54 protein-coding genes, 2 tRNA genes and 2 riboswitches (2 of these 58 only partly in view) are annotated in these 55,636 nt (G+C 64.3%); of the genes, 34 read left to right on the top strand and 22 right to left on the bottom strand.

The window, feature by feature from the left end; all coding sequences use genetic code 11:
* Together AC0L2D_RS01765 and AC0L2D_RS01760 are read left to right on the top strand one after the other, a co-directional pair.
* Positions 1–248 carry the end of an endonuclease/exonuclease/phosphatase family protein gene (locus tag AC0L2D_RS01765; RefSeq protein WP_473540210.1) on the top strand. Its footprint begins 865 nt before the window's first position, so 248 of the gene's 1,113 nt are visible here — the last part of the coding sequence; the start codon falls outside the window, past its left edge; it ends in the stop codon at positions 246–248.
* 3 nt (positions 249–251) lie between these two features.
* Entirely contained in the window at positions 252–968 is a 717-nt protein-coding gene (locus AC0L2D_RS01760; RefSeq protein ID WP_013531068.1) for a hypothetical protein, read from the top strand.
* Here AC0L2D_RS01760 and AC0L2D_RS01755 read toward each other — a convergent pair.
* The 4 genes from AC0L2D_RS01755 to AC0L2D_RS01740 all read right to left on the bottom strand — a co-directional run bounded on the left by AC0L2D_RS01755 (position 965) and on the right by AC0L2D_RS01740 (position 4,564).
* Positions 965–1,207, bottom strand: coding sequence for a hypothetical protein (locus AC0L2D_RS01755; protein WP_473540209.1), 243 nt, complete (start codon positions 1,205–1,207; stop codon positions 965–967). The two genes, AC0L2D_RS01760 and AC0L2D_RS01755, sit on opposite strands and share 4 nt — an antisense overlap.
* Positions 1,208–1,339: 132 nt before the next feature.
* Positions 1,340–2,557, bottom strand: coding sequence for an ABC transporter permease (locus AC0L2D_RS01750; RefSeq protein WP_063168255.1), 1,218 nt, complete (start codon positions 2,555–2,557; stop codon positions 1,340–1,342).
* Entirely contained in the window at positions 2,554–3,267 is a 714-nt protein-coding gene (locus AC0L2D_RS01745; RefSeq protein ID WP_063168254.1) for an ABC transporter ATP-binding protein, read from the bottom strand. The genes AC0L2D_RS01750 and AC0L2D_RS01745 overlap by 4 nt, the downstream gene beginning before the upstream one ends.
* 4 nt (positions 3,268–3,271) lie before the next feature.
* Entirely contained in the window at positions 3,272–4,564 is a 1,293-nt protein-coding gene (locus tag AC0L2D_RS01740; protein WP_063172431.1) for an efflux RND transporter periplasmic adaptor subunit, read from the bottom strand.
* A 101-nt stretch (positions 4,565–4,665) separates the two neighbouring features.
* Here AC0L2D_RS01740 and AC0L2D_RS01735 point away from each other — a divergent pair, with 101 nt between their 5' ends.
* The gene (locus AC0L2D_RS01735; protein WP_027160563.1) at positions 4,666–5,574 is read left to right on the top strand and encodes a PhzF family phenazine biosynthesis protein; all 909 of its coding nucleotides are present in this window, start codon (positions 4,666–4,668) and stop codon (positions 5,572–5,574) included.
* A 106-nt stretch (positions 5,575–5,680) separates the two neighbouring features.
* Positions 5,681–5,756, top strand: a tRNA-Lys gene (locus AC0L2D_RS01730).
* A gap of 458 nt (positions 5,757–6,214) precedes the next feature.
* Here AC0L2D_RS01730 and cobT read toward each other — a convergent pair.
* The 7 genes from cobT to cbiE are packed head-to-tail and all read right to left on the bottom strand — an operon-like array spanning position 6,215 to position 12,544.
* A complete protein-coding gene (gene cobT, locus AC0L2D_RS01725) occupies positions 6,215–7,225 on the bottom strand; it encodes a nicotinate-nucleotide--dimethylbenzimidazole phosphoribosyltransferase (protein ID WP_473540208.1) in 1,011 nt (336 codons plus the stop codon).
* A gap of 52 nt (positions 7,226–7,277) precedes the next feature.
* Positions 7,278–8,054 carry an adenosylcobinamide-GDP ribazoletransferase gene (locus AC0L2D_RS01720; protein WP_473540207.1) on the bottom strand — a complete coding sequence of 259 codons (777 nt, stop codon included), beginning with the start codon at positions 8,052–8,054 and terminating at the stop codon, positions 7,278–7,280.
* 3 nt (positions 8,055–8,057) lie between these two features.
* Positions 8,058–9,371, bottom strand: a complete 1,314-nt coding sequence (locus AC0L2D_RS01715) for a cobyrinate a,c-diamide synthase (protein WP_024501376.1) — start codon at positions 9,369–9,371, stop codon at positions 8,058–8,060.
* Positions 9,368–10,174 (bottom strand): uroporphyrinogen-III C-methyltransferase, encoded by an 807-nt coding sequence (gene cobA, locus AC0L2D_RS01710; RefSeq protein WP_473540206.1) that lies wholly within the window; start codon positions 10,172–10,174, stop codon positions 9,368–9,370. Before cobA ends, AC0L2D_RS01715 begins: the two co-directional genes overlap by 4 nt.
* The gene (cobM, locus tag AC0L2D_RS01705) at positions 10,171–10,935 is read right to left on the bottom strand and encodes a precorrin-4 C(11)-methyltransferase (RefSeq protein WP_127366834.1); all 765 of its coding nucleotides are present in this window, start codon (positions 10,933–10,935) and stop codon (positions 10,171–10,173) included. The genes cobA and cobM overlap by 4 nt, the downstream gene beginning before the upstream one ends.
* Positions 10,932–11,318: a cobalamin biosynthesis protein gene (locus AC0L2D_RS01700; protein ID WP_473540205.1), complete on the bottom strand. Its 387-nt coding sequence runs from the start codon at positions 11,316–11,318 to the stop codon at positions 10,932–10,934. The genes cobM and AC0L2D_RS01700 overlap by 4 nt, the downstream gene beginning before the upstream one ends.
* On the bottom strand, positions 11,315–12,544 hold the full coding sequence (gene cbiE / locus AC0L2D_RS01695) for a precorrin-6y C5,15-methyltransferase (decarboxylating) subunit CbiE (RefSeq protein WP_473540204.1): 1,230 nt from the start codon (positions 12,542–12,544) through the stop codon (positions 11,315–11,317). The genes AC0L2D_RS01700 and cbiE overlap by 4 nt, the downstream gene beginning before the upstream one ends.
* 1 nt (position 12,545) lies before the next feature.
* Between cbiE and AC0L2D_RS01690 the strand changes: the two genes are divergently transcribed.
* Positions 12,546–13,322 carry a cobalt-precorrin-6A reductase gene (locus AC0L2D_RS01690; RefSeq protein WP_473540203.1) on the top strand — a complete coding sequence of 259 codons (777 nt, stop codon included), beginning with the start codon at positions 12,546–12,548 and terminating at the stop codon, positions 13,320–13,322.
* Here the strand turns inward: AC0L2D_RS01690 and AC0L2D_RS01685 are convergent.
* From AC0L2D_RS01685 to AC0L2D_RS01650, 8 genes are all read right to left on the bottom strand, one after another.
* A complete protein-coding gene (locus AC0L2D_RS01685; protein ID WP_024501370.1) occupies positions 13,286–14,050 on the bottom strand; it encodes a precorrin-3B C(17)-methyltransferase in 765 nt (254 codons plus the stop codon). The two genes, AC0L2D_RS01690 and AC0L2D_RS01685, sit on opposite strands and share 37 nt — an antisense overlap.
* Positions 14,047–14,805, bottom strand: coding sequence for a precorrin-2 C(20)-methyltransferase (locus AC0L2D_RS01680; protein WP_024501369.1), 759 nt, complete (start codon positions 14,803–14,805; stop codon positions 14,047–14,049). The genes AC0L2D_RS01685 and AC0L2D_RS01680 overlap by 4 nt, the downstream gene beginning before the upstream one ends.
* Positions 14,802–15,434 (bottom strand): precorrin-8X methylmutase, encoded by a 633-nt coding sequence (locus AC0L2D_RS01675; RefSeq protein WP_473540202.1) that lies wholly within the window; start codon positions 15,432–15,434, stop codon positions 14,802–14,804. The genes AC0L2D_RS01680 and AC0L2D_RS01675 overlap by 4 nt, the downstream gene beginning before the upstream one ends.
* Positions 15,435–15,436: 2 nt before the next feature.
* Positions 15,437–16,930, bottom strand: a complete 1,494-nt coding sequence (gene cobG, locus AC0L2D_RS01670; protein ID WP_473540201.1) for a precorrin-3B synthase — start codon at positions 16,928–16,930, stop codon at positions 15,437–15,439.
* Positions 16,927–20,289, bottom strand: a complete 3,363-nt coding sequence (gene cobN, locus AC0L2D_RS01665; protein ID WP_473540200.1) for a cobaltochelatase subunit CobN — start codon at positions 20,287–20,289, stop codon at positions 16,927–16,929. The genes cobG and cobN overlap by 4 nt, the downstream gene beginning before the upstream one ends.
* 18 nt (positions 20,290–20,307) lie before the next feature.
* On the bottom strand, positions 20,308–21,345 hold the full coding sequence (gene cobW, locus AC0L2D_RS01660) for a cobalamin biosynthesis protein CobW (protein ID WP_473540199.1): 1,038 nt from the start codon (positions 21,343–21,345) through the stop codon (positions 20,308–20,310).
* A gap of 2 nt (positions 21,346–21,347) precedes the next feature.
* Positions 21,348–21,776 (bottom strand): DUF1636 family protein, encoded by a 429-nt coding sequence (locus tag AC0L2D_RS01655; RefSeq protein ID WP_013531088.1) that lies wholly within the window; start codon positions 21,774–21,776, stop codon positions 21,348–21,350.
* Between the two features lie 39 nt (positions 21,777–21,815).
* A riboswitch (cobalamin riboswitch) is annotated at positions 21,816–22,019 on the bottom strand.
* 30 nt (positions 22,020–22,049) lie between these two features.
* Positions 22,050–23,249, bottom strand: coding sequence for a winged helix-turn-helix domain-containing protein (locus tag AC0L2D_RS01650; protein ID WP_473540197.1), 1,200 nt, complete (start codon positions 23,247–23,249; stop codon positions 22,050–22,052).
* 331 nt (positions 23,250–23,580) lie between these two features.
* On the opposite strand from AC0L2D_RS01650, the gene AC0L2D_RS01645 reads away from it, so the two are divergent.
* The 23 genes from AC0L2D_RS01645 to AC0L2D_RS01535 all read left to right on the top strand — a co-directional run bounded on the left by AC0L2D_RS01645 (position 23,581) and on the right by AC0L2D_RS01535 (position 48,468).
* A complete protein-coding gene (locus AC0L2D_RS01645; RefSeq protein WP_010910112.1) occupies positions 23,581–23,946 on the top strand; it encodes an NADH-quinone oxidoreductase subunit A in 366 nt (121 codons plus the stop codon).
* Positions 23,937–24,518: a NuoB/complex I 20 kDa subunit family protein gene (locus AC0L2D_RS01640; protein WP_013531090.1), complete on the top strand. Its 582-nt coding sequence runs from the start codon at positions 23,937–23,939 to the stop codon at positions 24,516–24,518. The genes AC0L2D_RS01645 and AC0L2D_RS01640 overlap by 10 nt, the downstream gene beginning before the upstream one ends.
* 4 nt (positions 24,519–24,522) lie before the next feature.
* Entirely contained in the window at positions 24,523–25,125 is a 603-nt protein-coding gene (locus AC0L2D_RS01635) for an NADH-quinone oxidoreductase subunit C (RefSeq protein ID WP_024501362.1), read from the top strand.
* Positions 25,126–26,316: an NADH-quinone oxidoreductase subunit D gene (locus tag AC0L2D_RS01630; RefSeq protein ID WP_024501361.1), complete on the top strand. Its 1,191-nt coding sequence runs from the start codon at positions 25,126–25,128 to the stop codon at positions 26,314–26,316.
* A complete protein-coding gene (locus AC0L2D_RS01625) occupies positions 26,317–27,597 on the top strand; it encodes an NADH-quinone oxidoreductase subunit E (RefSeq protein ID WP_024501360.1) in 1,281 nt (426 codons plus the stop codon).
* A gap of 10 nt (positions 27,598–27,607) precedes the next feature.
* On the top strand, positions 27,608–28,912 hold the full coding sequence (gene nuoF, locus AC0L2D_RS01620) for an NADH-quinone oxidoreductase subunit NuoF (protein ID WP_013531094.1): 1,305 nt from the start codon (positions 27,608–27,610) through the stop codon (positions 28,910–28,912).
* Between the two features lie 71 nt (positions 28,913–28,983).
* Entirely contained in the window at positions 28,984–29,673 is a 690-nt protein-coding gene (locus AC0L2D_RS01615; protein ID WP_063172418.1) for an NADH-ubiquinone dehydrogenase, read from the top strand.
* 73 nt (positions 29,674–29,746) lie between these two features.
* Positions 29,747–31,828, top strand: coding sequence for an NADH-quinone oxidoreductase subunit NuoG (gene nuoG / locus AC0L2D_RS01610; protein ID WP_473540196.1), 2,082 nt, complete (start codon positions 29,747–29,749; stop codon positions 31,826–31,828).
* A 2-nt stretch (positions 31,829–31,830) separates the two neighbouring features.
* Positions 31,831–32,874, top strand: coding sequence for an NADH-quinone oxidoreductase subunit NuoH (nuoH, locus tag AC0L2D_RS01605; RefSeq protein ID WP_013531097.1), 1,044 nt, complete (start codon positions 31,831–31,833; stop codon positions 32,872–32,874).
* Entirely contained in the window at positions 32,874–33,365 is a 492-nt protein-coding gene (gene nuoI, locus AC0L2D_RS01600; RefSeq protein WP_013531098.1) for an NADH-quinone oxidoreductase subunit NuoI, read from the top strand. The genes nuoH and nuoI overlap by 1 nt, the downstream gene beginning before the upstream one ends.
* Before the next feature lie 122 nt (positions 33,366–33,487).
* Positions 33,488–34,108 (top strand): NADH-quinone oxidoreductase subunit J, encoded by a 621-nt coding sequence (locus tag AC0L2D_RS01595; RefSeq protein WP_013531099.1) that lies wholly within the window; start codon positions 33,488–33,490, stop codon positions 34,106–34,108.
* 1 nt (position 34,109) lies between these two features.
* On the top strand, positions 34,110–34,418 hold the full coding sequence (nuoK, locus tag AC0L2D_RS01590; RefSeq protein WP_010910101.1) for an NADH-quinone oxidoreductase subunit NuoK: 309 nt from the start codon (positions 34,110–34,112) through the stop codon (positions 34,416–34,418).
* A gap of 10 nt (positions 34,419–34,428) precedes the next feature.
* Positions 34,429–36,402 (top strand): NADH-quinone oxidoreductase subunit L, encoded by a 1,974-nt coding sequence (gene nuoL, locus AC0L2D_RS01585; protein WP_473540194.1) that lies wholly within the window; start codon positions 34,429–34,431, stop codon positions 36,400–36,402.
* Positions 36,402–37,907, top strand: a complete 1,506-nt coding sequence (locus tag AC0L2D_RS01580) for an NADH-quinone oxidoreductase subunit M (RefSeq protein WP_473540193.1) — start codon at positions 36,402–36,404, stop codon at positions 37,905–37,907. Before nuoL ends, AC0L2D_RS01580 begins: the two co-directional genes overlap by 1 nt.
* 18 nt (positions 37,908–37,925) lie before the next feature.
* Positions 37,926–39,362: an NADH-quinone oxidoreductase subunit NuoN gene (gene nuoN / locus AC0L2D_RS01575; protein ID WP_473540192.1), complete on the top strand. Its 1,437-nt coding sequence runs from the start codon at positions 37,926–37,928 to the stop codon at positions 39,360–39,362.
* Between the two features lie 5 nt (positions 39,363–39,367).
* Entirely contained in the window at positions 39,368–40,189 is an 822-nt protein-coding gene (locus AC0L2D_RS01570; protein ID WP_473540191.1) for a biotin--[acetyl-CoA-carboxylase] ligase, read from the top strand.
* Between the two features lie 117 nt (positions 40,190–40,306).
* Positions 40,307–41,977 carry a ribonuclease J gene (locus AC0L2D_RS01565; protein ID WP_013531104.1) on the top strand — a complete coding sequence of 557 codons (1,671 nt, stop codon included), beginning with the start codon at positions 40,307–40,309 and terminating at the stop codon, positions 41,975–41,977.
* A 110-nt stretch (positions 41,978–42,087) separates the two neighbouring features.
* Positions 42,088–42,492, top strand: a complete 405-nt coding sequence (gene mce, locus AC0L2D_RS01560) for a methylmalonyl-CoA epimerase (RefSeq protein WP_063168232.1) — start codon at positions 42,088–42,090, stop codon at positions 42,490–42,492.
* Positions 42,489–42,773, top strand: a complete 285-nt coding sequence (locus tag AC0L2D_RS01555) for a DUF1467 family protein (RefSeq protein WP_473540190.1) — start codon at positions 42,489–42,491, stop codon at positions 42,771–42,773. The genes mce and AC0L2D_RS01555 overlap by 4 nt, the downstream gene beginning before the upstream one ends.
* 633 nt (positions 42,774–43,406) lie before the next feature.
* The gene (gene proS, locus AC0L2D_RS01550; RefSeq protein WP_473540188.1) at positions 43,407–44,735 is read left to right on the top strand and encodes a proline--tRNA ligase; all 1,329 of its coding nucleotides are present in this window, start codon (positions 43,407–43,409) and stop codon (positions 44,733–44,735) included.
* Positions 44,732–46,018, top strand: a complete 1,287-nt coding sequence (locus tag AC0L2D_RS01545) for a lipoprotein-releasing ABC transporter permease subunit (RefSeq protein ID WP_013531108.1) — start codon at positions 44,732–44,734, stop codon at positions 46,016–46,018. Before proS ends, AC0L2D_RS01545 begins: the two co-directional genes overlap by 4 nt.
* Positions 46,015–46,698 (top strand): ABC transporter ATP-binding protein, encoded by a 684-nt coding sequence (locus AC0L2D_RS01540; protein WP_027160544.1) that lies wholly within the window; start codon positions 46,015–46,017, stop codon positions 46,696–46,698. Before AC0L2D_RS01545 ends, AC0L2D_RS01540 begins: the two co-directional genes overlap by 4 nt.
* 519 nt (positions 46,699–47,217) lie before the next feature.
* Positions 47,218–48,468 carry a site-2 protease family protein gene (locus AC0L2D_RS01535; RefSeq protein ID WP_473540187.1) on the top strand — a complete coding sequence of 417 codons (1,251 nt, stop codon included), beginning with the start codon at positions 47,218–47,220 and terminating at the stop codon, positions 48,466–48,468.
* A 20-nt stretch (positions 48,469–48,488) separates the two neighbouring features.
* On the opposite strand, the gene lipB is transcribed toward AC0L2D_RS01535, so the two are convergent.
* On the bottom strand, positions 48,489–49,232 hold the full coding sequence (gene lipB / locus AC0L2D_RS01530) for a lipoyl(octanoyl) transferase LipB (protein ID WP_027160542.1): 744 nt from the start codon (positions 49,230–49,232) through the stop codon (positions 48,489–48,491).
* Positions 49,233–49,466: 234 nt separating this feature from the next.
* Here lipB and AC0L2D_RS01525 point away from each other — a divergent pair.
* The 3 genes from AC0L2D_RS01525 to AC0L2D_RS01515 all read left to right on the top strand — a co-directional run bounded on the left by AC0L2D_RS01525 (position 49,467) and on the right by AC0L2D_RS01515 (position 51,704).
* A tRNA-Leu gene (locus AC0L2D_RS01525) sits at positions 49,467–49,551 on the top strand.
* A 190-nt stretch (positions 49,552–49,741) separates the two neighbouring features.
* Positions 49,742–51,160 (top strand): magnesium transporter, encoded by a 1,419-nt coding sequence (gene mgtE / locus AC0L2D_RS01520; RefSeq protein ID WP_013531112.1) that lies wholly within the window; start codon positions 49,742–49,744, stop codon positions 51,158–51,160.
* A 157-nt stretch (positions 51,161–51,317) separates the two neighbouring features.
* The gene (locus AC0L2D_RS01515) at positions 51,318–51,704 is read left to right on the top strand and encodes a MerR family transcriptional regulator (RefSeq protein ID WP_013531113.1); all 387 of its coding nucleotides are present in this window, start codon (positions 51,318–51,320) and stop codon (positions 51,702–51,704) included.
* Between the two features lie 85 nt (positions 51,705–51,789).
* Here the strand turns inward: AC0L2D_RS01515 and AC0L2D_RS01510 are convergent, their stop codons facing one another.
* Together AC0L2D_RS01510 and AC0L2D_RS01505 are read right to left on the bottom strand one after the other, a co-directional pair.
* On the bottom strand, positions 51,790–52,266 hold the full coding sequence (locus tag AC0L2D_RS01510; RefSeq protein ID WP_024501351.1) for a methyltransferase family protein: 477 nt from the start codon (positions 52,264–52,266) through the stop codon (positions 51,790–51,792).
* Positions 52,263–53,261, bottom strand: coding sequence for a heparan-alpha-glucosaminide N-acetyltransferase (locus AC0L2D_RS01505; protein WP_063168230.1), 999 nt, complete (start codon positions 53,259–53,261; stop codon positions 52,263–52,265). Before AC0L2D_RS01505 ends, AC0L2D_RS01510 begins: the two co-directional genes overlap by 4 nt.
* A 223-nt stretch (positions 53,262–53,484) precedes the next feature.
* Between AC0L2D_RS01505 and AC0L2D_RS01500 the strand changes: the two genes are divergently transcribed.
* The 3 genes from AC0L2D_RS01500 to AC0L2D_RS01490 all read left to right on the top strand — a co-directional run.
* On the top strand, positions 53,485–54,684 hold the full coding sequence (locus AC0L2D_RS01500; RefSeq protein ID WP_473540186.1) for an MFS transporter: 1,200 nt from the start codon (positions 53,485–53,487) through the stop codon (positions 54,682–54,684).
* Between the two features lie 56 nt (positions 54,685–54,740).
* A riboswitch (cobalamin riboswitch) is annotated at positions 54,741–54,945 on the top strand.
* A gap of 36 nt (positions 54,946–54,981) precedes the next feature.
* Positions 54,982–55,161 (top strand): CbtB domain-containing protein, encoded by a 180-nt coding sequence (locus AC0L2D_RS01495; protein WP_013531117.1) that lies wholly within the window; start codon positions 54,982–54,984, stop codon positions 55,159–55,161.
* A gap of 15 nt (positions 55,162–55,176) precedes the next feature.
* Positions 55,177–55,636, top strand: the 5' portion of a protein-coding gene (locus AC0L2D_RS01490) for a CbtA family protein (RefSeq protein WP_024501349.1). Its footprint extends 311 nt past the window's final position; the window shows 460 of its 771 coding nt (coding positions 1–460); it begins with the start codon at positions 55,177–55,179; the stop codon falls past the right edge of the window.

The following is a 55,636-nucleotide window of genomic DNA, read 5'->3' as shown; positions in this document are numbered from 1 at the left end:
ACCGCTGGAGTTTCTACCACACGCGCGGACCGGAAGAACGGCATCTGTGCCAGCTCGACTACATCCTGCTGTCGAAGGGGCTCGCCGCCAGCAACGCGACGGCTGTTCCCGACATCATCCGCAACGGCCAGCCCTGGCGCACCATTTTTCCGCCGGGGCAGGAGGTCGACCGCTTTCCGCGTGCCGGCTGGGACCGGCCGAAGGCGTCGGACCATTGCCCGGTGGCGATCACGCTGGACATGACCTGACGCATGAGTTTCGACCTGCCACGCAACGTCATCCTGCCGGTCGACGCCATCGACGTCCGGCTCGATCCCGGTCCGCACCCGTTCGCAAGGGACAATGCAGAGGCGATCGCCGAGAACTGGCAGCACGAAATCGCTGCCAATCCGGCGCTGTTCGACGGCATGGTGGTGCTGCTGTCGCAGCTTGCCTACCGCGACAACCGTCTCGCCGGCCGCTGCCATGCGGTCAACTATTCGACTTTCATGCTGTGGCGGAAGCGGCGCGAGAATTCGGGCGCCGAGCATGCCTATGCCCATGCCATGCTGGTGGCTGCCGACAATGCGCTGGTGGCGATCCGCATGGGTCCGCACACGGTCAACGCCGGCCGCGTCTATTTTGCCGCCGGCTCATTCGAGCCGGTCGATTTTCGCGATGGCCTGGTCGATGTCGATTTCAACATGATCCGCGAAGTGCGCGAGGAAACCGGCCTCGACCTGTCAGGGGCTCATCGCGGCAAGCGCTACCACGCCATGTCGACCAACAGCGGCACGGTGATCTTCCGCCGCTACCACGCGGCGGCGCCCGCAGACGAGATCGCCCAGCGCATCTCAGCCTTCGTCGCCACCGAAACCGAGCCGGAGATCGACGGGCCAGTGATCATCCGCCATGCCGCCGACCTGCCGGTCGGCCTGTCACCGCACATGAAGCCGCTGATCGAGTGGCATTTCGCAAACGGGAGTTAAGGGCGCGTCTTGTTCTGTGCCGCGTTGCGATCGTTGCGGGCGGCGACGAGGAACAGGATGAAGCCGATGCCCAGCAAACCGCCCATCGCCATTCCTATGGTCTGGCCGACGACTGCCTGAAAATCGGCTGTGACGCGATCGGGATTGGCCATGCCGAAGCGGGCGAGATACCACCAGATGCCTGCAAGGAAGGCCTCGATGACGACCATCGTCAGGATCAGTCGTGCCTTCTTGCTCATTGGCTATTCCTCCACCCAAGCGTGAATTGCCCTAGCATCATGAACGGCGCGGCGACAGTGGCGGGTAGGGTGGAAACGTCTAAGGCTGTGCAAAACCGGTCTGAGCGCTGGCCGCGTTCCGGCCGGGTTGCCCTATTCGTGCCTAAGCGCATCGATCGGATCGAGCCTGGCGCCGCGCAGCGCCGGGAAGAAGCCGAACACCATGCCGATGAGCGCGGAAAAGCCGACGGCGAGCAGGATCACCGCCGGGCTCGGCGCGAACGGGATGGTCAGCGTCACCGCGGCGAGGCCGGCCAGCGCCAGCCCGATCAGGATGCCGATGATGCCGCCGAGCAGCGACAGCACCGTGGCCTCGACCAGGAACTGGATCAGGATGTGCTTTTCATGCGCGCCGATGGCGAGCCTGATGCCGATCTCGCGGGTGCGTTCGGTGACCGACACCAGCATGATGTTCATGATGCCGATGCCGCCGACCAGCAGGCTGACGCCGGCGACGGCGCCCAGCATGCCGGTCATGGTGGTGGTGGCGCTGGCCATGGCGTCGGCGATCTGGGTCATGTCGCGGATGGCGAAATCGCTTTCACGATCGGGCGTGATGCGTCTGGCGTCGCGCAGAATGTCCTCGACGCGCGGCTGCAGCTCGCTGGTCGGCGTGCGGTCATCGGCGGCGATGTAGATGTTGTCGATGTCGCGGTTGCCGGCGATGCGGCGCTGGTAGGCGTGCAGCGGCATCAGCACGACATTGTCCTGATCCTGACCGAAGCCGGTATAGCCCTTGGGCTCGAGCAGGCCGATGATCTTGCAGGAGGTGCGGTTGACGCGGATGATCTCGCCCTCGGGATCGCCAGCGCCGAAGAATTGTTGGCGCACCGTCTCGCCGATCAGGCACACGCCGGTGCCCGAGCGGGTTTCGGAATCGCTGAACGGGCGGCCCGACACCAGTTTCCAGTCGCGCGCATCGAGATAGGCGCTGTCGGTGCCGGTGACGCCCGAGGTCAGGCTCTCGGTGCCGAAGATGACCCGGACCTGCTTTTGCGAAGCCGGCGAAATGGCGCGGGCGCCAGTCAGATGCGCAACCAGCGCCGCCAGCTCCTTTTCGGCCAGCGGACGCACCACCTGGTCGAGCCCGCCCGGGCCACCGGGACCGGCCGGGCGACCGGAGCGGACGACCAGCAGATTGCTGCCGAGCTTGGAGATGTCGGCCTTGACCTTCTGCGTGGTGCCCGAGCCGATGGTGAGCATGGCAATGACGGCGGCAACGCCGATGACGATGCCGAGCAAGGTCAGGAACGAGCGCAGCACGTTGCGGCGGATCGAGCGCAGCGACAGGCGGACGGTTTCCCAGATCATGGTTGTGCGATCTCCAGCTTCCTGGAATCAGAGGCGACGTGGCCGTCGAGGAAGCGGATGGTGCGTTCGGCATAGTCGGCGACATCGGCCTCGTGGGTGACCATGGCGATGGTTAGGCCAAGCTCCTTGTTGAGCCGCGTCAGCAACTCCATGATCTCGTGCGTGCGGGCGGTGTCGAGATTGCCGGTCGGCTCGTCGGCGACGAGCAGCGTCGGGCGCGTGACGATGGCGCGCGCGATCGCCACGCGCTGCTGCTGGCCGCCGGACAGTTCGGCCGGCGTGTGGTGCTCGCGGCCGACAAGGCCGACCTCCGCCAGGGCCTGCATGGCAAGGTCGCGGCGCTCGCGGGCGGCCACGCCGCGATAGATCAGCGGCAGTTCGACATTTTCGGCCGCCGTGGTGCGGGCCAGCAGATTGTAACCCTGGAAGACGAAGCCGACATAGAGGTTGCGCAGCATGGCGCGGCGGTTGCGGTCGAGGCGGCCGGCGTCGATGCTCATGAAGGAATAGGTTCCGGCCGTCGGCGTGTCGAGGCAGCCGATGATGTTCATCGCCGTCGACTTGCCGGAGCCGGACGGCCCCATAATGGCGACGAATTCGCCACGCCGGATGGCAAGATCGACGCCGGCCAACGCATGCACCTTGGCCTCGCCCTGGCCATAGCTCTTCCAGACCTTGTCGAAGGTGATGAGGGCAGCACCGGCGGCCACGGCATCAGCTCCGCTGCTGCGACGCGGTGATGACCTGAGCGCCTTCGTCGAGGCCCGAAATGATCTCGGTCAGTTCGCCGTCGGTGGAGCCGATCTTGACGTTGACCGGGTGCGGACGCCCGTTCTCCAGCACGTAGAGCGTGCGCGAGCCGTCGGTGGGCGCTGTCGCGGCCTGGCGCTGGCGGTTGCCGCCGGGGCGGCCCATGCGGCCGGTGAACAGGTCGCTGAGGCTCCAGCCGCGTGCGGCCTGCTGGGCAGGACGAAAGCGGAACGCGGTGGCCGGTACGGTGAGCACGTCCTTGGCCTGCTTGGTGACGACCGAAACGGTGGCGGTCATGCCGGGCCGCAGCAGCAGCTCGTTGTTGTCGACCTCGAGCCGCGCATTGTAGGTGACGACGCCGTCAGTGGTGACCGAGGCATAGGAGATGTCTCGGATCTCGGCATCGAACGGCCGCTCGGGGAAGGCATCGACGGTGAAGCGGGCATGCTGGCCGGATTTGACCGCACCGATGTCGGCCTCGTCGACCGCCGCCACCAGTTCCATGTTCCTGAGATCGGCGGCGATGATGAACAGCACCGGCGCCTGCAGCGAGGAGGCGACCGTCTGGCCGGGATCGACCGAGCGCGTCAAAACGATGCCGTCGATCGGCGCATAGATGGTGCTCTTGGCAAGGTCGGTCTGCTGCGCCTTGAGGTCGGCCTGGGCGATGGCGAGGTTGGCCTGCGCACTGTCGAGAGCTGCCTTGGAACGGTCGCGCGTGGCGGTTGCCGCTTCAAGCGACTGGTCGGTCGCCATGCCGCGCCTGGTCAGTTCGGCGGCGCGCACCAGCGCCTTCTCGTTTTCCGCCAGCGTAACCGTGGCGTCCTCGACATTGGCGGCGGCGGCCTTGGCCGAAGCTTCGGCACGCTCGATCTGGACTTCGAGTTTCACCGTGTCGAGTGTCGCCAGCACGTCACCCTTCTTGACCTGCTGGTTCTCCTCGGCCGAGACCGAGCGGATGATGCCGGACAGTTCGCTTGAAATATCGACCTGGGTGAGTGGCTGCAGCGTGCCGGTCGCCGACACCGCGACTGTGAGGTCGGCCTTGGCGGCAGGCACTGTGGTGTAGTCAATCCTGGCCGGCGAGCCGGCATACCATTGATAGACGCCAAGCCCGGCGGCGAGCACGATCAGCGCCAGCAGCGCATAGAGCCACCCACGACGGCGCGATCTGCGCCGGCCTGTCTGGTCGAGCCCAAGCGCCGTCTCGATGGCGGAATCCGATTCCGTCTTTGGCAGATTGACAATCTGGTCCACGCTGGACCCCTATAACGCGCAATGTCCCTATCTGTGCACAGATCAGGCTTACCGGTTCAAATATCAAATTAAATTTCGCCCATGTTGGGATTGAGGCAGGAATGAAAACCCGGAATTACTTGCTTTACGATGTGTTTACGACCGAGCGACTGGCCGGCAATCCTTTGGCCGTCGTGCTCGACAGCAAGGGATTGGACACGGCCGCGATGCAGGCCATCGCGCGCGAATTCAACCTGTCCGAATCGGTGTTCGTCCTGCCGCCGGACAATCCCAAGCACAAAAACCGCATCCGCATCTTCACGCCCGACTATGAAATGCCGTTCGCCGGCCATCCGACGGTCGGCGCCGCGATCGCGCTGGCCGAACTTGCGGAGGAGGGCGGCGCCGGCATCTTCGTGCTGGAGGAAAACATCGGTCCGGTGCGGTGCGCCGTCAGCAAGCATGACGGCAACACTTTTGCCGAGTTCGATCTGGCGAAGCTGCCGGAGCCGCTGAAGCTCGATGCCGATCCGGAGGCGATCGGTGCCGCGCTTGGGTTGACGCCGCATGAGATCGGCTTCGAGAATCACCGCGTCGCATTCTGGTCGGCGGGCGTGCCCTATGTCACCATCCCGGTTGCCAATCTCGAGGCGGCGGGTCGCATCCGGCTGGACAACCAGGCCTGGTCGGAACTGGCGCCGCGCAAGAGCGAATGGGCCTTCGCCAGCCCCTATGTCTACTGCCGCGAGACGGTGAACCACGAAAGCGCCTTCCATGTGCGCATGATCGTGCCTGGCACGCCTTCCTACGAGGACCCGGCGACCGGCTCGGCGGCAGCCGCCTTTGCCGGCGCCATCATGCATTTCGACGCGCCGACCGATGGCATTTCACAGCTGTGGATCGAGCAGGGGCTGGAGATGGGCCGGCCATCGCGTATCCGCCTCGAACTGACCGTGCAAGGCGGAAAACTGGCCTCGGCGCGCATCGGCGGCAACGCAATCAAGGTGGCGGAAGGCAAGCTGTTCGTCTGATCGAACGCATGCTCGGTCGATTTGTCGGGAAATGATTCCGGCAGGGCTGGACAGGACCGATGGTGGCGGCTATATGCCCGCCAACGCCGGTTTTTGCCGGCCGAGTGGGTGCGTAGCTCAGTTGGTAGAGCAGCTGACTCTTAATCAGCGGGTCCACAGTTCAATCCTGTGCGCACCCACCAAATTCCTAGAAGAGTTGGTGGAAAGACCCTGAAAGCGAGACGCGTTTGGCGCATCTCGGGCAAGGCTGTCCGACCGTGATTCTTCAAACGCGCTATCCGGATCTTGTGGCGATTTAGCCGCGTTGAAAAATGCGGCTCAGAAACCGGCCGAATCGAAAAGCAAGGCTCCTTTCCCCGGCTGCAGCTTCGTTGGCGCCAGTTCCGTCTTTTCCCCCGGAGAAATCGCTGACGAGCCACCAGAAGAAGACCAGGAAGACAACGAAAATGCCGGTGTCGATCGGGCCATGACTTGAATAGCTGCTGTGACGGGACACAACAGCGACCGCCCCGGCGATAACACCGCAGCTGCGGCAGGATGAAATTCATCCACGAAAATCTATTTGAGAATCGCCGTTGCGGTAAGATGCCCCTTTGTCGTGACAACGGCATCTTTGTCGGCCGATACGGGGAATGAATAACTACTTCTCCGACACGCCAGCCTCTGCAAAACTCGCCATGCGGGCATGGCACTCCAGCGCCGAGCGGACGATGTTGACGGCGAGGCAGGCGCCGGAGCCTTCGCCGAGCCGCATGCCGAGATCGAGCAGCGGCGGCAGGCCGAGCGCTTCGAGCAGGCCGCGATGGCCTGACTCAGCGGAGACATGGGCTGCGATGGTGTGGGCGAGGCCGGTCGGATGCAGCTTCGCCAGCGGGGCTGCGGCGGCGGTGCAGACGAAACCGTCGAGCAGCACGGGTATGCCCAGATGGCGGGCAGCCAGCGTGGCGCCGAAGATGGCGGCCAGTTCGCGTCCGCCGAGCACGGCAGCGATAGCAAGCGGGTCGGCGAGGGCTGCGGCATGGCGCTTCAGGCCGGCTTCGATGGCGACCACCTTGCGCTTCAAGCCGGCGTCATCGACGCCGGTGCCGCGCCCTGTCCACTTTTCCGCGCCGCCGCCGAACAGGGCTGCTGAGATGGCAGCCGCCGGCGTGGTGTTGCCGATGCCCATCTCGCCGAAGCAGATAAGGTCAAGATCCTTCGTCACCGCATCATAGCCGGCCGAGACCGCCGCCAGAAAGGGCGCTTCGTCCATTGCCGGACCTTGGGTGAAGTCGCCGGTCGGATGGTCGAGATCGAGCGGGATGACGTCGAGTTCGGCGCCGGCCATGCGGGCAAGCTGGTTGATGGCGGCACCGCCGCCAGCGAAATTCGCCACCATCTGCACGGTGACTTCCGAGGGATAGGCCGACACACCTTGCGCGGTGACGCCGTGGTTGCCGGCGAAGACGAAAACCTTGACGCGGTCGAGTTTCGGCATGTCGCGGCCCTGCCAGCGCGCCAGCCACGCGGCGATGGTCTCGAGCCGGCCGAGGCTGCCTTGCGGCTTGGTCAGCGTGTCCTGGCGGCGTGCGACCGCATTGGCAGCGGCATCGCTGCCAGACGGCAGGTCGAGGCAGGCGGCGCGCAATTCACGTAGGGATTTGAAGGGCATGGGGGCAAAGTCTCCGAAAAGGAATCAGGCCATGGGGATCAGGCCAAAGGGATCAGGAAAGCGCTACGGACGCGACGAGCAGCACCGCGATCTCGCTTGCCTGCTGCAAGGCGCCGATCGTGTCGCCGGTCTGGCCCTCGATCTGGTTGAAGCAAAGGGCGCGGAATGCGGCAAACAGCAGGCCAAGCAGGATCAGCGCGAAGACGGCGCCGCCCAGCCCGAGCAAGAGAAGCGGGATCGCGCCGAGCCCGGCGCCGGCCATGGCGGTTTCCTGCGAGACGGTGCCGGCGTCGACCGAGAGGCCGTCGACGCGCGCTGGAGGCAAGAGATGCATGAAGGCGCCAAGCAGGCCGCGCGAGGCCGCGTGTGCGGCCAGGAGGGCAAACAGGGCCTGTGTGGGATCGACGAACTCCGACAGCGCGCTCCAGCGGGTCAGCAGCGACAGAGCCAGCGCCGCCGCACCATAGGCGCCGATGCGGCTGTCGCGCATGATCTCAAGTTTGCGGCCGCGCGATTTGCCGCCGCCAAACCCGTCGGCGACGTCGGACAGGCCGTCCTCATGCAGGCAGCCGGTGGTGAGCAGGGTTGCCACGAGGGCAAGTGCGGCCGCCGGCCCCATGGCAAGGCCGAACCGTTCCGCCGTGGCAAAAACGATGGCGCCGATCAGGCCGACGACGAGACCGGTGATGGGGGCGGCCCAGATCGCCGCGGCAAGGCTGCGGCCGCGAAAATCGAAGACGGGCAGCGGCAGCCTGGTGAAGAAGACCAGGCAGAGCGCGATGTCGTCGACGACCTGTCGTGGTGAGAGGGCCAGATTCCCGAATTTCATGCTCTAGCCCCTCGCAATCGCATGGAAGAAGGTGCCGCTGACATGGCCGCGCCGGTAGCCCGAGGCGCCGATCGGATTGCCCTGGCCGTCCGCAAGGTCGGCCAGCGGCTCGTCATTGCCTGTCGCCGTCATCTGCGCATAGTGGAATTCGTGGCCACGGATCAGCGCGCCCTGTGCACCCAGCGGACAATCGGCACGCAGCCGCGCCTCGCGGTAGCCGAGGTTCATCTTGCGCCTGGCGAAGCTGGTGGCGTGGCCGAGCAGGCCGAGCATCGCATGCGTTTCGCCCGACGCGTCCTCCAGGGCTTCGCCGAGCACCATGAAGCCACCGCACTCGCCATGGATGGGCTTCGTCGCGGCGAAACGCGCCATGCCGGCGCGGAAAGTCGCGGCGGCGGCGAGCTTGCCGGCGTGAAGCTCGGGATAGCCGCCCGGCAACCAGCAAACGTCGCAGGTCCCGTCGGGCGCTTCGTCGACGAGCGGCGAGAACGGGACGATTTCCGCACCCGCCTTGCGCCAGTAGGCGGCGACATGCGGATAGAGGAAGGTGAAGGCGGCATCCTCGGCCAGCGCGATGCGTTGGCCGGGCGGCGCCAGCGCGTCGTCGAAACCGCCGGGCGCGGGGGTGAGGGGGGTCGCCAGAGCCATGATCGCGTCGAGATCGAGCGACTTTTCCGCCATGTCGGCCAGCCGGTCGAGATGCGCCATCAGGTCGTCATATTCGCCAGCCTGGACAAGGCCGAGATGCCGTTCGGGCAGGTTCAGCGTGGGATCGCGCAGGATGGCGCCGACGACCGGCAGGCCGATCGCCTCGATGGCCTCGCTGCACAGCTTGCGGTGGCGCTCGCTGCCCAGCCGATTGAGCGCGACACCGGCCATGCGCACGTCAGGATCATAGGTGGCAAAACCCTTGGCGACAGCCGCCGCCGTGGTCGACTGGCCGGAGACGTCGAGCACCAGCAGCACCGGCAGGCCATAGAGCCGCGCCAGGTCGGCCGCCGAGCCGGTTCGGCCGGGAGCCGCGGGTATCCCGTCGAACAGGCCCATGGCGCTTTCCAGGATGACGAAATCGGTGTCATCGGCGGCTTGCGCGGCGAGCGCGTTGAGCAGCGATGGCGGCATCGCCCAGCTGTCCAGATTGACACCGGAGAGGCCCGTGGCGGCGGTGTGGAAGCCGGGGTCGATATAGTCGGGGCCGGATTTGGCGCCGCGCACTTTCAAGCCGCGCCGGGTCAGCGCGCGCAGGATGCCGATGGTGACGCTGGTCTTGCCGGAGCCGGAGCGCGGCGCGCCGATGATGATGGCGCGGGCCGTCATGCTTGCCCCGCCAGGGCCGCGCGCATGGCAACGATGCCGCCGACGACGATCAGCGCCGGCGAGGCGAGACCGGCGGCCGCAGCTTCCTCGGCAATGGTGGCGAGCGTGGCGACGACGGTCCGCTCCTGCGGCGTCGTCGCGGCGACGATCACAGCCGCCGGTGTCGACGGCGCCAGCCCGCCATCGAGAAGGGCGGCTGATATCAAGGGCAGATTGGCCATGCCCATATAGACGACGACAGGCTGGCCGGTGCGGGCGATCGCCGCCCAGTCGAGATCGTCATCGGTGCCGGCGGCGTGGCCGGTCGCCAGGATCACCGCCTTGTTGATGCCGCGCATGGTGGCGGGGATGCCGGTCGCGGCCAGCGCACTGAGGCCCGAGGTCAGGCCGGGCAGGACGCGGAACGGGATACTTTCCCGCGCCAGCGCCAGAGCTTCTTCGCCGCCACGGCCGAAAATATAGGGATCGCCGCCCTTCAGCCTGACGACGCGGCGGCCTTCGCGTGCGAGCCGGACCAGCAGGGCGGTGATGTCGTCCTGTTTCATCGACGGTTTGCCGCCGCGCTTGCCGGCAAAGAAAAGCTCGGCTTTTTCGGCAACTGCGACAATGTCAGGGGACACCAGTGCGTCGTAGACCAGCGCATCCGCCTCGGCCAAAGCCGCCAGCACTTCCAGGGTCAGGCAGCCGGGGTCGCCGGGGCCGGCGCCGGCAAGCCAGACATGGCCCGGCTCCAGTTGGCGCGGCTTGAAGTTCAGCCGGGACAAGGCTTTTTCGAGCGTGATATTTTTGGTGCTGCCGCTCACAATCCGTCCCGTCCGCGAAAACGCCGCTGATAATGGGCGTCGTATAATGAACTCTCGCCAAAACCTTGCGCCGCCAGCGAGCGGCCGACGAAGATGATCGCCGTGCGCTCCATCGGATCGGCGGCGAGCTGTGCCTCGATGGTCGCCAGCGTGCCGGTCAGCACGCGCTCGTCCGGCCAGGAAGCGCGGAAGACGACCGCCACCGGGCAATCGCCGCCATAGTGCGGCGTCAGTTCGGCGACGACGCGATCGATGGCGTGGATGGCAAGATGAATAGCGAGCGTGGCGCCGGTGCGGCCGAAGCCGGCCAGCGTTTCGCCGGGCGGCATTTTTGACGCGCGCCCGGAAATGCGGGTCAGCACCAGGCTTTGCGCCACTTCGGGAATGGTCAGCTCGCGGCGCAATGCTGCGGCGGCAGCGGCGAAGGAGGGGACGCCCGGCGTCAGCGTATAAGGGATGCCGTGCTTTTCCAGCCGGCGGATCTGCTCGGCGACCGCGCTCCATACCGACAGGTCACCGGAATGCAGCCGGGCGACATCCTGGCCTGATTTGTGCGCGTCGAGATAGGCGGCCTCGATCTCGTCGAGCGACATCGGCGCGGTGTCGACCAGCTTTGTCCCCGGCGCGCAGTGCTGCAGCAATTCGGGCGCGACGATCGAACCGGCATGCAGGCAAACCGGGCAGTTTGCCAAAAGCCTTGCGCCGCGCAGCGTGATGAGGTCGGCCGCACCTGGACCGGCGCCGATGAAATGAACGGTCATGGCGCATCTCCACTGATGGCGATGGCACAGGTGACCGGGCCGAGCACGGTGCGGGGGCCAAGCAGTCTTGCGCCTGTGCCGGCCACGGCGAGGGCGGACGCCTCGGAGACCGATGGTGTGCCGGCAACATCCTGCGAGAGATCGGAATGGCTGAGCGTATCCGACGAGGCAGCTTGAAGTGCTGAGTCGTCGACGATGATGACGGGAAGACTCAGCGTGCGGCCAGCGGCGGCGATCGCTTCTTCATCCTTCTTGAACGCGGCAGTCGCCAGTGCCGACAGCGCCGTTATCGCCAACCCATGCGCCTCCAGCGCCGTTTCGATCGCCGCAAGCACGTCTTCGACGCCCACGCCCTTTCGGCAGCCTATGCCTGCGACCATCATGACTTCACCCAGCTCCATTGCGTCACTGGCATGGCCGGCCGCCAGGCCTGCATCGAGCCGACCGGCGAGGCCCGGGAGATATTTATACGCGTGAGATCGCCGCCGAGCTTCGTATGTTGGGCAAGAAGCAGGGCTTCCATCTCCAGCGTCACCGCGTTTGCCACGAGACGGCCGCCAGTGTGCAGGGCCTTGATGGCAGCTTTCAAGACACCGGCATCGCTGCCACCACCGCCGATGAAGATCGCGTCTGGCGTGTCCAACCCGGCAAGCGCCTTGGGCGCGCTGCCTTCGACCACGACAAGGCCGGGAACGCCACAGGCAACGGCGTTGCGACCAATACGGGCAGCGCGCACCGGATCGGCCTCGATGGCAAAAGTGCGCATGGAAGGGTGGGCCAGCATCCATTCTATGCCGATGGAACCGGAGCCGGCGCCGATGTCCCACAGCAACTCGCCGCGCCGCGGCGCCAGCGCCGACAGGGTGATCGCGCGGATTTCGCGCTTGGTGATCTGGCCGTCATGGTCGAACAGGTGATCGGCAAGGCCTGATGTGAGCGGCAGCACGCGCGCGTCCGGACCGGATTCAACTTCGACCGCCAGCACGTTGAGCGGATTGAGGTTTTCGAGGTCGAAGGCATCGGCGCGGACCGAGCGCTGGGTCTCGCTTGGCCCACCCAACGCCTCCAGGATCGTCAGCCGCGATGCGCCGAAGTCGAGTTCCGCGAGCAGGCGGGCAATCGCCGCGGGGGCCTCTGCATCCGAGGTCAGCACCAGGATGCGCGCGCCTGGCTGCAGCAGCGGCCGGATCAGGTCGAGCGGCCGGCCGTGCAGCGAGACGGTTTCGATATCCTGCAGCGCCCAGCCGAGCCGGGCGGCCGCCAGTGAAACGGCTGAAGGCGCGGGGATAACGTGCATCTCTTGCGCCTTGACCTTGCGGGCGAGCGTGGCGCCGACGCCATGGAAGAACGGATCGCCGGACGCGAGCACACAGACGTTCCTGCCGGCGAGCGCCAGCACGTCAGCCATCTCGGCATCGAAGGGAACCGGCCATGGGCGCGGCTCGCCCTTGGCGAAGGAAGCGACAAGGGCGAGGTGCCGCTTGCCGCCGAAGATGATCTCAGCCTGGGCAATCCGCTGCTTGGCCTCGTCGCCGAGACCCGCTAAACCGTCCTCGCCGATGCCGACGACTGTCAGCCAGGCGGCTCGCGATTGACGCTCAGCAGGCATGATGACCCACCGTATCCTGATCCTCGGCGGCACCACCGAAGCGCGGCAACTGGCCGGAAAACTGGCGGCGCGTGCCTCGGTCACGCTGTCGCTGGCCGGCCGCACCGAAAGCCCGGTCGCGCAAGGCGTGCCGGTGCGAAGCGGAGGCTTTGGCGGCGCCGACGGGCTGGCCGCTTACCTCACGGAAACGGCCACCGATCTGCTGATCGACGCCACGCATCCCTATGCGGCGCAAATCTCCGCCAATGCCGCACAAGCCGCGCGCATGGCCGGCGTGCCGATCCTTGCCCTGCGGCGTCCCGGCTGGGAGCCTGTCGAAGGCGACCGCTGGACGTTGGTCGGTACGATCGGCGATGCCGCGCAAGCGCTTGGACCGGCGCCGCGCCGCGTTTTTCTGGCACTGGGCCGGCAAGAGGTTGCGGCTTTCGAAGCAGCGCCCCAGCACCACTATCTCATTCGCAGTGTCGATCCGGTCGAGCCGAAGCTGGCCGTGCCCGACGCCGAATATCTGTTGGCCCGTGGCCCGTTTCGCGACGCGGAGGAACGCGCGCTGCTCGAAAGGCACCGCATCGATGTCGTGGTGTCCAAGAACAGCGGCGGCGAGGCGACCTTTGGCAAGATCGCCTCGGCTCGGGCGCTTGGCATCGAGGTGGTCATGATCCGCAGGCCTGATCTGCCGGACGTGCCCTCGGCTGAAACCGTCGAAGCGCTGGCCGCCATTGTCGATCGATTTGGGGTCGATCATTTTGTCCGTCCCGTGGACGAGCGCGGCGTGTAGACCAGCGCCGGCTTCTCCGTGCGCTTGATAATCCTGGTTTCCGGCGAGCCGATGATGATGCAGGTCGCCATGTCCGCCTTTTCAGCCTCGACATCGGCCAGCAGGTAGACCTCGATACGCTCGTCCGGGCGACCGGCGGCGCGGCCGAAGATTACCGGCGTGGTGCCCGGCAGGATGGCGGTCAGGCACTCGAAGGCGCGGCCGAGTTGCCAAGGGCGGGCCTTGCTGATCGGGTTATAAAGCGCGATGACGAAGCCGGCACCGGCCGCCGCCAGCAGGCGCAGTTCGATCAATTCCCATGGCTTTAGATTGTCGGAGAGCGAGATGGCGCAGAAATCATGGCCGAGCGGCGCCCCGATGCGGGCGGCAACCGCCAGCATGGCGGTGATGCCGGGCACCACGGCGACATCGACCGCGCGCCATTCGACCGGACCGGCCTCGATCGCCTCGCAGACGGCCGCCGCCATGGCGAACACGCCGGGATCGCCGCCGGAGACCACGGCGACGTCATGGCCCTCTGCGGCCTTGCTCAATGCGTCCTTGGAGCGGGCGAGTTCCTCGCGGTTGTCGGAAGCGACGCGGGTCTGGTCCGGGCGCAGGTCCAGCCGGTCGAGATAGGGTTTGTAGCCGTAAAAGAATTTCGCCTCGGCGACAGCGCGGCTGGCTTCCGGGGTGACCTGATCGGCATTGCCGGGGCCAAGGCCGATGACGGTGAGACGGCCACTCATGCCTGTGCTCCCACGGCGCCGGGGCGACCGGACCAGCCGGCGACCAGCACGATGGCGAAGTAGGGTGCCTTGTCGTCCTTTTTGTCGGCAAGCTTCATCGAGACGCTGCCGGCCATGGTGCCGCGCTCGACATAGACGGCGCGCGACAGCTTGGCCGTAGCCTCCAGCGCCCGCCTGATCTTGGGCAGGTTGCGGCCGACCTTCATGATCACGGCGGCATCGGTGTCGGCGAGCCGGCGGCTCAGCTCGAATTCGCTCATCGTGCCCGGCAGCACGGTGAGCACGTCGTCGCCCTGGACGATCGGAATACCGGTCTGCGACCAGCAGCCGGACATGGCGGTGACGCCGGGGATGACTTCGGTCGGAAAACGATGGGCGAGGCGCACATGCAGATGCATGTAAGAGCCGTAGAACAGCGGGTCGCCCTCTGACAGCACCGCAACCATTCTGCCGGCTTCGAGGTGCTCGGCGACCTTCTCGGCCGACTCCTCGTAGAAAGCCGTGATCTGCGAGCGGTAGTCGTCGTGATCCCTGGCGATTTCGGTTGTGACGGGATAGAGCAGCGGCAATTCCGTCATTTCGGGCCGGAACTGCGCTTCGACGATGGCGCGGGCGTTGCTGTTGTTGCCGCGCTTGGCGAAATAGGCCACGACATCGGCCTCGGCCAGGATGCGGGCGGCTTTTAGGGTCAGCAGTTCGGGGTCGCCAGGACCGGTGCCGACGCCAACGAGGCGGCCTTTGAGAAAGGCGTTCACAGGCCAGGCCTCGCCAATGAATTGAGCGCGGCGGCGGTCATGGCACTGCCGCCAAGCCGGCCACGCACGATGGCGTAGGGAACGCCATAGGAGTTCTCGGCCAGCGCATCCTTGGATTCGGCCGCACCGACGAAACCGACCGGCATGCCGATGATGGCCGCCGGCTTCGGTGCGCCATCGCGCAGTTTTTCCAGGATATAGAATAGCGCGGTCGGCGCATTGCCGATGGCAACCACAGAGCCGGCCATGCGCTCGCCCCAGAGGTCGATGGCGGCCGCCGAACGGGTGTTGCCGATTTGCCTGGCAATTTCGTGCGTACGCGGGTCGCGCAAGGTGCAGATCACCTCGTTGCCCGCCGGCAGCCTGGCGCGGGTGACGCCATGCGAGACCATTTCCGCGTCGCAGAAGATCGGCGCGCCGGCCGCCAAAGCGGTGCGGGCGGCGGCAACGAAATCGGTGGAGAACACAAAATGACTTGAAGCTTCGACCTGGCCGCAGGCATGGATCATGCGAATGGCGACATCGGCCTCGGCTTCGGAGAAGCGCGACAGATCGGCCTCGGCGCGGATGATGGCGAAGGAGCGCTCGTAGATCGCCGTGCCGTCATGGATGTAGTCGTAGGCGGCCATGCTCATTTCCGTTTTTCAGTTTGGGCCTGTCGGTAGGCCTCGGCGATACCGGCCGGCCCGAGCCTTGTCAGGCAAGCGGCGGCGGTTTCACCTTGATATCGTGTGCTGCGGATCATCGCCGCGACGCGGCCGATGCCGCGCGCGGCGTCATAGCCCGGCCTGTAGCCGGCAGGAAGGGCCTTTGCCGTCGCGTTCACGACAAGTCCGGCTCCATTTTCGCCGCCGACGATCGTCAGCGCTGCCGGACCGGGGTGGGCGCAGCCTTTGGCACAGCCGGAAATGTGAAGGGTGAAGTCGAGGATGTCGGCTGTTTCAGCGGCTATCGTCTCGGCGATGTCGCGTGTGGCGATGCGGCCGGAGGCGCAGGCCGGCATGCCCGGGCAAGCGGCAATGCGCGTGCGCGGGTCGGCGGGGGCGATGACGAAGCCGAGGGTGGCGGCTGTGTGCTGGAGGGGGCGGTTGGCGGCGGTTGGCTGACCGAGGAAGAGCAGGGCGCGACCGGGGGCGAGGCGGATTTCGGTTGTACCGAGGGTGAGGGCGTGTTGGGCGAGGGCGATGATGTTGTCCGCCGGCATGCTGCCGTAGGGCAGGGCGATGCCGAGGGCGGTGGCGTGGCCGGCTAAGGGGAAAAGGCCGATAGGTTTGCGCGAGGCGCCCCCCTTTGCCCTGCCGGACATCTCCCCCTCTAGGGGGGAGATTACGCCGTCACCGATGGTTTCGCCAATCTCCGGTGCTGTTAAGGAAAAGCCGGCGTCGAAGCTGCCAATCTCCCCGCCTGAGGGGGAGATGTCCGGCAGGACAGAGGGGGGCGCCTCGCGCAAACTCGTGCAGCACAGCCAACCCGCCAAAGACACTAATTGCCTCTCCGATAAATCCCTTGCGTGGGCCTCGCGGCCTTTCTCTGCAACCATCCTTAGAGCTGCAACGGCAATATCGCGCGCCGCACCTTGATCGGCAAACGCCAGCGGCCTCGCATTCCTCCCGTCACCCGCGACAGACACCCGCCACCGAACTCCCGCATCGGTGCGCGTTGCAGCAAGCCGCACGTCGGCCGTGACCGCATCCATGGTGAGTTGCCCGCAGCCGTCCACAACGACCGACACCTTCGGCCCTAGGCGCTGTACGAGCCCAGCTTCTTCGATCGCAGCCCTGGTACGTTCAGCCAGCGGCCGGGGATCGGCAATCTCTTGCGGATCAATGCCGGCCAGCGGCCCGGTCTCGACCGGCACGCCGGTGCGCACCGCGATATCAAGCGCATCGACCTCCGCCGCCAGCAGCGCAGCACTTTGCGCCGTCAGCCCGCGTATCTGCAGGCTGCCGCGCGCGGTGACTTCCATGATGCCGTTGCCGTGCCGCAAAGCGGATTCGGCTAGTCCGATCAACGACTCTGGCGACATCCCCCCAGCAACCGGGTTGAGCCGCACCAGCAGGCCGTCGCCGGTTTGCATCGGCGCCGACAAAGCCGGACAGGCGCCGCGGCGCGAGAAGGCGTTCATGCCGCCACCCCAAGCGCTTCTGCCTCGGCAATCAGGGCTGTCAAATCGCCGTCGATGGAATTGCGCAGGGGATGCCACAGGCCGCGCCGGCGCGCCGACAGGAAGCGCTCGGCGATGATTTTTGCGGCGGCTGGGTTTTCGCGCAGGATGAAGGCGCGGACCATGGGATCGCCTAGATAGGCATCATGAACCGCCTCGATCAGCGTTCCCGAAATGGCGTGCGTGGTTTCGGCGAACCCAATCAGCCGGTCGACGGTTTCGGCGAATTCGGAGGCACCGCGCGGGCCGTGCCGCATCTGGCCTGATATGAAGCGTGGATTGACGGCGCGGGCACGCACGACGCGCGCTACGGCCTCACTGATCGAGCGTGGCTTCGGCTTTTGCGGGTCCGTGGTGTCGAGCACGATGACGTCGGCATTCCTGCCGAGCGCCGCAAGTGCTGCGGAAAAGCCGCCGATGAAGGCCACATCGGCGGAGCCCTCGAGGATGTCGCGGCCGGGGTCGTCGCCGGTGTGGACGAGAAGATCGGCTTCGGCGATGCGGCCCTCGAAGGCGCCGGGCGCCGAGATGCCTTCGCCCCCGGCGCCGCCATAGGCGTGCGATGTAGCGTCGAGATAGGCGCGGCCGATTTCGTCGCGTGCCGCCCAGTCGCCGGAGGACATGAGATCCTCGACGCCGGTGCCATAGGTGCCCGGCGAGGTGCCGAAGATGCGCGGGCTGATCTTGCCGTCGGCGCGGGTTTTGGCCGCGAGCGGGTTTTCCGAATCCTCCTCGTCGCGCGCGGCAACCGCGTTGGCTGCGGCATCGATCAGCGCGATCTGGGTCGGGAACATGTCGCGGAACAGGCCCGATATGCGCCATGTGACATCGACGCGTGGCCTTCCGAGCGTGGCCGGCGGCAGCACTTCGATGCCGGTGATGCGGCCGGTGGCCAAATCCCATTGCGGCCGGCAGCCCATCAGCGCCAGGCCTTGAGCGATCTCCTCGCCGCCGGTGCGCAGCGATGCCGAGCCCCAGAGATCGATGACCAGCGAGCGTGGCCAGTCGCCATGCGACTGCATGTAGCCGCGCACGACTTCCTCCGCCGCGGCCTTGCCCAGATCATAGGCGGTCGGCGTCGGCATGGTGCGCGGGTCCGAGGTGAACAGATTGCGGCCGGTGGGCAAGACGTCCGAGCGGCCGCGCGCAGGCGCGCCCGCCGGACCGGCCTTGACGTGGCCGCCATTGAGCGCGGCAAGCAGCGCCGTCTTCTCGGCTTCAGCGCTTTGTCGCCGCATGGCGTCGGGCTCATCCTCCGGAGCGCGGCCATAGATATGCAGCCCGTCCTTGATGGCAAAATCCTTGAGATCGCAAAGCCAGGCGTCGATGCGGCGCAGCGCCTCGTCCGGCGCGTCGGTCGTGGCGACGCCGGCTTCGGTGGCCAGACCGGTTTTTTGCGCGGTGTCGACGATCAGTTTCGCCAGTCGGTCACGGCGGCGACGGTCGAGCCCGTCGGCCTGGGCATATTCATCGACCAGCCGCTCGAGCTTGTGCTGGTTTTCGTCCAGCCCGGCGCCGGTCAGCGGTGGCGGCAAATGGCCAAGGGTGACGGCGGCAATGCGCCGCTTGGCCTGCGCCGCTTCGCCCGGGTTGGAGACGATGAAGGGATAGATGACGGGCAGGGGACCGGTGACGATCTCCGGAAAGCAGTTTTCCGACAGAGCAACGGTTTTGCCCGGCAGCCATTCAAGCGTGCCATGGGCGCCGACATGGACCAGCGCGTGGACGCCGAGCGACTTGCGCAGCCAGAGGCCGAAGGCGATCAGCGCATGGCGCGGGGGCAGCGTCGGGTCGTGGTAGTCGGCGCGGCGGTCGACGGAGCGGCCGCGGTCGGGGGCGAGGGCGATGGTGACGTTGCCGAAGGTGGCGGCGCGGAAGGGGAAGCTTCCGCGCAAACCTGTTTCGTCTTCCGCTTTGCCCCAAGCGGCTTCGACCGCAGTAATTGCCGCAGTCGGCAACTCCGTCGAGAAGGCAATGTAGTTATCTAAGGCCAATCCAGTATCGCTGGCTTCCAGCAAATCCAGCAACCCACGCGGCGTCTGCGGAATCCCCTCAACCACATAGCCCTGCTCCTTCAGGTCATGCAGCATGGCGAGCACGCTGGACGGCACGTCGAGGCCGACGGCATAGCCGGTTCGACCAGGAGCGCTAGGGTAATCCGGGATCAGGATGGCCAGCTTGCGCCCGGCGCGGGGTGTCTCCTGCAACTTGATGAAGGCCGCGACGCGGTCAGCGACCTGCGCCACGCGATCCGGTTCCGGCCGGTTGGCGAAGGCGCGGTGGCCGAGTGCGGGATCGGTCTCGGTCTCGCCCTTGAAGGAAATGGCGCCGGCGAGGACGCGGCCGTCGAGTTCGGGCAGCACGACATGCATGGCGAGGTCGGCGGGTGCCAGGCCACGCTGGTTGTTTTGCCAGATGTCGCGGCGGGTGGTGGCGACGATGACCTGGAAGACAGGCACGCCGGCGCGGTCGAACAGCGTTTCGATGCCGGGTTCGGCGCCTGAGGCGAAAGCGGTCGCGGTGATGATGGCGGCGGGCTTCAGCGCCGTCAGTGCTGTTTCCACGAAGGCGAGGGAGGTTGGGTCCTTGAGGCTGGAGACGAAGATCGGGACTGGGTCGATGCCGCGCTGCCGCAGCGCTTCAACAAGCGCATCGATGGGCGCGACATCGGCGGCCAGCAGCATCGAGCGATAGAACAGGATGGGGATGATAGGAGCGTTGACGTTGTAAGCGCCAGCATTCGATAAGTCCCGCTTCTCCACAACTCCACTTCCAGGCACGTAAAAACCAGCTTTCGGCACCACCACCGGGCCGATAACTTCCGCATCCGACCCCGCCAGCCGCGCCAATTTCCGCACCAGTGCGCTCATATTCGCCGGGCCGCCCTCGCGGAAATAGTCGAGCAGGCCGTCCAACTCCTCGCGCGGCAGCGTCGAGGCTTCGATCAGGCGCAGATCCTCGTCGCGGCATTCACCGGGCAGCAGCGCCAGTTTTATGCCGCGTTCGCGGGCGGTCGAGGCAAGCTGGTCGCAGCCGTAGCGCCACCAGTCATAGCCGCCGAGGATGCGCACGAGGATGATCTTGGCATGGCGGGCGACGCTGTCGACCCAGAGGTCGACGGACATGGGATGGCGCAGGTCGCGCAGTGCGGCCAGCCGCATCGAGGGCAGGCGGTCGGCGTCGGCCTTCCACGCTGCCGCCAGTCCGGCGAGGTCGCTGTCGGTGAAGGACAGCGCCACGATATCCGCCGGCGTCTGCCGCAGATCGACCGGCTCGGCGAGGTCGTCGAGCGAGGCGGATGTCGTGGTGAGGATGTGCATCGCGACCCGTGTCCGAAATCAGCCGGCGAGTATACGCTCGATCGCCGGACGGTTCAGCCGCTTCAGGCCGATGACGACGAGGCGCGAACGGCGGTCATCCTCAGCGGTCCAGGCACGGTCATAGTAATGATTGACGCGCGGCCCGACGGCCTGCAGCAACAGCCGCATCGGCTTGCCGCCGACCTCGACGAAGCCTTTTACACGCAGCACGTTCTCTTCTTCTGCGACCGTGGCGACGCGTTTTGCCAGTTCATCGGGATTGGCGACCGAGGCTATGTCGACAATGAAGGTGTCGAAGTCGTCATGCTCGTGGTCGAAGGCGCCGTCATGATGGGATTTGCGGTTCTCGATGTCGTCCTCGACGGCGAGACCGAGCCCGAGCAGCACGGAGGGATCGACCTTGCCATGCGAGGTCGGCACGATCTTCACTGCGCGGGCGGAGTGTTCGCCAATGATGGCATTGGCGCGGGCGGTGCCGGCGGCGTCCATCAGGTCGCTCTTCGACAGGATGATCAGGTCGGCGCAGGCGATCTGGTCCTCGAACAGTTCTTCCACCGGATCGTCGTGGTCGAGCGTCTCGTCCCCGGCGCGCTGCGCCTGGAGGGCCTCCATGTCGTTGGCGACGCGGCCTTCGGCCAATGCCGGCCCGTCGACCACGGCGATGACGCCATCGACGGTCACCCGGCTTTTCACGCTCGGCCACTGAAAGGCCTGGACCAGCGGCTTGGGCAGTGCCAGGCCCGAGGTTTCGATCAGGATATGGTCGACCTTCGGCGTCAGCGACAGGATTTGGTCGAGCGCCGGGACGAAATCATCGGCGACAGTGCAGCAGATACAGCCATTGGCCAGTTCGACGATGTTTTCCTCCGGACAGGTATCGATGCCGCAACCTTGGAGAATCTCGCCGTCGATGCCGATGTCGCCGAATTCGTTGACGATGATGGCAATGCGCTTGCCGCCGGCGTTTTCCAGGAGATGGCGGACCAGCGTCGTCTTGCCGGCGCCGAGGAAGCCAGTGACGACGGTGCAGGGAACGCGGGATACGGAAGTGGTCATGGTCAATCCTTCAGCATGTCGATGGGTGGAATGCGGGCCACGAGGCCGCGCTTGAGGCTATCGGGGCGGCCACGCCACGGGATCAGGCCATCTTTCGAGGTGGCGAAGAGCTTTGCGCCTGTCACGAGGTCGGCGCCGCTGGTCGCGGTCAGGTCGCCGAAGACATAGCTCCAGCAGCCGTCGCGCAGGATCGCGGCGCTGAGGCGCCGCTTGCAATTGCCAAGGCATTCGACGCTGCGGATGCGGATATCGTCGCCAGCGGCGGCGCGGCGCGTGTCGTCCGTCAGCAACTCGCCGGCGCGGGGATGAGCGTCGGAGCCGGTCTCATTGCGGCAGGAGCCGCAGACGATGATGGTGACGCCGGCCAAGGCATCATCATGGCCGGACGAAATATCCGCTGTGCCAGCCGAAAAACTGCTGTCGTGGTCCAAAGATCGGGCTCCTTGCCCGGAAACCCGCCGGGCGATCGGATTCTACAGTCGCAGACGGCAGGTCTCCTGGCTCGCGAGTCATCGCCTTGGGTAGCCGCCTTCCCGGGAATTCCCAGTGGTTTTCGGCCTTGGCTCTTCGCTTACAGTTGCGGGGACAGCCGCGGATTTGGGATTTTGCCCCGCACCGCATTCCCTCTTAGCCCTTGCCGTTGCGGGCAAGGGACCATCTGGAACCGGATTTAGGCTTTTGCGGGCGGCGGTGTCAACGCGAGCTTACGACACGGCTATGTCGGCCAGCGCCGGCCCCAAATCCCCGGCAGGCGTCACTTCGATGCGTTCGAGCCCGAGCCAACCTTGCATCAGCTTCAATTCCTCGAACAGCTCCGCAGCGGTTTCAGGCGGCGCACCGGGCTCCGCATAGGCTGCATGGACGCGCAGTATGCTGGCCGGGCGATCGGCCTTGAGGTCGACGCGTGCCACGATCCTGTCGCCGAGCAGGAACGGCAGGACATAATAGCCATACTGCCGCTTGTCGGCAGGTGTGTAGATCTCGATGCGGTAGTGGAAATCGAACAGCCGCTCGGTGCGCGAGCGCTCGAAGACGACCGGATCGAAGGGTGCCAGCAAGGCGCGGGCCTCGACTTTGCGCGGCAGACGGGCGTCCCGGTGAAGATAGGCCGGCTTGTCCCAGCCTTCGACACGCACCGGCAGCAACTCGCCCGTTTCAACCAGTTCCTCCAACCGGCCTTTCATATCGGCCGGCGACAGGCGGAAATAATCGCGCAAATCGCCTGAAGTCGCCACGCCGTGGGCGCGGGCGGAAATGCGCAGCAATTCGCGGTGCGCGTCCTCAGGCGTCGGCACCGGCAGATCGAGGATCGCCTGCGGCAGCACGCGCTCGGGCAGGTCATAGAAGCGCTCGAAACCGCGGCGGTGCGCCGTGGTGATGCGGCCGGCCCAGAACAGCCATTCGAAGGCGTGTTTGGCATGGCTCCAGCCCCACCAGCCGCCCGAACCTTTCTGGCCCTCCAGCGCGGAAGCGGCGATCGGGCCGCGTTCGGCGACCTCGCGGTAGATCTCTTCGATGTAGGCGGCGTGCTCGCGGCCCCATTTGGCGAGACCCAGATACATTTCCTCGCCCCGCTCGGCGCGCTGCATGCGCCAGCGCATCAGCGGGTATGTCTCGACCGGCAGGAAGGAGGCCTCGTGCGCCCAATATTCGAAAACCATGCGCTTGCGCGTCACGGCCGCGTTGTCGAGCAGAGCGAGCGGGTAGGGGCCAAGGCGCGAATAAAGCGGCATATAATGAGCGCGCACCACCGCGCTGACGGAATCGATCTGCAATAGGCCGGTGCGGGAGAGCGTGCGGGCAAAATGCCGGCGGTCGGGCGTGCCGGTCGGGCGAGGATCGAGGAACCCCTGGGCGGCAAGGGCGATGCGCCGGGCCATCGGGAGCGAGATCTTTTCCTTCATGCAGGTATCACTTTGACGTGTTTTGACCGAGGGTCGAATGGCTGATTCCAACCCATGCTAGCAGGGTTTTGGCGGCATCCATGTCAGGAGAGAAAAGTGGAGTAAAAAGCGAAGGAAATCAAACAGGAGCGGATCGGACCAGTTTGCCGCGATATGCCGTCCAGGTCGATGTTTTGAACAAGGTTTGACTTGCTTCGCTGGAAGTGCTGCGCTAACCCTCGCCGCGTTGCAGCATAGGCCCTTAAAACGGTTCAGCGGTTAAACTGTCACGCTTCCGCATTAGGGTCCGGTGCTGTAATCAACGTGGATTGGCGCCAACGGAAAGCCGAGCATGAACGCACTCTTGAGCTCATACCTGCCCATCGTCCTGTTCATAGGCGTGGCGCTGGTTGTCGGCCTGGCGCTGCTGGCCGCGCCCTTCCTGGTGGCCTACCGCAATCCCGATCCCGAAAAGCTTTCCGCCTACGAGTGCGGTTTCAACTCGTTCGACGACGCCCGCATGAAGTTCGACATCCGTTTCTACCTGGTGTCGATCCTGTTCATCATCTTCGACCTGGAAGTAGCCTTCCTGTTTCCGTGGGCGGTGTCGTTTTCGAAGATCGGAATGCTCGGTTTCTGGTCGATGATGGTTTTTTTGGCGGTGCTGACCATCGGCTTTGCCTATGAATGGAAAAAAGGAGCGCTGGAATGGGATTGAACGACAGTTCAGGCACCCTCGTCGCGCCGAAGCCCAAGGGCATCATCGATCCCAACACCGGCAGGCCGGTGGGGGAGGACGATCCCTTCTTCCTCGAGATCAACAATGAGTTGGCCGACAAGGGCTTTCTGGTCACTTCGACCGAGGCGCTCATCACCTGGGCGCGCAGCGGGTCGCTGATGTTCATGACGTTCGGCCTCGCCTGCTGCGCGGTCGAGATGATCCACACCTCGATGCCGCGCTATGATTCGGAGCGGTTCGGTGTCGCGCCACGCGCGTCTCCGCGCCAGTCCGACATCATGATCGTCGCCGGCACGCTGACCAACAAGATGGCGCCGGCGCTGCGCAAGGTCTACGACCAGATGCCGGAGCCGCGCTACGTCATCTCGATGGGCTCCTGCGCCAATGGCGGCGGCTATTACCACTATTCCTATTCGGTGGTGCGCGGCTGCGACCGCATCGTGCCGGTCGACATCTATGTGCCCGGCTGCCCGCCGAGCGCCGAAGCGCTGCTCTACGGCATTCTTCTCCTGCAGAAGAAGATCCGCCGCACCGGCACGATCGAACGGTAAATCCATGACCGCATCCCTGAGCGAACTGTCGAACTATCTCGGCGAGAAGCTGATCGGCCGCGTGAACGAGGCTGATATCGCCTATGGCGAACTCACCATCCATGTCGAGCCGCGCGATCTGGTCGAGGTGATGACCTTCCTGCGCGACGACGCGCGCTGCCAGTTCATCTCGATCATCGATGTCTGCGGCGCCGACTATCCGTCGCGGGCCAAGCGTTTCGACGTCGTCTATCACCTGTTGTCGCCGAAGCAGAATGTGCGCGTCCGCGTCAAGGTGCAGGCCGACGAGGAAACCATGGTGCCGTCGATCACCGGCGTCTATCCCGGCGCCGACTGGTTCGAACGCGAGACGTACGATCTCTACGGCGTTTTGTTCTCAGGCCATCCCGACCTGCGCCGCCTGCTGACCGACTATGGCTTCGAAGGCCATCCCTTGCGCAAGGATTTCCCGCTGACCGGCTTCGTCGAGGTGCGCTACGACGACGAGGCCAAGCGCGTTATCTATGAGCCGGTCGAGCTCAAGCAGGAATTCCGCAATTTCGATTTTCTGTCCCCGTGGGAAGGTACGGATTACGTGCTGCCGGGTGACGAGAAGGCAAAGCAGTAAATGGCTGAAACCTCCGTCCGCAACTTCAACATCAATTTCGGCCCGCAACACCCCGCGGCGCACGGCGTTTTGCGCCTTGTGCTGGAGCTGGACGGCGAAGTCGTCGATCGCGTCGATCCGCATATCGGACTGCTGCATCGCGGTACCGAAAAGCTGATCGAAGCCAAAACCTATCTGCAGGCGGTGCCCTATCTCGACCGGCTCGACTATTGCGCGCCGATGAACCAGGAACATGCCTTTGCGCTGGCCGCCGAGCGTCTGCTCGGCATCGAGGTGCCGAAGCGTGGCCAGGTGATCCGCGTTCTCTACAGCGAGATCGGTCGCATCATGTCGCACATCCTCAATGTGACGACGCAGGCGATGGACGTCGGTGCGCTGACGCCGCCGCTGTGGGGCTTCGTCGAACGCGAAAAGCTGATGGTGTTCTATGAGCGCGCCTCCGGTTCGCGCATGCATGCCGCTTATTTTCGGCCCGGCGGCGTCCATCAGGACCTGCCGCGTCAACTGGTCGAGGACATCGGCAAGTGGATCGACCCGTTCCTGAAGTCGATCGACGACCTCGACCGGCTGCTGACCGGCAACCGCATCTTCAAGCAGCGCAATGTCGATATCGGCATCGTCTCGCTGGCGGATGCCTGGGCCTGGGGTTTTTCGGGCGTGATGGTGCGTGGCTCGGGTGCAGCCTGGGATCTGCGCAAGTCGCAACCCTATGAATGCTATTCGGAGATGGATTTCGACATTCCGATCGGCAAGAACGGCGACTGCTTCGACCGCTACCTCGTGCGCATGGAAGAAATGCGCCAGTCGGCGAAGATCATGCGCCAGTGCGTCGACCTTTTGCTCGGCAAGGAGAGCACCGGCCCGGTGTCGAACCTCGATGGCAAGGTGGTGCCGCCCAAGCGCCAGGCGATGAAGCGCTCGATGGAAGCGCTGATCCATCACTTCAAGCTCTACACCGAGGGTTATCGCGTGCCGGCCGGCGAGGTTTACGCCGCTGTCGAGGCGCCGAAGGGCGAATTCGGCGTCTATCTGGTTTCCGACGGCTCCAACAAGCCCTACCGCTGCAAGCTGCGCGCGCCGGGTTTCGCGCATCTGCAGGCGATGGATTTCCTCTGCCGCGGCCACATGCTGGCCGACGTCACCGCCGTTCTCGGCTCCCTCGACATCGTGTTTGGTGAGGTCGATCGCTAAATGTCAGTCCGCCGTCTCGCAGAAGCCAGCGTCCAGCCAGCATCCTTCGCCTTCAACCGGGCGAATGCCGCGGCTGCGAAGCAATGGATCAAGAAGTACCCGAAGGGCCGTGAACAGTCGGCCATCATCCCGCTTCTGATGATAGCACAGGAGCAGGAAGGCTGGGTGACGAAGGCGGCGATCGAGACGATCTCCGACATGCTCGGCATGCCGCGCATCCGCGGGCTGGAAGTCGCGACCTTCTACACGCAGTACCAGTTGAATCCGGTCGGCACGCGTGCGCACATCCAGGTCTGCGGCACCACGCCCTGCATGCTGCGCGGTTCGGAAGCGCTGATGGATGTCTGCCGCTCCAAAATCCATCACGACCAGTTCCACACCAACGACAAGGGAACCTTGTCCTGGGAAGAGGTGGAATGCCTCGGTGCCTGCGTCAACGCGCCGATGGTGATGATCTTCAAGGACACGTTCGAGGATCTGACGCCGGAACGCCTGGCTGAAATCATCGATCTCTATGACGCCGGCAAGGGTGCTGCGGTGGAACCGGGGCCGCAGAACGGCCGCACCGGCTCGGAGCCGGCCTCCGGCCTCACCACGCTGAAGAGCGAAAAGGCGATCCTCAAGTCGACCCGCGACAGGGAAGCCAGGGAGGCGGCCAAGGCCGCCAGGGCGGCACCCGACGCGATCGTCGCAGCGCCGGTGCCGGCGCCGGCCGCGGCCCCTGTCGCACCGTCCAACACCAGCAAGCCGAAGACCGACGCCCCTGAAACCAGCCCGGCGTTGAAGACGCCTTCAAAAACCAAGGTCGCGCCGGCGGTTGAAAAGGCGGCGAGTGTTGCCGCTCCACTGCATTCGGCCGCCAATGCCAACAAGGCAGACTCCAAAGTCGAGCAGGTTTCCAAGCAGCGCAGTGGCCCCATCACCAAGGCCGAGCCGGCCTCCGCCTTCAAGGCGCCAGAGGTCAAGGTACCGGCCGCCAAGCCGGCCAAACCGTCGCTCGGGGACAAGAACCGCCCGGCCGGCATCGACAGGCCGGCACAGGTCGATGACCTCAAACTGATCTCCGGCGTCGGCCCCAAGATCGAGGGCATCCTGCATACGCTGGGCATCTTTACCTTCGCGCAGGTCGCGTCGTGGAAGAAGGCCGAACGCGAGTGGGTGGATGGCTATCTCTCTTTCCAGGGCCGCATCGATCGCGACGACTGGGTCAAGCAGGCCAAGGCGCTCGCCAAGGGTGGCGTCGCCGAATACATCCGCGTCTTCGGCAAGAAGCCGGTCTGAGGGACGAAAAATGCTCGGGGATAAAGACCGCATCTTCACCAATATCTACGGCCTGTTCGACAAGTCCTTGGCCGGCGCGATGGCGCGCGGCGCCTGGGATAACACGCCCGGCATCGTCGCCAAGGGCCGCGAGTGGATCGTCAACGAGATGAAGGCGTCGGGCCTGCGTGGCCGTGGCGGCGCCGGCTTCCCGACGGGCCTCAAATGGTCGTTCATGCCCAAGCAGAGCGATGGCCGGCCGAGCTACCTGGTCATCAATGCCGACGAATCCGAGCCCGGCACCTGCAAGGACCGCGACATCCTGCGCAACGACCCGCACACGCTGGTCGAGGGCGCGCTGCTTGCCGGTTTCGCCATGGGTGCGGTTGCCGCCTACATCTATGTGCGCGGCGAGTTCATCCGCGAGCGCGAGGCGCTGCAGCGCGCGATCGAGGAGGCCTATGAGGCCAAGCTGATCGGCAAGAACAACACGTCCGGCTACGATTTCGACATCTACATGCACCACGGCGCCGGCGCCTATATCTGTGGCGAGGAGACAGCGCTCCTCGAAAGCCTCGAAGGCAAGAAGGGCCAGCCGCGGCTGAAGCCGCCATTCCCGGCCAATGTCGGCCTCTATGGCTGTCCGACCACGGTCAACAATGTCGAATCGATCGCGGTTGCGCCGACCATCCTGCGCCGCGGCGCGGCCTGGTTCTCGTCCTTCGGCCGGCCCAACAATGTCGGCACCAAGCTGTTTTGCATCTCCGGCCACGTCAACAATCCGTGCACGGTCGAAGAGGCGATGTCGATCCCGTTCCGCGAACTGATCGAGACGCATTGCGGCGGCATTCGCGGCGGCTGGGACAATCTTTTGGCGGTCATACCGGGCGGCGCTTCGGTGCCGCTGGTGCCGGCCGAGCAGATCATCGACGCGCCGATGGATTTCGACGCGCTGCGCGATCTCAAATCCGGCCTCGGAACCGCGGCTGTCATCGTCATGGACAAGTCGACCGATGTCGTGAAGGCGATCGCGCGGCTTTCCTACTTCTACAAGCACGAGAGCTGCGGCCAGTGCACGCCATGCCGCGAAGGCACCGGCTGGATGTGGCGGGTGATGGAACGGCTGGTGCGCGGCGAGGCGCAGAAGCGCGAGATCGATATGCTGCTCGACGTCACCAAGCAGATCGAAGGCCATACGATCTGCGCGCTGGGCGACGCGGCGGCATGGCCGATCCAGGGCCTGATGCGGCATTTCCGCGGCGAAGTGGAGCGGCGCATCGACGAGTTTTCGCGCAATGCGCACCGGGCCGAGCCTGTGATGGTGGCGGCGGAATAGAAGAACGTTTTACGCGGACGAAAGTCCGCAGCGAAGGGCGGGGCGAACGACGAAACGACCAGGAGAACTCTATGGCGCCGTATTCGAACCCGCTGATGCCCAATTTGGACCAGATCGAGCAGATGAACCAGGACTTGACCAGGATGATGCCGAAGGAGATGGCCAGTGCCGTCAACCTTTTCGTGCATCCTGTGGCGGGTGCGGCGGCGATGTCGGCGCTTGGCCTCGGGCTTGCCAATCATGCTTTCGGCGTCTGGCTGGGCGCGTTTTCAGGTGCGGCAGAAGCCTCGCAACGGCTGCTGCAGCCGATCGTCGATGATTTCGAGGCGCGCGTCGCGCAGTTCGATGAACCGAGTCCTTCCTCCACCAAGGCGCGGGCGACGGCGAAAACCATGATCGCCGAGGCGCAGTCCTTCGCCAGGGAGGTCACCGATATTGCCGCCAAGGAAGCCGCAACTGCCGTGCCGGCCGCAAACGCCGCTCCAGCAACAAGCGGCGTCGGCGATGCGCTGTTGCCCGAGGATTTCAGGCAGCCCAAGGCCGTGGAGAAGCCGGCGAAACCGGCGGATCTCAAGGCGATATCGGGCATCGGGCCCAAGCTGGAAAAGGTTCTCAACGGCCTCGGCATCTGGACATATGCCCAGATCGCGGCATGGACGCCGCAAGAGGTTGCCTGGGTCGAGGACTATCTGTCGCTCGGCGGCCGCATCGGCCGCGACGATTGGACAGCTCAAGCGGCGGCGCTCGCCGTCAAGAAGTGAATGAAGTGCCCGACGTGGTCTCGACCGCGTCCGGAAAAAGAGATTGCGGGAACTCCGCAGGGGTTTGAGGCGAATGGCAAAGCTCAAGGTCGACGGGAAAGAGATCACTGTACCCGACCACTACACGCTGCTGCAGGCGGCGGAAGACGCTGGCGCGGAAGTGCCGCGCTTCTGCTTCCATGAGCGGCTGTCGATCGCCGGCAATTGCCGCATGTGCCTGATCGAGGTGAAGGGCGGGCCGCCCAAGCCGCAGGCCTCCTGCGCCATGAACGTGCGCGACCTGCGTCCCGGCCCGAATGGCGAGGCGCCGGAAATCTTCACCAACACGCCGATGGTCAAGAAGGCCAGGGAAGGCGTGATGGAGTTCCTGCTGATCAACCATCCGCTGGATTGCCCGATCTGCGACCAGGGCGGCGAATGCGACCTGCAGGACCAGGCGATGGCTTTCGGCGTCGATTCCTCGCGCTATCACGAGAACAAGCGCGCGGTCGAAGACAAATACATCGGACCGCTGGTGAAGACGGTGATGAACCGCTGCATTCACTGCACGCGCTGCGTCCGCTTCACCACCGAAGTCGCCGGCATTTCCGAACTGGGCCTGATCGGCCGTGGCGAGGATGCCGAGATCACCACCTATCTCGAACAGGCGATGACCTCGGAGCTGCAGGGCAATGTCATCGACCTTTGCCCGGTCGGCGCGCTGACCTCGAAGCCATTCGCCTTCCAGGCGCGGCCGTGGGAGCTGACCAAGACCGAATCCATCGACGTGATGGATGCCGTCGGCTCGGCGATCCGCGTCGATAGCCGGGGCCGCGAAGTGATGCGCATCCTGCCGCGCGTCAACGAGGCGGTGAACGAGGAGTGGATCTCCGACAAGACCCGCTTCATCTGGGACGGCCTGCGCACGCAGCGTCTCGACCGCCCCTATGTGCGCAAGGACGGCAGGCTGGTTGCCGCCAGCTGGGCCGAGGCCTTCGCCGCGATCAAGGATGCGGTGTCGAAGACGGCGCCCGAAAAGATCGGCGCTATCGCGGGCGATCTCGCCGCCGTCGAGGAAACCTATGCGCTCAAGCTGCTGATGGCTTCGCTCGGCTCGAAGAATACCGATTGCCGCCAGGATGGCGCCGCACTCGATCCGGCGCTGGGCCGTGCGAGCTATATCTTCAACCCGACCATCGAAGGCATCGAGCAGGCCGATGCGGTGCTGATCATCGGCGCCAACCCACGTTATGAAGCCTCGGTGCTCAATGCTCGCATCCGCAAGCGCTGGCGGATCGGCAATCTGCCGGTCGGCGTCATCGGCGATGTCGGCGATACCCGCTACGATTACGAACAGCTGGGCGCCGGGCCGGATTCGCTTGGGGATTTGGCCAACGGCAATGGCAAGTTCTTCCAGACGCTGAAGAAGGCGACACACCCGCTGATCATCGTCGGACAGGGCGCGCTGGCGCGTGCCGATGGCGCGGCCGTGCTCGGCCAGGCGGCCAAGCTCGCGGCCGCCGTCAACGCTGCCCGCGCCGACTGGAACGGCTTTGCCGTGCTGCACAATGCGGCCGGGCGCGTCGGCGGTCTCGATCTCGGCTTCGTGCCGGGCGAGGGCGGCAGAAACGTTGCCGGCATGCTGGGCGAAATGGAGCTCTTGTTCCTGCTCGGCGCCGACGAGATCGACATGGCCAAGACCGGCGGCGCCTTCGTCGTCTATATCGGCACGCATGGCGACCAGGGCGCGCACCGCGCCAATGTCATCCTGCCGGCGGCCGCCTACACGGAAAAGTCGGCCACCTATGTCAACACCGAAGGGCGTGTGCAGCAGACCAACCGCGCCGGCTTCGCGCCGGGCGAAGCGCGCGAGGACTGGGCGATCCTGCGGGCACTGTCGGATGTGCTGGGCAAGAAACTGCCGTTCGATTCGCTGCCGCAGCTGCGCGCCAAGCTTTATGGCGAATACCCGCATCTGGCCCGTATCGACCAGGTCGCGGCCGGCAATGCCGAGGATATCGCCGAGGTGGCGAAGCTCGGCGGACGGCTGAACAAGGGCACCTTCACCTCGCCGGTGAAGGATTTCTACCTGACCAACCCGATCGCGCGGGCATCGGCCGTGATGGCGGAATGCTCGGCACTGGCCAAGAGCGGCTTCAAGCAGGCGGCGGAATAAGCATGGACACTTTCTTCTCCTTCTACGTGCTGCCGGCGCTGCTGATCCTGTTGAAATCAGTCGTGCTGATCGTCGTTCTTTTGATCTTCGTCGCCTACATCCTCTACGCCGACCGCAAGATCTGGGCGGCGGTGCAATTGCGCCGTGGCCCGAACGTCGTCGGCCCCTGGGGCACGCTGCAGGCTTTCGCCGATCTGTTGAAGTTCGTCTTCAAGGAGCCGGTCATCCCGTCCGGCGCCAACAAGGGCGTGTTTCTTTTGGCGCCGCTGGTGTCGGCCGTGCTGGCGATCTCGGCCTGGGCGGTCATCCCGGTCAGCCACGGCTGGGCGATCGCCAACGTCAATGTCGGCATCCTTTATGTCTTCGCCATCTCCTCGCTCGAGGTCTACGGCGTGATCATGGGCGGCTGGGCGTCGAACTCGAAATATCCGTTCCTCGGCGCGCTGCGCTCGGCCGCGCAGATGGTGTCCTACGAAGTCTCGATCGGCTTCGTCATCGTCACCGTTCTGCTCACCGCCGGCTCGCTCAACCTCACCGATATCGTGCTGTCGCAGCATGATGGAATTGGTACGCGGCTTGGCCTGCCCAACACCTTCCTCGACTGGAACTGGCTGGCGCTGTTCCCGATGTTCATCATCTTCTTCATCTCGGCGCTGGCCGAGACGAACCGCCCGCCCTTCGATCTGGTCGAAGCCGAATCGGAACTGGTCGCCGGCCACATGGTCGAATATTCGTCGACCCCGTTCCTTTTGTTCTTCCTCGGCGAGTATGTCGCCATCGTGCTGATGTGCGCGCTGGCCACCATCCTGTTCCTCGGCGGCTGGCTGCCTCCGTTCGACTTCGCGCCGTTCACCTGGGTGCCGGGCGTCATCTGGTTCGTGCTGAAAGTCTGCTTCGTGTTCTTCGGCATCTCCATGGTGAAGGCCTTCGTGCCGCGCTACCGCTACGACCAATTGATGCGGCTTGGCTGGAAAGTGTTCCTGCCGATCTCGCTGTTCATGGTGGTCGCCACCGCGGCCTTCCTCAAGATCACGGGGTTTGCGTGATGTCCGCTCTTTCCCAAGCCGCCAAATCGCTGCTGCTGCAGGATTTCGTCAGCGCCTTCTTCCTGTCGATGCGCCAGTTCTTCGCGCCGAAGGAGACGATCAACTATCCGCACGAGAAGGGGCCAACCAGCCCGCGCTTCCGCGGCGAGCATGCGTTGCGCCGTTACCCGAACGGCGAGGAACGCTGCATCGCCTGCAAATTGTGCGAGGCGATCTGCCCCGCGCAGGCCATCACCATCGAGGCCGGCCCGCGCCGCAATGACGGCACGCGCCGCACGGTGCGCTACGACATCGACATGGTGAAGTGCATCTATTGCGGCTTCTGCCAGGAAGCCTGCCCGGTCGACGCCATCGTCGAGGGGCCGAATTTCGAGTTCGCGACGGAGACGCGCGAGGAACTCTACTACGACAAGGACAGACTGTTGGCGAATGGCGACCGGTGGGAGCGCGAACTGGCGCGCAACATCTCGCTGGACTCGCCCTACCGCTGATATTTGACGCATGGACGGGGCGAGGGGCCTCGTCTAAGGACACAACGAAACTTGCAGCCTGAGGCGGCAAACATCGAAACAGGACGGTTGTCCTGTTTGTACAGGAACCCGGGGGATCCCCAATGTTGAGTGGACTAGAGGCGGCCTTTTTCTACCTCTTCGCCTTTGTCGCGGTGGCATCGGCGTTCATGGTCATTTCGTCGCGCAACCCCGTGCATTCGGTGCTGTTCCTGATCCTGACCTTCTTCAACGCCGCCGGCCTGTTCATGCTGACCGGCGCCGAGTTCCTGGCGATGATCCTGCTCGTCGTCTATGTCGGCGCGGTGATGGTTCTGTTCCTGTTCGTCGTCATGATGCTCGACGTCGATTTCGCCGAACTGAAGAGCGGCGCCCTGCAATATGCGCCGATCGGCGCGCTGGTCGGGCTGATCCTGGCGGCGGAGCTGATCGTGGTTCTCGGCGGCTACACCTTCGCGCCGCAGCTCGCTTCGACGGTCTCCAAGCCCATTCCGGATCTTGCCACGCGGACCAATACCGCCGCGCTCGGCGACATCCTCTATACGGACTACCTCTACTATTTCCAGATTTCGGGCCTCGTGCTGCTGGTCGCCATGATCGGCGCCATCGTGCTGACGCTGCGCCACAAGCCAGGCGTCAAGCGACAGTCGATCGCAGCCCAGGTCGGCCGCACACCGGCGACCGGCATGGAAATCCGCAAGGTCAAGACAGGCGAGGGACTCTGAGATGGTTGTCGGCATCGCACATTATCTGACCGTATCGGCTGTTCTGTTCACGCTCGGCGTGTTCGGCATCTTCCTGAACCGCAAGAACGTCATCGTCATCCTGATGTCGGTCGAGCTGATCCTGCTGGCGGTCAACATCAATTTCGTCGCCTTTTCGGCAGCACTCGGCGATCTGGTCGGCCAGGTGTTCGCGCTGTTCGTGCTGACGGTCGCGGCGGCCGAAGCCGCCATCGGACTTGCCATTCTCGTCGTCTTCTTCCGCAACCGCGGCTCGATCGCGGTCGAAGACGTGAACATGATGAAGGGTTGACGGAACCACCATGTATCAGGCCATCGTCTTCCTTCCCCTGCTCGGCTTCCTGATCGTCGGCCTGTTCGGCACGTCGCTCGGCGCCAAGGCGTCCGAATACATCACCTCGGGTTTCCTGGTGGTCGCGGCCGTGCTGTCGTGGGTCGCGTTCTTCACCGTCGGTTTCGGCCATGGCGAGGTGTTCACCGTGCCCGTGCTGCGCTGGATACAGTCGGGTGGGCTGGAAGCGTCCTGGGCGCTCCGGATCGACACGCTGACGGTGGTCATGCTGGTGGTGGTCAACACCGTGTCGGCGCTGGTCCACATCTATTCGATCGGCTACATGCACCACGATCCGAACCGGCCGCGCTTCTTCGCTTATCTGTCGCTGTTCACCTTCGCCATGCTGATGCTGGTGACGGCGGACAACCTCGTGCAGATGTTTTTCGGCTGGGAAGGGGTGGGGCTGGCGTCCTATCTGCTGATCGGCTTCTGGTACAAGAAGCCGTCGGCCAATGCCGCGGCAATCAAGGCCTTTGTCGTCAACCGTGTCGGCGATTTCGGCTTCGCACTCGGCATATTCGGCGTGTTCGTGCTGTTCGGCTCGGTCAATCTGGGCACCATCTTCGCCAATGCGGCGACGTTCATCCCCGCTGAAGGCGCGCCGCAGGGTGCCGCGGTGCTGACTTTCCTTGGCCATGCCCTGGACAAGCAGGCGGCCATGACGATCGTCTGCCTGCTCCTGTTCATGGGCGCCATGGGCAAGTCGGCGCAAGTGCCGCTGCACACCTGGCTGCCGGACGCCATGGAAGGCCCGACGCCGGTTTCGGCCCTGATCCATGCCGCCACCATGGTGACGGCGGGCGTGTTCATGCTGGCGCGGTTGTCGCCGCTGTTCGAACTGTCGCATTCGGCGCTGACGGTCGTGACCTTCATCGGTGCCTTCACGGCCTTCTTCGCGGCCACCGTCGGTCTCGTCCAGAACGACATCAAGCGCGTCATCGCCTATTCGACCTGCTCGCAGCTCGGTTACATGTTCGTGGCGCTCGGCGTCGGCGCCTATGGCGCGGCGATCTTCCACCTGTTTACGCATGCCTTCTTCAAGGCGCTGCTGTTCCTCGGCTCGGGCTCGGTCATCCATGCCGTGTCCGACGAGCAGGACATGCGCAAGATGGGCGGCCTCAGGAAACTGATCCCGACCACCTACTGGATGATGGTGATCGGCACGCTGGCGCTGACCGGCGTCGGCATTCCGGTGACGGTCATCGGCACCGCCGGCTTCTTTTCCAAGGACGCCATCATCGAGAGCGCCTTTGCCGGCCACAATTCGGTTGCCGGCATGGCCTTCGTGCTTTTGGTCATCGCCGCCTGCTTCACCTCCTTCTACTCCTGGCGGCTGATCTTCATGACCTTCCACGGCAAGCCGCGGGCGAGCCATGAGGTGATGCACCATGTCCATGAATCGCCGCCGGTGATGCTGGTGCCGCTGTTCATCCTGGCTGCGGGCGCGCTGTTTGCCGGCGTCATCTTCCACAACGCCTTCATCGGCGAGGGCTATGCCGAGTTCTGGAAGGCATCGCTGTTCACATTGCCTGACAATCACATCCTGCACGACGTCCACGAATTGCCGCTGTGGGTCGAACTGTCGCCCTTCATCGCCATGCTGATCGGCTTCGCGCTGGCCTGGAAATTCTACATCCGCTCGCCGGAAATGCCGGTCAACCTGGCCGCGCAGCATCGCGGGCTCTACGCCTTCCTGCTCAACAAGTGGTATTTCGACGAGCTCTACGACTTCCTGTTCGTTCGGCCCGCCAAGCGCCTCGGCCACTTCCTGTGGAAGACCGGCGACGGCACCGTCATCGACGGCCTCGGCCCCGACGGTATTTCGGCGCGCGTCGTCGATGTCACCAACCGCGTCGTCAAGCTGCAGACCGGCTATCTCTACCACTACGCCTTCGCCATGCTGATCGGCGTTGCCGCACTCGTCACCTGGATGATGCTCTGATGACCGCCTGGCCAATCCTCTCGCTGGTCACCTTCCTGCCGCTGGTTGGTGTGCTGCTTATCCTGTTCATCAATGACGACAGCGAAAATGCACGCCGCAACATCCGCGCCATCGCGCTGTTGACGACGACTTTCACGTTCATCATCTCGCTGTTCATCTGGACCGGATTCGACAATTCGCAGTCCGGCTTCCAGTTCGTCGAGAAGGTCGCCTGGCTCGATTCCGGCATTTCCTACCATATGGGCGTCGACGGCATCTCGATGCTGTTCGTCATCCTGACGACCTTCCTGATGCCGCTCTGCATCCTGGCCTCGTGGGAATCGATCGAGAAGCGCGTCAAGGCCTACATGATTGCCTTCCTGCTGCTCGAAACGCTGATGATCGGCGTGTTCTGCGCGTTGGATATCGTGCTGTTCTACGTCTTCTTCGAAGCCGGCCTGATCCCGATGTTCATCATCATCGGCGTCTGGGGCGGCAAGCGGCGCGTCTACGCCTCGTTCAAGTTCTTCCTCTACACGCTCGCCGGCTCGGTGCTGATGCTGCTCGCCATCATGGCGATGTTCTTCCAGTCCGGAACAACCGACATCCCGACGCTGCTGACCCACAACTTCCCGGCCAACATGCAGACCTGGCTATGGCTTGCCTTCTTCGCCTCCTTCGCGGTGAAGATGCCGATGTGGCCGGTGCACACCTGGCTGCCCGACGCGCACGTCGAGGCGCCGACGGCGGGCTCCGTCATCCTGGCCGGCATCCTGTTGAAGATGGGCGGGTACGGCTTCCTGCGTTTCTCCTTGCCGATGTTCCCGCTGGCGTCGGAAATGTTCGCGCCGCTGGTCTTCGCGCTGTCCGTCGTCGCCATCATCTACACCTCGCTGGTGGCGCTGATGCAGGAGGACATGAAGAAGCTGATCGCCTATTCGTCGGTTGCCCATATGGGCTTCGTCACCATGGGCATCTTCGCCATGAACCAGGAAGGCGTGCAGGGCGCGATCTTCCAGATGCTCAGCCACGGCCTCGTCTCCGGCGCGCTGTTCCTGTGCGTCGGCGTCATCTACGACCGCATGCACACACGTGAGATCGCGGCCTATGGCGGGCTGGTCAACAACATGCCGAAATACGCCACGGTGTTCCTGATCTTCACCATGGCCAATGTCGGCCTGCCCGGTACCAGCGGCTTCGTCGGCGAGTTCCTGACCATGCTCGGCGTGTTCCGGGTCAACACATGGGTGGCGTTCTTCGCCGCCACCGGCGTCATCCTGTCGGCCGCCTACGCGCTCTGGCTCTACCGCCGGGTGATCTTCGGCGCACTGACCAAGGAGAGCCTTAAGGGACTGCTCGACCTGTCGCCGCGCGAGAAGGTGATCATCTACCCGCTGGTCGTGCTGGTCATCTTCTTCGGCGTCTATCCCGCCCCGGTCTTCGACGCGACGGCCCAATCGGTCAAGTCGCTCATCACCAATGTCACTGCATCCATCGGCGCCGCGCAGACCGCGGCGGCGAACTGACCAGAGGTTTTGCGAACCATGACGCCGGACCTTCTCTCCAGCCTGTCGCTCTCGACGCCAGAGCTGATCCTTGCCGTCGGAGCGCTGGCGCTGCTGATGGTCGGAGCCTATTCGCGCGCCAACACGGCCAACACGGTAACCGGCCTCGCGGTTGCCGTGCTGGCGATCGCGGGCGCCTGGCTGATCTTCCGAACCGGGCAGGGCAGCGCTTATGGCAATGCCTTCATCCAGGATTCCTTCGGCCGCTTCATGAAGGTGCTGGCACTGGTCGGCTCGGCGGTGACGCTGGTGATGTCGATGCGCTTCGCCAAGGCGGAGCGTTTCGACAAGTTCGAATATCCGGTGCTGATCCTGCTGTGCACGCTCGGCATGATGCTGATGATCTCGGCCAACAGCATGATCGGCCTCTATCTCGGCCTCGAGCTGCAGTCGCTGGCGATCTATGTGCTGTGCGCGATCAACCGCGACAATCTGCGCTCGACCGAAGCGGGCCTCAAATATTTCGTTCTCGGTGCGCTGTCGTCGGGCATGCTGCTCTATGGCATCAGCCTGGTCTACGGCTACACCGGCAACACCGGCTTCCAGGAAATCGCCACGGCACTCGGCAGCGGCGAGCGCCAGCTTGGCCTCGTTTTCGGCCTCGTCTTCGTGCTGGCCGGCCTTGCCTTCAAGATTTCCGCGGTGCCGTTCCACATGTGGACGCCTGACGTCTATGAGGGCGCGCCGACTCCGGTGACGGCCTTCCTGGCGGCGGCGCCGAAAATGGCGGCGATGGCACTGATCGTGCGCGTCACCATGGGCGCGTTCAAGCCGATCGCCGCCGACTGGCAGCAGATCATCGTCTTCATCTCGATCGCCTCGATGGCACTCGGCTCCTTCGCCGCAATCGGGCAGACCAACATCAAGCGCCTGATGGCCTATTCCTCGATTGGCCATATGGGTTACGCGCTGGTCGGCCTTGCCGCCAACAGCCAGGCCGGCGTGCGCGGCGTTGCCATCTACATGCTGATCTATCTGGTGATGACGCTCGGCACCTTCGCCTTCATCCTCGCCATGCGGCGCAAGGAAGGCAATGTCGAGCAGATCAGCGACCTGGCCGGCCTGTCGTCGACCAATCCGGTCATGGCGACGATCCTGACCATCCTGATGTTCTCACTCGCCGGCATTCCACCGCTCGCCGGCTTCTGGGGGAAATGGTACGTCTTCCTCGCCGCCATCAACGCCCATCTCTACGCGCTGGCGATCATCGGCGTGCTGGCCTCGGTGGTGGGCGCCTATTACTATTTGCGCATCATCAAGATCATGTGGTTCGACGAACCGGTCGGCGGCTTCGTGCCGATGGCGACGGAATTGCGTGTCGTGCTCGGCGTCTCCGGCGCCTTCGTGCTGTTCTACGTGTTGATCGGTGGGCCGATCGGCACCTATGCCGAAGCCGCCGCCAAGACGTTTTTCTAGACGGCATGGCATTTCGGCTGGCTCCAACCTCGGCGTCGGAAGGGTTCCGGCTCGAGGCGCATGAGAGCGTCGGCTCCACCAATGCGCTGGCACTGGACCACGCAAGGGCAGGCGACTCCGGCAAATTGTGGATCGTTTCCAAGAAGCAGGAAAGCGGGCGTGGCCGGCGCGGCCGCGTCTGGGCGACACCGGAAGGCAATCTGGCGGCGACGCTGCTCGTCATCACCAAGGCAGAGCTTCGCCTTGCCGCGACATTGGGCTTCGTCGCAGGACTGGCGCTGGCCGATGCACTCGATGCCGTGGTGCCGAAGGGCCGGATCGCCATTGGCCTCGACGGTGGCAGCGAAGGAAAAAACCGTTTCGAGCTGAAATGGCCGAACGACGTGCTTGCCTCCGGCGCCAAGCTGGCCGGCATCCTGCTGGAATCGGCAATCCTCGAGGGCGGCCGTTTCGGAGTGGCGGTCGGCATCGGCGTCAATGTGGTGGCATACCCTGAGGATTTGCCGTATCCCGCAACTTCCTTGCGCGCGCTGGGCGCGGCATGCGATGCGGAAACACTGTTCCTGGCGCTGTCGGATGCCTGGAGCGAGAATGCCCGATTGTGGGATGAGGGGCGCGGACTTGCCGCCGTCAGGCGACGGTGGCTTGATCGTGCCGCGGGGCTCGGCGGCGAGGTTGCCGTCAGAATTGACGGTAATGTGGTGCGCGGGGTGTTTGAGACCATTGACGAGGACTGCCGTTTCGTGATCCGCGACGATGAAGGTTCGGTTCGGACGATCGCCGCCGGCGATGTGCATTTCGGCGCGGTCGCTTCGGCCAGGGCATAGGGCCGTTCATGAACGGTTCTAACTGTTTGTTTTTGCGCAACTCCGGTGGGAAAACCGTTACACACTTTTCCCGGAATTGCTTTTGAGCTTGGCCTGAGGGCCAGGAAGGGAAAAATCATGGCGAAAGCGGAAAACGCCGAACTCGTCTTCGTGCCGCTCGGCGGCGTCGGCGAGATCGGCATGAACTTCGCTCTTTACGGCTACGGACCGCCCAGCGCGCGCGAATGGATCGTCATCGATGTCGGAGTGACCTTCCCCGATGCCAGCCTGCCGGGCGTCGACCTGGTGCTGCCCGACACGCGCTTCATCGAGGAGAACCTCGCCAATCTGCGCGGCATCATCATCACGCATGCGCATGAAGACCATTACGGCGCGCTGCTCGACACATGGCCGAAGCTGAAGGCGCCGGTCTGGATGACGCCGTTCAGCGCCGGTCTGCTGGAAGCCAAGCGGCAAGGCGAGCAGGGCGCACCGAAAATACCGGTCACGATTTACCGGGCGGGCGAGAAATTCACCGTCGGCCCCTTCGAGATCGAAGCCATTCCGGTCGCGCACTCGATTCCCGAGCCGATGTCGCTGGCGATCACCTCGCCGGCAGGCACCGTCATCCATACCGGTGACTGGAAGATCGATCCGGAGCCGACGATCGGGCCGAAGACCGACGAGGCGCGTTTCCGCGCCTATGGCGACAAGGGCGTTCTGGCGCTGATCTGCGATTCGACCAATGCGCTGCGCGAAGGCGAGTCGCCTTCGGAAGTGGCTGTGGGCGAGGGCCTCAAGGGCGTCATCCAGGCTGCCAAGGGCCGCGTCGCCGTCACTACGTTCTCCTCCAATGTCGGACGCATCGTCTCGATCGCCAAAGCGGCCCGCGATGCCGGACGCCAGTGCCTGGTGCTTGGCCGTTCGCTGAAGCGGGTCATCGATGTGGCCGGCGAACTCGGCTACATGGACGGTCTGCCGGAGTTCATCGCCGAGGAGGATTTTGGTTTCATCCCGCGCGAAAACCTGGTCATCATCTGCACCGGCAGCCAGGGCGAGCCGCTGGCCGCACTGGCCAAGCTGTCGCGCGAAGAGATGAAGTCGGTATCGCTGACGGCAGGCGACACGGTGGTGTTTTCCTCGCGTACGATTCCCGGCAACGAGAAGGCGATCCTCGAGATCAAGAACCGTCTCATCGACCTCGGCGTCAAGATCATCGAGGACGGCGATGCGCTGGTGCATGTCTCCGGCCATCCGCGGCGCAGCGAATTGCGCAAGATGTATGAATGGGTGCGCCCGCAGATCGGCGTTCCCGTGCATGGCGAGGCGGCACATCTGGTGGCGCAGGGCTCGCTGATGTCGACATCGGGCATCGGCCAGGTGGCGCAGGTGCGCGACGGCGACATGCTCAGGCTTGCTCCCGGCCCAGCCACAATCATGGATCAGGTGCCGTTCGGCCGTATCTACAAGGATGGCAGACTGATCGGCACCGATCAGGCGATGGGCATCCGCGACCGGCGCAAATTGTCCTTTGCCGGCCACGTGGCGGTCAATGTCGTGCTGGACGACAAATATGAGCTTGCCGGCGACCCCGATTTGGTCGCCATCGGCGTCGCCGAGGCCGATGGCCGTGGCGAGTCGCTGGAAGATCTGATGATCGATGCGGCAATCGGCGCGGTGGACTCGATCCCCCGTCAGCGCCGAAAAGACCTCGACCTGGTGCAGGAAGCAGTGCGGCGCGCCGTGCGCGGCGCCGCCAACGAAGCCTGGGGCAAGAAGCCGTTGGTGACGGTGTTCGTCACTCGCTGAGGGGAGTAGGGCAGTAAGGGAGTAGGGCAGTAGGGATTTCGATACGAGGCAGGTCAGCTTTTCCCCTATTGCCATACTGCCCTATTGCCATACTGCCCTGGGGAAAACCTATGCTCGGACGTCTGAACCATGTCGCGCTTGCCGTGCCGGATCTGGCTGCTGCCGTAGCGGCCTACCGCAACACGCTCGGCGCGGAGGTGACGGCGCCGCAGGCGCTGCCGGAGCACGGGGTGACGGTGGTGTTCGTCAATGTCGGCAACACCAAGGTCGAACTTCTGGAGCCTTTGGGCGAGGGATCGCCGATCGCCGCCTTCCTGGAGAAGAACCCCTCCGGCGGCATGCATCACCTTTGCTATGAGGTCGACGACATCCTGGCCGCGCGCGATCAGCTCAAGGCCGCCGGCGCCCGCGTGCTGGGCGACGGCAATCCGAAGATCGGCGCGCACGGCAAGCCGGTGCTGTTCCTGCATCCGAAGGATTTCTTCGGCACGCTGATCGAACTGGAGCAATCATGAGCTGGGTTTCGTTCACCGCCCTGTTTTTCGCGACCTGGTGGGTGGTGCTGTTCGCCGTGCTGCCGTTCAGCGTGAGGACGCAGGACGACGATCACGACGTGACGCTCGGCACGGTTCCGAGCGCGCCGCGTGGGCCTCACATGCTGCGCGCCGTGATCCGCACCACCATCGCCACCGCGATCCTGATGGGCATTTTCTATGGCCTGACGCATGGGCTGGGATACAGCCTCAACGACATCCCGCACATCGTGCCGGAATTCAGCCAGACGCCGGTTAAATAGACTGTCCAGCGACGGCGTTTTCATATGTCGGAACCGGGCGGGTTTCGGCGGGGAATGTCGTGCCGTTTTGCGGCCTGACGAGCGCTGACGCTGGGTAAGGTGGTTTGGCAACGCGTTGCGCTAAGCAGATGATTGCACAAAAAAAATGCAAGGCACGAGGCCTTGCAATTTAAACGCGTCCGATCTGTTTCCGGTTTCCGGCGGCAGCGAGTAACCGCGCCTAGATCGCATCCTCCCAAGACTTTGACCGCGTAGGAGAGCAGATTTTTTTCTGCCCTCTCGGTTATCGAGGTACATTAGCCTAAGGCGAATGAAAATGTCACGAAGAATTTTGCCTTGAAACGGGCATTCTCGTGCTGCACTGCACAATAGTGTGGCAGGCGTTGCTTGGCGAACGATCACCAAGACGCGCACAGTGACCGGGAGGCCTTGCAGCGCCATGGGTCTTCTGGACGGGCGAACGGCGGTGCGACGCTTCTGATCCCGGCTACCCATGTTTTTTGGAAATCGATTCCGCTTTTCGGGCCGAAGCGTCCGGGTTCCCATTCCGCCTTGAAATGGCTATGAAGCCGGGTCAAGCAAGCCAAAGTCGCGCCGATTCTGACGCGGCCCTCCTCACTCACGGACCTGTCCATGCGTTTGTCGCGCTATTTCCTGCCGATCCTCAAAGAAAATCCGCGCGAGGCCGAGATCGTCTCGCACCGGCTGATGCTGCGCGCCGGCATGATCCGCCAGCAGGGGCAGGGCAGTTTCTCGTGGCTGCCGCTCGGCAAGCGGGTGCTGGACAAGGTCTGCCGCATCATCCGCGAGGAGCAGGATCGCGCCGGTGCGCTGGAAATCCTGATGCCGACCATCCAGTCGGCCGATCTGTGGCGCGAAAGCGGCCGCTATGACGACTACGGCAAGGAGATGCTGCGCATCAAGGACCGGCAGGACCGCGACATGCTCTACGGCCCGACCAATGAGGAAGTGGTCACCGAGATCGTCCGCGCCTATGTGAAGTCCTACAAGGACCTGCCGCTCAATCTCTACCACATCCAGTGGAAGTTCCGCGACGAAGTGCGGCCGCGCTTCGGCGTCATGCGGTCGCGCGAGTTCCTGATGAAGGACGCCTATTCCTTCGATCTCGACTTCGAAGGTGCCAAGGCGGCCTACAACAGGATGTTCGTGTCCTATCTTCGGACTTTTACGCGCATGGGGCTGCAGGCAATACCGATGCGGGCCGACACCGGGCCGATCGGCGGCGATCTCAGCCATGAATTCATCATCCTGGCCGACACCGGCGAGAGCCAGGTCTACTGCCACCGCGACTATCTTGCGATCGATGTGCCCGGCGCCAACACCGATTTTGCCAACGACGCCGAGATCGCCGACATCGTCAAGACATGGACGACGCCCTACGCCGCCACCGACGAGATGCATGACGAGGCGGCGTGGGAGAAGATCGGCGAGAGCGACAAGGTTTCGGCGCGCGGCATCGAGGTCGGCCACATCTTCCATTTCGGCGACAAATATTCCAAGCCCATGGGCGCCAAGGTGACCGGACCCGACGGCAAGGATCATTTCGTCTCCGGCGGCTCCTACGGCATCGGTCCGTCGCGGCTGGTCGCGGCGATCATCGAAGCCAGCCATGACGACAACGGCATCATCTGGCCGGAGGCGGTGGCGCCGTTCGACATCGGACTGATCAACATGAAGGCGGGCGACGCCGAGTGCGACGGCGTCTGTGACGAACTGCATGCCGCTTTCGTCGCCGCCGGCAAGGACGTGCTCTACGACGACACCGACCAGCGGCCCGGCGGCAAGTTCGCCACCGCCGACCTGATAGGCCTTCCCTGGCAAGTGATCGTCGGACCGCGCGGTGTCGCCGCCGGCGAGATCGAGATCAAGAACCGCAAGACCGGCGAGCGCGAGACGCTGCCGATCGCGGACGCGAAGAAGCGCTTCGGTGTCGCCGCATGAGCGAGGCGGTGGCGGCAAGATCGGTCGGCGCCGGACCCTTTTCCATCTTCGAGCGCATGGTCGCCTGGCGCTATCTGCGCTCGCGGCGCAAGGAGACGGTGATCTCGGTGATCGCCTCGATCTCGTTCCTCGGCATCATGCTGGGCGTCGCCACGCTGATCGTGGTCATGGCGGTGATGAACGGTTTCAGGGCGGAGCTTTTGACGCGCATCCTCGGCGTCAACGGCCACCTGATCGTGCAGCCGCTCGATTCGCCGCTGGAGGACTATGCGCAGGTCGCCAGCCGCATCAACGGTGTAGCAGGCGTCAAATACGCCATCCCGCTGATCGATGGCCAGGTGCTTGCGCAAGGCAATGTCGGCGGCGGAACCGGAGCGCTGGTTCGCGGCATACGCGGCGAGGATCTGAGCAAGATCGCCATCGTTGCCAGCAACATCAAGCAGGGTTCGATCGCCGATTTCGATTCTGGCGAGGGCGTTGCCATCGGCAAGCGCATGGCTGAGAATCTCGGCCTGACGCTTGGCGATACCATCACCTTGATTTCGCCCGACGGCGACGTGACGCCGATCGGCACCACGCCGCGCATGAAGGGCTACAAGATCGCGGCGATCTTCGAAGTCGGCATGTCCGAATATGACACGTCCATCGTCTACATGCCGTTTTCCGAAGCGCAGCTTTATTTCAACATGGACGGGCGGGCGCAGACGATCGAGATCTATGTCGACAATCCAGACGATGTCGATGCGCTGAAACCGAAAGTGGAGGCGGCGGCGCAGCGGCCGATCGACATGGTCGATTGGCGCCAGCGCAACGAGACCTTCTTCTCCGCGCTGCAGGTCGAACGCAACGTCATGTTCATGATCCTGACGCTGATCGTGCTGGTGGCGGCGCTGAACATCATCTCCGGCCTGATCATGCTGGTGAAGGACAAGGGCCACGACATCGCCATCCTGCGCACCATGGGGGCGTCGCGCGGCGCCATCCTGCGCATCTTCCTGATGACGGGTGCGGCGATCGGCGTGACCGGCACGCTTGCCGGTGTGCTGCTCGGCGTACTGATCTGCACCAACATCGAATCGATCCGCCAGTTCTTCTCGTGGATGACCGGTAAGGTGCTGTTCAATCCTGAACTCTATTTCCTCAGCCAGTTGCCGGCGAAGATGGATCCGCGCGAGACGACCTATGTCGTCCTGATGGCGCTCGGCCTGTCCTTCCTGGCAACGGTGTTTCCGGCATGGCGCGCCGCGCGTCTCGATCCGGTCGAAGCCTTGAGGTACGAATAGTGGCCGAGGTCATTATCGAGCTGAAGAGCGTCGAGCGGCACTACGTCCAGGGACCGCGAAAGCTCACCATTCTCAATGGTGCGGACTTCTCGCTGAAGCGCGGCGAGATGGTGGCGCTGGTGGCGCCGTCTGGCACCGGCAAGTCGACGCTGCTGCACACCGCCGGCCTGCTGGAGCGTCCCGACGCCGGCGACGTCATCCTGGCCGGCCGCGCCTGCGGCCGGCTGTCCGACGACGAGCGCACGGCGATCCGCCGCAACGATGTCGGCTTCGTCTACCAGTTCCATCATCTGCTGCCGGAATTCTCGGCGCTGGAAAACATAATGATGCCGCAGCTCATCAAGGGGCTCAGCCGCAAGGACGCGGCCGAGCGCGCGGCGCAGCTGCTCGATTACATGCAGATCGGCAAACGCGCGGCGCACCGGCCGTCCGAGCTCTCCGGCGGCGAACAGCAGCGCGTCGCCATTGCGCGTGCGGTCGCCAATGCGCCGCTGGTACTGCTGGCGGACGAGCCGACCGGCAATCTCGACCCGGTCACCGCGTCCTATGTGTTCGAGGCGCTGGCGGCGCTGGTCAAGCAATCGGGCCTCGCGGCGCTGATCGCCACCCACAATCACGAACTGGCATCGCGCATGGACCGGCGCGTCACGCTAGCCGACGGCAAAGTGGTGCCGCTCTAGGGCACGGCGATACTGGGGTGAGGCCGGCCTGCGAAAGGCGGCTTCCTGCGCTTCCCGTTCTACCCCGTTGCGGTAGAACGGTGCTCACGTACCCAAAAGTACGCTCCGCTCCGGTTCTCGAAATCCACCATTCTCGGCTCGGCCTGACCCCAGTCTCGTCGTGCCCTGGTCGGCGCTGGGCAACCGTCGTTCGCCCGTCAACCTTTTCTTAACCCTGCCGATCTGATCGCCCGGAAATTCGGACACGGCCGGATTGTGTCCGTTGACTTTGAAACAAAATTAGAACAAAATACGAACATATCAACAACAGGAGAGAGTTATGACCGATCTGGTTCAGGATGTCATCTCACTGGTTTGCATGAGCACCTTTCTCGTCTCCATGGCGATCTGGATTGGAGCCATGTGATTTGGCGGCGTTCGCCGCCGTGGGTCCCATGCGGTCGAAGACCGCTCCGCCGTTAAGCTTTTCTTGCCGCAGCGACGTTAGAGTGCCCCGGCAAGACAGGGAGCAACGTCCAGGTGTCGCCCATCGTCACGGCCATTCTGGTGGCCAGCAATCTCGGGCTGATCTTTCTGTTGATGACGGTGCCGCTTGGTTTGCGCACGGTCCGGCTGACCCGTCTGGTGGCGATGGATCGGCAGCGCCTCTGGCAGGCGCTGTGGCCGCTCGGCAGCGATGCCGGCTGGTCCAGTGAGATCCTGTCCGCCGAGGCCCCGGACGGCGAGGGCGTGGCCCGCATCACGCTGTCCTGGGAAGGTCGCGACGGCAAGCCGATCGAACGCAAGTCGCGGTTTGAAGACGTCGTCGAAGGCAGCCGCTTCTCGATGCGTGTCATCGAGGATACGGCACTCGACGCTTCGTTCTGGAAGGACTTTCGCGAAACCGCCGAACTCGTTTCGGAAGGCAACAGCACGCGGGTGACGCTCAGCCAGACCGATCGCTATCGTGGCGTTGCCTTCCTGGTGTTCCGCTATTTCGCCCTGCGCCGCGAACTCTCCAAGCTGCAGCGCTGGGCGGGGACCGGAAAGTATCGCAAGGGCGGCTGGTTCGAGCATCCGCTCAGCCAGGTCGGCTTTGCCGGGCTTTCGGCGCTGATCCTGTGGCCATTCTTCGGCCTTCACTTCGGCGGTTTGGCACTGGCCGCGATCCTCACATCGGTGGTCGCCCTGCATGAGCTTGGCCATATGGCGGCGTTCCGGCTGATGGGCCACAACCGGGCGCGGATGATCTTCATTCCGCTGCTCGGCGGCATCGCCATTGGCGGGCGGCCCTATGACAGCCGTTTCGAAGTGGCTTTCGTGGCATTGATGGGCGCCGGCTTTTCCGCCTTCCTGGTGCCGATCGCCATCGCAGCAAGCACCTTTGCCGGCGCGGAAGGTCACCGGCTGGCGGCGGCCCTGCTGGCGACGCTGGCGGGTTTCGCCGCACTGTTCAACATCGCCAATCTGGCGCCGGTGTGGAAGTTCGACGGCGGCCAGGTGCTGCGCCAGATCTGTCCGGGACCGGTCGCGCTGGCGCTGGCTTCCTTCTTCCTGCTCTCGGCTTTCCTGGCCGTGGGTTGGCAGGCCGGCTTTTCCGCCACCTTCCTGCTCGCGACGGGAGCGGTGTTTTCGCTCCTCAGCCTGCTGACGATGAGCAGTGGGGTGAAGCCGCGTCACGAGCTGAAGCCGATCCGCACCATCGACCGGCTGGCCATGGCGGCGGCGTTGCTGGCGGTGTTCGCCATCCATGGCTATGGCGTGTTGTGGGCCTCTGCCCAACTGATTTGAGCCGTACCGGATCCGGAAGATCAGCCGGCTTTGCGCTCGGCTTCGACAGGCAAGGCCGTGGCGGGACCGAACACATCCTCGAAGGCGGATTTCAACGCCAGGTCAAGATCGGCCATGGTCAGGGGAAGGCCTAGGTCGACGAGGCTGGTGACGCCGTGGTCCTGCACGCCGCAAGGCACGATGCCGCTGAAATGGTCGAGATCGGGCTCGACATTGATGGCGATGCCGTGAAAACTCACCCAGCGCCGCAGCCGGATGCCTATGGCCGCGATCTTGTCCTCCGCCGGCGAGCCGTCCGGCAGAGCAGGGCGATCCGGCCGCACGACCCAGACGCCGACCCGGTCCTCGCGGCGCTCGCCCCGCACATTGAAAGCGGCAAGCGTGCCGATGATCCACTGTTCGAGCGCCGCAACGAAGGCGCGGACATCCTCGCGCCGCCGCTTCAGGTCGAGCATGACGTAAGCGACCCGCTGGCCCGGCCCATGATAGGTGTATTCGCCGCCGCGTCCGGCCGCGAAGACCGGGAAGCGGCTGGCGTCGATCAGATCCTCGCCACGGGCGCTGGTGCCGGCCGTGTAGAGCGGCGGGTGTTCGACCAACCAGACCATTTCGCCGGCAGCGCCGCTGCGGATCGCCTCGGCGCGCGCCTCCATGAAGGCAAGTGCCTCGGGATAGGCGGTAAGGCCGGGCTCGATCAGCCATTCGACCGGTGCCGAGCCGGGAAGCGGCAGGAACGACGTGGCGATCTGGCTGCGTTCGGTCATGGCGTATCGTCTTTTCGTTTGTCCATGGCGCGCCCAAAAACGCCTCGCACCTTTGGGCGACATCAACTTGCCTTCCATATGGCGATATCAGGCGCAAACGTCCAGTTCCGGCGCTGCGTTCGGGCCCTGTGGAGCATTATGCCAATCGCCTGACATTATTGCTTGCCGTGCACTTGTTTCACTGGAAACGATTTGCTACACGCCGCGAGCCGGTCGGTTCCGGCTCTACCACGTGCGGTCGTGGCGGAATTGGTAGACGCGCAGCGTTGAGGTCGCTGTGGGGCAACCCGTGGAAGTTCGAGTCTTCTCGACCGCACCATTCTCTTCCCAGAATCCGATTTGTGCCGGTCTCGCCCGCTGCGGGCCGGACGCATTTCGTTGATATTCCCGCACTTTACGCCACTTTCTTTTTGAGCGTCGGATTCTCCCAAAACCGGTTTCCCCTTTTGGGTCCGATGCTCTAGACCTGATTTGCACCTTTTCCGGGATTCTTGTGGCGGGAGGCGCTGGTGGAAGGCGAGCACGAACGGACGACCGGCGCCGGGGCCGCCGAGGACAACCACGCCGACATCTATGGCGAGGACGGCGCCGTGCTTTCGTCCTTCCTGGCGCGGATCGGCGCGGCGATCGCCGACCGCGACACGCTGACCCTCAAGCATGAAGTCGACGACCTGCACCAGTCGGAGCTCGGCGACCTGCTCGAGGCGCTGCATCCCGAACAGCGCCGCGCGCTGGTCGAACTCCTGGGCGCCGATTTCGACTTCTCCTCGCTGACGGAGGTCGACGAGGCGATCCGTATGGAGATCGTCGACAATCTGCCCAATGCGCAGATCGCACAGGCGGTGCAGGAGCTCGATTCCGACGACGCCGTCTACATTCTCGAGGATCTCGACCAGGAAGACCAGGACGAGATCCTGTCCCAACTGCCGTTCACCGAGCGGATCAGGCTGCGCCGCTCGCTCGATTATCCCGAAGAGACGGCCGGCCGCCGCATGCAGACCGAGTTCGTCGCGGTTCCGCCGTTCTGGACGATCGGCCAGACCATCGACTACATGCGCGAGGACAACAACCTTCCCGAGCGCTTCAGCCAGATCTTCGTCATCGATCCGAGCTTCAAGCTGCTCGGCGCCATCGACCTCGACCAGATCCTGCGCACCAAGCGTTCGGTCAAGGTCGAGGAGGTGATGCACGAAACGCGGCACGCCATTCCGGCCACCATGGACCAGGAAGAGGCGGCGCGGGAATTCGAGCAGTACGATCTTTTGTCGGCCGCGGTCGTCGACGAGAACGAACGGCTGGTTGGTGTTCTGACCATCGACGATGTCGTCGACGTCATCCAGCAGGAGGCCGAGGAAGATCTGATGCGCATGGGCGGCGTCGGCGACGAAGAGCTTTCCGACAGCATCTTTTCGACCTCGCGCTCACGCGTTCCGTGGCTGCTGATCAACCTTCTGACCGCGTTCCTGGCGGCGTCGGTGATCAGCCTGTTCGACCGCACGATCGAACACATCGTGGCACTGGCGGTGCTGATGCCGATCGTCGCCGGCATGGGCGGCAATGCCGGCTCGCAAACCATGACCGTCACCGTGCGGGCGTTGGCGACCAGGGATCTCGACATCTACAATGCCGGCCGCATCATTCGCCGCGAGATGGGTGTCGGCTTCATCAACGGCATCGTCTTCGCCATCCTGATCGGCATCGTCGCGGCAGCCTGGTTCCGTGATCCCAATCTGGGCGGGATCATCGCGGCGGCGATGATCATCAACATGTTCGTGGCCGCCCTGGCCGGCATCCTGATCCCGCTGCTGCTCGATCGTTTCAAGGTCGATCCGGCGGTCGCTTCGGCGGTCTTCGTCACCACGGTTACCGACGTCGTCGGTTTCTTTGCATTTCTCGGCATTGCCACGTGGTGGTTCGGCGTGCCCTGAGGGCACGCCTTTTGGCTCAATTGACTTTTACGTAAATGCCGTGCGAGGCTCGCGCGGGGCGCCATGTCGATTCCGGCATGGCATGGGTTTTGGTTCGGGACAGAAGGGTGACGCCGCCATGGCGATCGCCCCGGTGTTTCGGCGTGTGGGAGTGGCAATGCGAGAATATTATTCGATCACCGAGTTGACCCGCGAGTTCGACGTGTCGACGCGGACGCTGCGCTTTTATGAGGACGAAGGGCTGGTGCAGCCGGTGCGGCGCGGCCGCACGCGGCTGTTTCGCCCCTCCGACCGGCAGCTCATTCGCCAGATCATGCGCGGCAAAAGGCTTGGCTTCTCGATCAACGAGATTCGCGAAATCATCCAGATGTACAAAGAGCCGCCCGGCGAAGTCGGCCAGCTCAACCTGATGATCAAGCGCATCGAGGAAAAGCGCGAGGATCTCCGGCAGAAACGCCGCGACCTCGAGGAGACGCTGGCTGAACTCGACCAGGCCGAGGAGTCTTGTGTGGAGCGGCTGGTGGAGCTTGGCGTGAATACGTAGGCAGAGAGTTTGAGGGACAGCGCCCCCCTCTCTCCTGCCGGACATCTCCCCCACGAGGGGGGAGATTGGCCGCTTGAAAGCCAGCTCAAATCCAGCGGCGCACGCGTTTGGCGTAGTCGCGGTATTTCTTGCCGAATTTTGCCGCCAGCACCTTTTCCTCGCCTTCGATCGCCACCTTCTGCGTGGCATAGGCGGCGATGAACGCCAGCGGCAGGAACCACACGATGCCCGAGACAAAGGCGACGCCGATCAACAGCAGCGTGTTGGCCAGATACATCGGATTGCGGGTGACGCCGAAGGGACCCGTGGTGACCAGGTGATCGGGTACAGCGTTGGGGTTGAGCGTGGTCTTGGCCCGGATCATGGTGCGGATCGCGGTGAACCAGAGTGCGGCGACGGCAAACAGCGCCACCCAGCCGGCCGCGAACAGGATATCGCCCAGCAGGTCGCCGATCCAGGGCAGGGGATAGAGCAGGCCCAGTGCGATGCTGACGGCGATGGCGGCGATGTAGATCAGCGGCGGCCATGGTATGAGCCCCGGCTTCGGCTGGTTCTCGGTCATTCGGCCCCTCCCTCCATCAACTTGCTGTCGGTCTTGGCGGTGCACATGCCGGCGAGATCGGACAAATGCGCTTTCCACTCCGCAGTCTGATCGTTGTTGTAGAGCCTATCAAGCGTGGACTCGCCCTCGAGCGTATCGAGCATGCAGACACAGTAGCTCGTACAGAACTCGGTGTCGCGCGACTGCTCGCAGGACAGCTGACAGGTTTTGAGGAAATTCACCTGCGGGGTTTCGACCTGCGCCGGCATGATCTGCGAGAACAGCCAGACGCAGCCGATCAGCAGCGGCTGGTGGATCAAATAGAAAGCCAGGCTGTGCCGGCCGATGAAGACCAGCGGGTTGGCCAAGCGACCGGGCGCCAGATTGGCAAGCCTGGCAAGCAGGCCGGCACCTGCGGCGAGTTTCGTCACCGCGATGCCCGCAAGTACCGCGCCGAACCACGGAAACAGCGGAACGTAGTCGTTGGAGCGCGGATTGGTCGCCGACAGGCCGACCCACCACAGCCATGGGTGATCGAAGGCCTCGAAGCGCAGATAGACGGGGGCGGCGATAACGAGCGCGGCGACGACAAGCGTCAGCAGCGCCGGCAGGCGCAGGAAGGCCAGACCGAGCAGGCTGGCTAGCGCGATCTCGTGCAAGATGCCGAAGAAGATGAAGCCGTCCGGAGTGGCTATGCGGGTAACGACCGAAATCGCGATCGCGGCTCCGGCGACCATGGCGAACCGCTTCCAGAAGCCGTTCCAGCGGATTTGTCGGCCGTGGGCGAGATACAGGCTGACGCCGACCAGGAACAGGAAGGTCGAGGCGATGCAGCGCGCGTAGATCTTCCACCAGCCGAAGGCGGTCAGGCCGGGATCGGTGTAGCCGAAGAACTCCAGATCCCAGGTGAAATGGTAGCTTGCCATGGCGATCAGCGCGATGCCGCGCACGATGTCGATGGCGACGATGCGCTTTGGTCGATCCTGAACGGGCGCGGTCGGCGTTTGGATGCTCATGGTCTCGCATTCTGATTCAGCCCCGCTGGAGGACTATCACGGTTGCCCAGGACAAAAGAAGACCGGCAACCCTGCCGATAACGCCGGATCAGCCGCGGCATTGGGCCAGTGCCGGAAAGCCTTTGGCCGGCTTCGCTTTTGCCGGATGCACGTCGGTTTCCTCTTATTGGCGCTGAGGTCGCCACGGCAGATTTGACCCGGTGAATCTGCTTCGGGGAAAGCAATGTCCACCCATGTGCGCCATCCGATCTGGCTACCGGCCCTCAGGGCCGCGGACGCGCGCACCTTCGCTTCGCTCTATGCGGTCGAATCCTTCGCCCGCGCCACGGTGTCGAGCGTCATCCCGATCCAGGCTTACGAGATCCTGCACAACGAGCAGATCGTCTCGATCCTCTACACCGTCGTGGCGATGCTCGGCCTGTCGGTGACATTGTTCATGCCGATGCTGATCCGCCGTTTCGCCCGGCGCTGGGTCTACACGGCGGGCGCCTGCCTGCTGGCCATCGGCTCGCTGTTCTTCGTCACCGACACGCTTGCCGGGCAACTGGCCGGCATGCTGTGCCGGGTGATGGGCGCCAGCGCGCTGTCGATCACGCTCAACCTCTACATCATGGACCACATCCGCAAGACCGACTTCATGCAGGCCGAATCGCTGCGCATGGCGTGGTCGATGCTGGCCTGGACCGGTGGGCCGACGCTCGGCATCTTCCTCTACACGCGCTTCGGCGTCTATGCCGCGCATGGCGCGGTGGCCGTGTTCGCGTTAGCCCTGCTGGCATTGTTCTGGACCTACCGGCTCGGCGACAACCCGTCGATCCGTCCCGGCAAGACGCGACCAGCCAATCCGCTCGCCAATATCGGCCGCTTCATCGCCCAGCCCAGGCTCAGGCTGGCCTGGCTGATCGCGTTTGGGCGCTCCTGTTTCTGGACGACGTTCTTCGTCTATGGGCCGCTGTTCATGGTCATTACGGGTGAGGGCAAGCTAGCCGGCGGCCTGCTGGTTTCGGCCGGCAACGCGCTTTTGTTCATGGCGATTTTCTGGGGCAAGGCGGGAAAGCGCTTTGGCGGCCGCAGGACCATGACATTTGCCTATTTCGCCATGTCGGTCGCGCTTCTGGCGGCGGGCTTCGTCGGCGAAACCGTGCCGCTGCTGACCGGCGCCTTCCTGCTCTGCGGCGCCTTCTTCACCATTGCGCTCGACGCGCTCGGCTCGACCGCCTTCATGCGCTCGGTGCGCTCCTATGAAAGATCGCAGATGGCGGCGGTCTATCGCACCTATCTCGACTTTTCCGAGCTGACGCCGCCGCTGGTCTATTCGGTGGTGCTGGCCTTCTTCGGCCTGGGCTCGGTGTTCGTCACGCTCGGCCTGCTGGCGGCGGTCTGCGGCTTCGTGACGTGGCGCTATCTGCCGAAATCGCTTTGACCTTCATGGCGCATTCGCAACGGTCGCCGGCGGAATTTGGTTTGCCGGACGCGAGGATTCTGCCTATAGTCGCCGGTGTCGCCGGTTCCATTTTGGAGCCAAGAGGGAATGCGGTAAGGGCGGATTTCGCCCAATGCCGTGGCTGCCCCCGCAACTGTGTGCGGTAGTCCTCTCCATATGCCACTGAAGATTTTTCTTCGGGAAGGTGGGGAAGGACGCTGATCCGTGAGCCAGGAGACCTGCCGGCGACAGGAAACTGACTTCGATGCCCTCGGGTGGAGGGCGAAAGGACAAGACATGACTACCGCTTCCGTCTCCCTCGGCGCTTCCGTCTCCTCGCAGTCGCGCTTCATGCAGCTCGCGCTCGCCGCGCTGCTCGGCATTTTCGTGATGGGCTTTGTCGGCTTCTCGCATATCGATGCGGTCCACAATGCGGCTCACGACTATCGCCATTCGATGGCATTTCCCTGCCACTGACGAGGGGCTGACATCATGAACCTGTTTCGCAACGTCGTGTTCATCGCGGCGATCGCAGGGCTCGTGGCCGGCGTCGTTCTTGCCTGCATGCAGGCCTATGCGACCGTGCCGCTGATCCTGAAGGCGGAAGTCTACGAACAGGCGGGCGGCGGGCATCACCATGACCATGCCGCTCCGGCAGCAGCGAATAGCAATGCCATGAGCGCAGCCGCTCCGGCCCCTGCCGAAGCGACTGCTGCGGCGGAAGACGAGGGCTGGGCGCCGGCAGACGGTTTCGAGCGTTTCGCCTTCAGCGTGCTTGCCAACATCGTCACCGGCATCGGCTTCGGGTTGATCCTGGTCGCGGTTTCCGAATTCGCCGGCGGTATCGGTGGTTGGCGCCAGGGCGTGTTCTGGGGCTTGGCCGGCTTTGCCGTGTTCACGCTGGCGCCGGGCCTCGGCCTGCCGCCGGAACTGCCGGCCATGCCGGCCGCCG

This window comes from Mesorhizobium sp. WSM4833 (assembly GCF_055811095.1).
The sequence above is the reverse complement of the archived record's forward strand: the minus strand, read 5'-3'. Positions and strand labels throughout refer to the sequence as shown.

What these genes read in the sequence shown, in the direction of transcription:
- cobM (WP_127366834.1), bottom strand. Translation starts at nt 10,935, where the DNA reads ATGACCGTTCATTTCATCGGCGCCGGTCCAGGTGCGGCCGACCTCATC.
- AC0L2D_RS01630 (WP_024501361.1), top strand. Translation starts at nt 25,126, where the DNA reads ATGGCTGAAACCTCCGTCCGCAACTTCAACATCAATTTCGGCCCGCAA.
- AC0L2D_RS01720 (WP_473540207.1), bottom strand. Translation starts at nt 8,054, where the DNA reads ATGAAATTCGGGAATCTGGCCCTCTCACCACGACAGGTCGTCGACGAC.
- AC0L2D_RS01640 (WP_013531090.1), top strand. Translation starts at nt 23,937, where the DNA reads ATGGGATTGAACGACAGTTCAGGCACCCTCGTCGCGCCGAAGCCCAAG.
- AC0L2D_RS01510 (WP_024501351.1), bottom strand. Translation starts at nt 52,266, where the DNA reads ATGACCGAGAACCAGCCGAAGCCGGGGCTCATACCATGGCCGCCGCTG.
- AC0L2D_RS01760 (WP_013531068.1), top strand. Translation starts at nt 252, where the DNA reads ATGAGTTTCGACCTGCCACGCAACGTCATCCTGCCGGTCGACGCCATC.
- AC0L2D_RS01515 (WP_013531113.1), top strand. Translation starts at nt 51,318, where the DNA reads ATGCGAGAATATTATTCGATCACCGAGTTGACCCGCGAGTTCGACGTG.
- nuoI (WP_013531098.1), top strand. Translation starts at nt 32,874, where the DNA reads ATGTCCGCTCTTTCCCAAGCCGCCAAATCGCTGCTGCTGCAGGATTTC.
- nuoK (WP_010910101.1), top strand. Translation starts at nt 34,110, where the DNA reads ATGGTTGTCGGCATCGCACATTATCTGACCGTATCGGCTGTTCTGTTC.
- AC0L2D_RS01690 (WP_473540203.1), top strand. Translation starts at nt 12,546, where the DNA reads ATGACCCACCGTATCCTGATCCTCGGCGGCACCACCGAAGCGCGGCAA.
- cobW (WP_473540199.1), bottom strand. Translation starts at nt 21,345, where the DNA reads ATGACCACTTCCGTATCCCGCGTTCCCTGCACCGTCGTCACTGGCTTC.
- cobT (WP_473540208.1), bottom strand. Translation starts at nt 7,225, where the DNA reads ATGCCCTTCAAATCCCTACGTGAATTGCGCGCCGCCTGCCTCGACCTG.
- nuoL (WP_473540194.1), top strand. Translation starts at nt 34,429, where the DNA reads ATGTATCAGGCCATCGTCTTCCTTCCCCTGCTCGGCTTCCTGATCGTC.
- AC0L2D_RS01650 (WP_473540197.1), bottom strand. Translation starts at nt 23,249, where the DNA reads ATGAAGGAAAAGATCTCGCTCCCGATGGCCCGGCGCATCGCCCTTGCC.
- AC0L2D_RS01495 (WP_013531117.1), top strand. Translation starts at nt 54,982, where the DNA reads ATGACTACCGCTTCCGTCTCCCTCGGCGCTTCCGTCTCCTCGCAGTCG.
- AC0L2D_RS01645 (WP_010910112.1), top strand. Translation starts at nt 23,581, where the DNA reads ATGAACGCACTCTTGAGCTCATACCTGCCCATCGTCCTGTTCATAGGC.
- AC0L2D_RS01715 (WP_024501376.1), bottom strand. Translation starts at nt 9,371, where the DNA reads ATGACGGCCCGCGCCATCATCATCGGCGCGCCGCGCTCCGGCTCCGGC.
- mce (WP_063168232.1), top strand. Translation starts at nt 42,088, where the DNA reads ATGCTCGGACGTCTGAACCATGTCGCGCTTGCCGTGCCGGATCTGGCT.
- AC0L2D_RS01625 (WP_024501360.1), top strand. Translation starts at nt 26,317, where the DNA reads ATGTCAGTCCGCCGTCTCGCAGAAGCCAGCGTCCAGCCAGCATCCTTC.
- AC0L2D_RS01580 (WP_473540193.1), top strand. Translation starts at nt 36,402, where the DNA reads ATGACCGCCTGGCCAATCCTCTCGCTGGTCACCTTCCTGCCGCTGGTT.
- AC0L2D_RS01700 (WP_473540205.1), bottom strand. Translation starts at nt 11,318, where the DNA reads ATGATGGTCGCAGGCATAGGCTGCCGAAAGGGCGTGGGCGTCGAAGAC.
- nuoG (WP_473540196.1), top strand. Translation starts at nt 29,747, where the DNA reads ATGGCAAAGCTCAAGGTCGACGGGAAAGAGATCACTGTACCCGACCAC.
- AC0L2D_RS01595 (WP_013531099.1), top strand. Translation starts at nt 33,488, where the DNA reads ATGTTGAGTGGACTAGAGGCGGCCTTTTTCTACCTCTTCGCCTTTGTC.
- cbiE (WP_473540204.1), bottom strand. Translation starts at nt 12,544, where the DNA reads ATGCCTGCTGAGCGTCAATCGCGAGCCGCCTGGCTGACAGTCGTCGGC.
- AC0L2D_RS01570 (WP_473540191.1), top strand. Translation starts at nt 39,368, where the DNA reads ATGGCATTTCGGCTGGCTCCAACCTCGGCGTCGGAAGGGTTCCGGCTC.
- proS (WP_473540188.1), top strand. Translation starts at nt 43,407, where the DNA reads ATGCGTTTGTCGCGCTATTTCCTGCCGATCCTCAAAGAAAATCCGCGC.
- AC0L2D_RS01675 (WP_473540202.1), bottom strand. Translation starts at nt 15,434, where the DNA reads ATGGCCGCCTACGACTACATCCATGACGGCACGGCGATCTACGAGCGC.
- lipB (WP_027160542.1), bottom strand. Translation starts at nt 49,232, where the DNA reads ATGACCGAACGCAGCCAGATCGCCACGTCGTTCCTGCCGCTTCCCGGC.
- AC0L2D_RS01615 (WP_063172418.1), top strand. Translation starts at nt 28,984, where the DNA reads ATGGCGCCGTATTCGAACCCGCTGATGCCCAATTTGGACCAGATCGAG.
- AC0L2D_RS01685 (WP_024501370.1), bottom strand. Translation starts at nt 14,050, where the DNA reads ATGAGTGGCCGTCTCACCGTCATCGGCCTTGGCCCCGGCAATGCCGAT.
- AC0L2D_RS01555 (WP_473540190.1), top strand. Translation starts at nt 42,489, where the DNA reads ATGAGCTGGGTTTCGTTCACCGCCCTGTTTTTCGCGACCTGGTGGGTG.
- AC0L2D_RS01505 (WP_063168230.1), bottom strand. Translation starts at nt 53,261, where the DNA reads ATGAGCATCCAAACGCCGACCGCGCCCGTTCAGGATCGACCAAAGCGC.
- nuoF (WP_013531094.1), top strand. Translation starts at nt 27,608, where the DNA reads ATGCTCGGGGATAAAGACCGCATCTTCACCAATATCTACGGCCTGTTC.
- nuoN (WP_473540192.1), top strand. Translation starts at nt 37,926, where the DNA reads ATGACGCCGGACCTTCTCTCCAGCCTGTCGCTCTCGACGCCAGAGCTG.
- AC0L2D_RS01635 (WP_024501362.1), top strand. Translation starts at nt 24,523, where the DNA reads ATGACCGCATCCCTGAGCGAACTGTCGAACTATCTCGGCGAGAAGCTG.
- AC0L2D_RS01545 (WP_013531108.1), top strand. Translation starts at nt 44,732, where the DNA reads ATGAGCGAGGCGGTGGCGGCAAGATCGGTCGGCGCCGGACCCTTTTCC.
- cobN (WP_473540200.1), bottom strand. Translation starts at nt 20,289, where the DNA reads ATGCACATCCTCACCACGACATCCGCCTCGCTCGACGACCTCGCCGAG.
- AC0L2D_RS01565 (WP_013531104.1), top strand. Translation starts at nt 40,307, where the DNA reads ATGGCGAAAGCGGAAAACGCCGAACTCGTCTTCGTGCCGCTCGGCGGC.
- AC0L2D_RS01500 (WP_473540186.1), top strand. Translation starts at nt 53,485, where the DNA reads ATGTCCACCCATGTGCGCCATCCGATCTGGCTACCGGCCCTCAGGGCC.
- AC0L2D_RS01750 (WP_063168255.1), bottom strand. Translation starts at nt 2,557, where the DNA reads ATGATCTGGGAAACCGTCCGCCTGTCGCTGCGCTCGATCCGCCGCAAC.
- AC0L2D_RS01755 (WP_473540209.1), bottom strand. Translation starts at nt 1,207, where the DNA reads ATGAGCAAGAAGGCACGACTGATCCTGACGATGGTCGTCATCGAGGCC.
- nuoH (WP_013531097.1), top strand. Translation starts at nt 31,831, where the DNA reads ATGGACACTTTCTTCTCCTTCTACGTGCTGCCGGCGCTGCTGATCCTG.
- AC0L2D_RS01735 (WP_027160563.1), top strand. Translation starts at nt 4,666, where the DNA reads ATGAAAACCCGGAATTACTTGCTTTACGATGTGTTTACGACCGAGCGA.
- cobG (WP_473540201.1), bottom strand. Translation starts at nt 16,930, where the DNA reads ATGAACGCCTTCTCGCGCCGCGGCGCCTGTCCGGCTTTGTCGGCGCCG.